Here is a 51,954-nt window from a genome sequence, read left to right as displayed (position 1 = left end):
TGTTCGAGCTGCGTCGGCCAGTCCCGTGAGAGCACGCCTGAGTGCACCACCGTGAGGACGTGGGGCGGGCTCGTACGAGGGATCAGCGCCGTAGGGAAGTACGCCGCGGTCGTCCGGGTAATCGCGGATCACCAGCCAGACTGCCGGGGCCACCGCCAGTGCTGTGGCTGCGATGACCAACGATGCCGGGCGCCATCCGATGTTCTCGGCGAGCGCGGCGACGGGCGGGAGGATGATGAGCTGCCCCGTCGCTGCGCCCGCAGTGAGCACGCCGGTCACCAGTCCGCGTCGGGCGACGAACCAACGGTTGGCGATGCTCGCCGCAAAGACCAACGCCATGGCACCGGTACCTGCGCCGATCAACAGCCCCCAGAACAGAAGCAGCTGCCAGGAGGCAGTCATGGCGGTCGAACCTGCAGCGCCGAGGGCTACCAATATCAGAGCGCTGCAGGCGATCTGACGCATCCCGAAGCGATCCATGAGCGCTGCAGCGAACGGTGCCACCAGCCCGTACAGAATCAAGTTGATGCTGATGGCCAAGGACATGATGCTGGTCGACCAGCCGAACTCGTCGTGCAGGGGAACCATCAACGCTCCGGGGGCGCCGCGGAACCCGGCCGCACCGAGCAACGCCAAGAATGCGACGAGTGCCACCCACCATGCCGGGTGGATACGGAAGCGTGGTCGTGTGGTGTCGGAGATCGCCGGTTGAGCCGCCATGAACGCTAACTTTCTTCAACGAAGTTATATGCTGGCGGTGACAGTACCCAATTCGGGAGGCGATGGGAAGCAATGGCTCTGCGATCGGATTGGTCGGGGGAGAAGTGCCCAATCAGGCGGTCACTGGATGTGCTGGGCGATCCGTGGGTGTTGCTGATCGTGCGCGACGTGCTGCACGGACGCGGACGCTTCGACGCACTTCGGGAAAACCTGGGCATCTCCGAGGCGGTGCTGAGTCGACGGTTGCGCGAGATGACCGACGCCGGGTTGTTGGACAGAGTGGACTACGACAACGGCAGGCGAGTTCGCCAGGGCTACGTCGCGACCGATGCTGCCGTCGACCTGCTCCCGATCTTGCAGCAGTTGGCGTTGTGGGGCGAGAAGCACACCGAGCTTCCGGCAGGCGGCGGCCACATGGCGTTGATACATCGGACGTGTGGAGCGGAAACGTTCCGCGGCGAGGTGTGTAGCGAATGCGGCGAAACACTGCGGTCCGACGAGATGACCTGGGTCAAGCCATGGCGTCATACCGCCGACAACCTCGTGCCGGCCGGTTGGCTGCAGGATCCCTGACCGGGGTGGGGCCGGGGCGTGATGTCCTGGGTGCCCCGTGCATTTCGGGCGGGTCAGCGGCAGCAGTTCGGATCGAGCACGACTCTCAAAGCATCGAGTGCGTCCGGCTTCGCCGAGTAGTAGACGTTCATGCCGCGACGGGTCGACGTGACCAGGCCGGCCTTCTTGAGCTGCCCCAGGTGATGGCTCACCGTCGACTCCGTCAGCTCGACCGCAGGGGCGAGATCGCACGTGCACACCTCGCCGGCGTCGGCGCTGAGGAGGGCCGACATCAACCGCACCCGGGCGGGATCGGCGAGGGCCTTCAGTCGCAGGGCGACCTCCAGGGCCGCGTCGTTGTCCATGGGGGCTGCCGCCAGAGGTGCGCAGCAGATCGGAGCTGTCGTGTCGATCAGCGGCAACGTCTTCGGCATGACATTCACCGTACAACCTTCTTGACATATGTCGCAAAGGTGGCGCAGTCTGGGTTCGCTAGTAATTCGACATATGTCTCACAGGTGGAGGTCTGGTCATGTCTCGCGCACAACTCGCACTGAACGTCGACAAGCTCGACGAATCGATCACGTTCTACTCCAAGCTGTTCGGAGTCGAGCCCGCGAAGGTCAAGCCCGGCTACGCGAACTTCGCCATCGCCGAACCGCCGCTGAAACTCGTGCTGATCGAAAATCCGGGCCAGGGCGGCACGGTCAATCACCTCGGCGTGGAGGTCGACTCGTCCGCGCAGGTGCACTCCGAGATCGCGCGCCTCACCGGTGAGGGTCTGTTCACCGACGAGGAGATCGGTACGACGTGTTGCTTCGCCACCCAGGACAAGGTGTGGGTCACCGGGCCGGCCGGCGAGAAGTGGGAGGTCTACACCGTGCTAGCCGACTCCGACACTTTCGGGACGAGCCCGAAGCTGGTGCAGGACAATGACAGTGCTGCGGTGTGTTGCGGCGGCGGCGGGGGTGCGTCGGCTGCCTGTTGCTGAGTCGCGCGTCGTCGCGCTCTCGCCTACCGCTCGATGCGGTCGACGAGAGCGCGGATGCGCGCGGCGATGTCGTCGCGAATCAGCCGCATCCGATCGAGCCCGTCGATGCCCCGCTCCGACGGTTCATCGGTGGCCCACCGTTCGACCGTCACCCCCGGTGGTGGCGTGACCTCGGCTGGACCGACCACGACGACCATGTCGACGGCCTGCATCAACTCGTCGGTGAGTTGACGTGGTCGGTGATCGGCGACGTCGGCTCCCACTTCGTCGAGCGCTGCCGCAGATAGTTCGTTGACCGTTCCGCCGATCTTCGCTGCGGTGCCGGCCGACGACGCGGCGATCGACGTGGTCATCGTCGGGACGAGACGCTCGGCCATCACGGACTTGCCGCGGTTGCTGACGCAGACGAACAAGACTCTCACCGGATCAGACATTGCGTGCGCCTTCTCCGAAACGTGCACGGAGAGCCAGGGATACGTACACCAGACCTACGAGCACCGGAACTTCGATGAGAGGGCCGATCACCCCGGCGAGGGCCTGCCCGGACGTCGCCCCGTAGGTTGCGATCGCCACCGCGATGGCGAGTTCGAAGTTGTTGCCTGCCGCCGTGAAAGCCAGTGTGGCAGTGCGGCGATAGCCCAGGCCGAGCGCGGCACCGAGGGCGAAACCGCCACCCCACATGACCGCGAAATAGATCAGCAGCGGTACGGCGATGCGCACCACGTCCCATGGCTTCGACGTGATCTGGTCGCCCTGCAGCGCGAAGAGAACGACGATGGTGAACAACAGTCCGTACAGAGCCCACGGCGCGATGACCGGTACGAACCGGTCCTCGTACCACGCTCGGCCCCTTGCCTTTTCGCCGAGACGTCGGGTGAGGAATCCGGCTACGAGCGGTATGCCGAGGAAGATCAGCACCGACTTCGCGATCTGCCACGCCGAGGTGTCGATCGTCTGCTGTTCGAGACCGAGCCATCCCGGGAGTACCGAGAGGTAGAACCATCCCAGTACGGCGAACATGAGCACCTGGAAGACCGAGTTCAGTGCGACGAGAACGGCGGCCGCCTCGCGATCCCCGCAGGCAAGGTCGTTCCAGATGACGACCATCGCGATGCAGCGCGCTAGTCCGACGATGATCAGACCCGTCCGGTACTCGGGAAGATCCGGCAGCAGCAGCCACGCGAGCGCGAACATCAACGCCGGCCCGAGCACCCAGTTCAGAACGAGCGACGAGATCAGGAGTGCGCGATCGCCGGTCACCGCAGCGACCCGGTCGTAGCGCACCTTCGCGAGCACCGGATACATCATGACCAGCAGGCCGAGGGCGATCGGGAGCGAAATGCCGTCGACGGATATCGCGGACAAAGCCGAGTTCATCTCGGGTATTGCGCGTCCGAGAATCAGGCCGGCGACCATCGCGATACCGATCCACACCGGCAGGAAGCGATCGAGCGTCGACAGCTTTCCGACGACGGCAGGTGGGGACGCTGCTTCACTCATGCCGGGACCTCGGTGCCCGCGACCTCGGTCAGCAGCGCCGTCAGGTGCGTGAGTGTCGACGGCACGATCCGGTAGTAGACCCACGTGCCGCGACGCTCGGAGATGACGAAACCGTTGTCGCGCAACACCTTCAGATGATGCGAGATCGTCGGTTGCGACACGTCGACGGAGGGGGAGATGTCGCAGACGCACGCCTCGCCACCCGCCTGGGCTGCGATGACACTCAGCAGTCGGAGCCGGACCGGATCACCGAGGACCTTGAACGCGCCCGCCAACATCGACGCCTCGTCCCGTCCGAGGGGATCACGGACAGGCTCGGTGGGGCAGCAGGGTTCTTGATTCGACACATATCTATATTGACGATCGTCGAAATAGCGCGCAAGTTCAGAGAAATCTCTGGTGCACTGTCGCCGACGCGGACAGTAGCGTTGCCGGTGAGCTGTGGACGATGTGCCGGGGTGTGATTTACCCTGTGAAAAGGAGGTTGATTGTTATGACAGCCGCACACCCACGGCCAGACCTCGCCGCGTACAACGAAGCAGCCCGGATGACGCAGGCTGAGCTGGTCTCGGCGCTGCGTTCGCTGCTCGGTAGCAAGCTCGTGGCGTACCTCGGGAAAGTCAAGGAAACCCGCGCGGTCCGGCAGTGGGCCGAGGGAAGCCGCACGATCCACAACGAGGCCGATGTCGAACGGATGCGTATCGCCTACCGAGTAGCCCGGCTCATCACTGAACGCGATAGCCCGGCAGTAGCGCAGACCTGGTTCCAAGGTCTGAACCCCATCCTCGACGACCGACCACCCGCGTTGCTGCTTCGCGAAGGCGACTTGCACGACGTCGGTCCGAAAGTGTTGGCGGCAGCTCGTCAGTTCGCTGCTGTCGGATGACCGAGCAAGACCGTCGCTTGGTATCAACGTCCCGCGGCAAGGTCTGTTGTGAGCGGGCTTCGGGCGCTGCCGCGTACCGCGTTGGGTATCCACCTACGTCCTGGGAGTGGACGCCGTGGGAGTACGCGACTGACGGCCGCTTCAACGGCCGATGGGATGACCCGTCAGGGGTATGGCGCACGCTGTACGTCGGCTCGAGCCGACTCGCCTGTTTTCTCGAGGTTCTCGCCTACGCCCGTCCGAGCGACGAACTCGCCGCAGCTCTCGAAGAGATCGTGGAAGAAGACGGTGAAGAGTTCCCTGGCGTCGAGCCCGGACGGGTACCTCGGTCGTGGATGAACTCTCGGGTCACCGGCAGCGGCGTTATCGATGGGTGGTTCGTCGTGCCGGGACACCTGGAGTCGTTGGCAACACTGCGAAAAGAGTTCCGCGCGAGGGCGATTCAGCTTGGTCTGCTAGATCTAGACACCGCGGCGATTCGTGACGGCCGACCCCGTGCGCTGACCCAGGACATTTCACACTGGATCAACACCCTCACGGGGCCTGACGGCCACCTCGTGGCCGGAATTCAATTCGAGTCGCGGCACGGTGGCGACCTGGCGCTATGGGCGCTGTACGAACGCCCCGGCGACGGCGCCGTCAGTGTGAACGTAACGCCACTGGATTACGGACCCGTGCGCGAAAATGACCCGGAGCTCATCGAAGCTATGCGGCTACATCACCTCGTATGGGACGACGACTGAACAGGTCGCTCGTCGCCGTGGACTATTCAGTCGACCGCAGGTGTTCCGTCTACCGCAGCACGGTCGGCCGGTTCGATGTGATGCCGTCGGATGACCAAGATGATCGCGAGCACGACCATGGTGACTATCGCCAACACAGCGATCGGATGACTCTCACCCGGTGTCGTCTGACCCGAGATGAGCGAAAAGTCCCACAGCCCATGCAGAATGACCGGCACGAGCAGGCCGCGGGTCCGTCGGCGAACGATGTAGAAGAAGTAACCCGCAATGATCGTGGCGACGACCTGGATGAACGCCTTCGGACCTTCCGCGATGATGTTGCTGGCGTGAGCGACACCGAAGATGACCGTGCTCCACAGCGCCACTTTGCCTTCGCTGAAGTTGTTGGTGCGGAAGCACGTGACGGCGATGCCACGAAACATGGTCTCCTCGCCGAGGCCGACCAGAAGACACGTGAGCAGCAATAGTGCCGTGAACGCGATGCCGTGCGCGGCGAGGCCGGAGTAGTCGGTGACGACCAGAATCGAGACAAGCATCAGTATCGGCACGACGATCAGCCAGCGTTGGACCGGTCGGTCGTCGACCCACACCGGCCGCCACCACCGAAGATATACGACGACGGCATAGACCAGAACCACCGACAGGGCGATGGAAAACGTCATGCCACGCCACAATTCGTCGATCGTGGTGGGCGCGGCGTATTGCGCATCGAGGCCCCGCGACATCAACCAACCGATGCCTTGAATGACGGCCAGATACACGACGACGAGTGCAATGAGGGCGGCGACGGTGAGGTGTCTGGTCGGACGTGCTTCGGCAGTTCGAGGGGCCGTCATGGGATGAAGGTACGGCATGGTGTGGCTCCGCACACTACGTGCACGAAAATGCATGACGGGCTATGCATTTTCGTGCACGAAGGCGCTTAAGCGACCGTAACGGCCTTCGCGAGCCCGTCGACGAGCGTCGGCAAGAAATACGGAATGGACAGGGCCGTCGGCGGGATGGCCGAGCCGACTTCCTCGCCGACGAAGCCGGCCACGGCACCCTTGGCGACGGCCGGGATCTGACGCGACGTCGTCGACGACAGTAACTCCTGCAGATCGGCGTCGGTGTCGACCTGAGTGAACGCGACGTCGGCGTCGATCTTCGACAGGTTCTCCGCGGAAACGGTTGTGGAGAAGGGGGATTCGCCCGTCGCCAGCTCGGTCACCGACGGCGCCGACGTGAAGCCGAGGTTGGTCAGCAGCTCCACACGCGGATCGGACGGCAGGAGCAGGTAGTACACGTCCTCGGCTTCGGATACGTAAACAATTGTGCGACCGCGGAATTCGGGGTGCTCGGCCCCGGCGTCGGACACCTGCTTGTCGAGATCGGCGACGACGTCACTCGCCTCGCCGACGCGTCCGAGAACGGTACCGGTGGTCGTGATGACGTCGCGCCACGGCGTCGACCAGAGTTCTTCGGGTGGTGCGATGACCGGGATGCCTGCTGCGGTGACCGCGTCGTACTCGTCTTGGGTGAGACCGGAGTGCGGCGCGAGGAGAACATCGGGGTCGGTCGCGAGAAGTTGCTCGACGGGTAGTTCGTAGGTCGCGTTGTCCAGGAGGACGGGCGCCTCGCCGCCGAGTTCGTCGATCTTGTCCTTGACCCACGGATAGGTGAGGTCGTCGCCGCCGCCGTAATCGGCCGTCGGCATCGCGATCGGGACCACGCCCAGCGCGAGAGCTGCGTCGGTGGTGCCGAAGCCCCACGTGGCGACCCGTTCGGGGACGGTGTCGATCGTCGACTCGCCGTACATGTGCTGCACGGTCACCGGGAAGGAGGCGTCGGATGCGGCGGTCGTCGGCGCGGCGGTGTCGTCGGATTCGGACGAGCTGCAGCTTGCCAGGGTGACGGCTACCGCCGCAGCCGCGGTCAGTGCCGCGGCGGCGCGGAGGGTCGTTCGGAGAGTCAAGTGTGTTCCTGTCGAGTCGTGATCGGACCCTCAGGTTAGCCTGTGCTTAGTTGGCGAGGAACGTGCGGTCCTGCGGCATGGGCAAACTGGGCGGTTGTCGGCCGGTTGTGCGACCGAAGATCGTGTGGCAGAACATGTTTGGCTGAATCGATGGGCCGGTAACCGAATGTGGTAACCGTCACTTGTCTCCCATGAAATGGCGTTTACATGTTTCGCCATACCGATTACCTGCAGTTCGACGTCAAGCCCGAGAAGCCGGACCCCGTGTACGCCCGCAAGCTCCAGGAGTTGATCGGCGGCGCATACGGCGAGATGACCGTGACCATGCAGTATCTGTTCCAGGGCTGGAACTGTCGCATGGAAGGTAAGTACAAGGACCTGATCATGGACATCGCCACCGAGGAGATCGGGCACGTGGAGATGCTGGCGACGATGGTCGCACGTCTGCTCGAAGGCGCGCCGGCCACCGAGTCCACGAAGGCCGCCGGCGGTGACCCGGTGGTCGCGGCGGTGATGGGCGGAATGGACCCGCAGCAGGCCATCGTCGCCGGTGGAGGTGCAATGCCTCAGGATTCGAACGGTGTCCCGTGGAACGGCCGCTACATCGTCGCTTCCGGAAACCTGTTGGCCGACTTCCGTGCGAACGCCGCCGCGGAAGCCCAAGGCCGGTTGCAGACCGCCCGTCTGTGGAACATGACCGACGACCCGGGTGTCAAGGCGATGCTGAAGTTCAACCTCGCCCGCGACACCCACCATCAGAACCTGTGGCTCGCCGCGATCGAAGAGTTGCAAGCCGATGGGCTCGAGGGCGTCGTCGCGCCGAATGCTTTGCTGGACGAAGAAGAACAGGGCAACCACGCGTTCGACGTGTGGCATCTGTCCGACGTGGAATTCTCTTCCGCCGGCGGTTGGGCGGATCGCCTCGCGCCCGACGTTGTACACCAGATGGGCTTCAATGCCAATCCAGAACCGTTGGGCAACAAGGCCTCCGCGCCGGCACCGGATCCGAAACTGTACGCGACGTACGACGGCGCGAAGGGTGCCCCGTCATCCGCGCTCGGAACGGAGAAGGGCGTCGTCGGAAAGATAAAGGATGCTCTGGATCCCGACGAGCCGTAGACACCGCGGACACCGAGAGCCGCAGACCCGAGAAGGTCTGCGGCTCTGGTCGTCTGAGGCCCCTTCACCCGTTCGAAAAACGTGCCGAAGGCTACGGGGCCACCGAGGGGAGTAGGCGACCGCTCGACGGTGCCGAATCATGGATCGAAAGGGTCGAACGCATCACCGCCGAAGCCGCGGTGCTCGACCCGATACGAGCTTAACCCGGCGCATGCGAGGTGCGCAGGGACTCGGTGAAGTCTGCGCGATTCGGATAGGACGGTGCGCCCGGTGTACTGCGCCGAGGCGCGGCGATGTGGGAGTTTCGAACCGAGGTTCCTCGATCGGGGAGGTTGACGTGCACACCGAAGAAGCGCTGTCCGTCCAGACCGCCATCGCGGCTTTGGCCCGAACCATGCACACCACCAGTGACAGGCATCCGGCGTGCGAACACGACGTGGTCGCCGAGGTCACTACCGGTGCAGCCGACTTTCTTTCGGCCGTCGATCACGCCGGCGTCAGTCTGATCCGTCGTCACGGCAAACGGCACACCTTCGAGGCGATGGCCCCAACGGGGAACATCCCACAGTTCATCGACGAATTGCAGGAGTTGACCGGCGACGGGCCGTGTCTGACCGCCATCCGTGACCGAACCACCGTGATCGTCGACGACTATGCGACCGACGCTCGCTGGCCGGAACTCACGCGCAAAATCGTCGAGAACTCGCCCGTCCGGTCCAGTCTGTCGATGTTGTTGTACACCGATCAGCAAGCGATCGGTGCGTTGAATCTCGACGCCGAGACCGCCGACGCGTTCGACGACGACGCCGTCGAACACGCCGAGGCTCTCGCGGCGCACGCAGCCGTTGGTATTTCGGCTGTCCGCCGCGACGAGCAGTTTCGTTCCGCCCTTGCCTCCCGCGACGTCATCGGCCAAGCGTAGGGAATGATCATGGAGCGGTTCGACATCGACTCAGGCCAAGCGTTCCGTCTGTTGAGTCGCCTGTCGCAGGACCAGAACATCCCCGTCGTCACCGTCGCAGCCCAGCTCGTCGATGCCGCACGGACGGACTGTCAACGACGCAGTGTCTGATGCGGGCTGACGCCGTAGTGCTTGCGGTAGTAGATGGCGAAGCGGCCGAGGTGCGAGAACCCCCAGTCGGCCGCGACCCGACCCACGGTGGTTTTCATTCGATCACCGGCGACAAGAGCGAGGTGCGCTTGATGGAGGCGGACGCGTCGTAGATATTCCGTCGGTGTGGTGTCGAGGTGTTTGCGAAACATGTACTGCAACGCCCGGGGACTGACGTGAATGGATTCGGCGATGGCGACCAGCGATATTTCGCGTTCGGCGTTGTCGTCGATGAACGCGATCGCCTTGCGTAGCAGGGCAGGCGTGCTGTCGTGACGGTCCTCGATGGTGGGTTCGAGTACTGCGGTATTCGGAAAAACTTCGAGCATCGCCGACGCGAGATAGTTCGCGACGTTCCCGGCGACCAACGGGCTGGCGGCGGCATGCGGGTTGGGCAGGACGTCGTTCTTGATGTGATCGATCACCGAGACCAGATACGCGTTGGCTCCCGGTGATATCGGAGCTTCGCTGGTCAGGCGAATCGATGCGGTTTCACCCGGCTCGTCGGGGCCTGCGGCCACGCGATCGAGAAGATCGCGGTCGATGTGGAAAGTGTCGAAGTGGGGGCGCTGCATATCGACCGGGATCGGGAGTTCGGCCTGCGCGCCCATCGCCGTCGTCTGACTTGCTCCAGTGACCACGGTGTGCCCGCCCGGAAGACCTCGCTCGAGTAGTCCGGACCGGACGCGGCAGAGCACGATGTCGGCCAGCGGATCTGCCAACGTCTTCAGGTCATAGCTGTAGGAGAGTTCGTCGGTGATCATCGACCCGACGTGAGACCGCTCGACCGTGGTGCGGGTGGGCGCGCCGGGTTTCGGGTTGAGACGTTGCTTGGTGTAATTCGCACTGAGTACCTGCTCGGCCTCGGCCAAGTCGTACGTGTCGATCAATACCGTGCTCATGGGTGCCGGCCCCCTTTGCCGTTGCTGTATCCATTCTCCAACCGCGTAGGTGCCGACGGCAACCGGCCCGGGTTCAGCCGTCGGACACCTCGGTTCTGTCGGGCTGCCATGCGAGGACGGCAGCGGATCCGGTGACCCCCACCAGAGTGCCGACGAGGTAACCACCGAAATTGGCCGCCGGTAGGGCAACGAGCGCCAGAATCATCGCGACCACTCCTCCCGGAACGCGCGCGTGCGGGCTCGTCAGGACGAAGAAGGCACACAACGACATCAACGTTCCGAGCAGCAGCGTCGACACACCCGCGATGGTGCTGACGGAGAGAAGGACGTCCCCGACGTGGAAGGAGGACAGGGGCGGAAGCACGATGAACGCCGCCGACGCGATAAGTTGCACACCGCCCCAGAAAGGGCGTGTCCGGCGGTAGCGTCGAAAGCGTTCTCGCCGAGTCGAATTGGATGATGACGTCAGCAATAGTGCTCACCCGACTCGGCGGACACAGTGAGCCCCGTGATGGACGCGGCAGACGCGGCCAAGGCGATGATGTCGATGCGCGTCGACGGTGCCCACGAGTTCCCCACGGACACAGCCGAGGTGCGCGCGCCGTTCTCCTCGCCCAGAGCTGCGGCGTCGAGTCCGAGTCGCACGTCGGACACCTCGATCGAACCGGTCACCGAGGCGACGTCGACGACGAGGTTCTCGGCCGTTGCGCCGTCGCCAGGTATGCGGGCGAAAAGCGTGACGTCACCGATGAGCGGGAGGCCGCGCGCAACCGTCGACAAACAGACGTCGGACAGCTGTGCGCTGTCGATGCTCACCGCGATACTGGGCTGCGCGCCCGCCGTCGTATCGACACTCCGCGGATACGCAGTGATTCCTTCCGCGGTGATGGCCGTCGTCGTGCCGGTGAAGTTCTGCCCGGACAATGCGATGTTCATCGGCAGTTGTCCCGACGCTATTCCACCGCCGAGAAATGCAGCACCGACCACGCCGAGACCGCCGATCACGGCGAATCGCCGCCACCGAATGCTCACTTGTTGCGGAGTTTCTTCACTCCCAAGCCGATAGCGGCGGCAGCGGCAACGTAGGGTGCGCTGACGACGATCGGGTCCATCCACGTGTGTGAGCTGTCGACCCTGTTCTTGCCTCGGCTGTTGTGGAATTCGCTGAGGATCCCGGTCTCGGTCACCGGATTGTCCGGCCTACCCGACACGAGCGACCGAATGTGCGACTCGGCCGCGTCCACCCTGTCACCCGCCAGCAACATCAACCAATGTGCCGCGCGGCCTTCGCTGTAGCGGAATGCCTGCCGTCGAATCACGCCTGACAGTCCCTGCAGCGGAGCACTCGTGCCGAACACCGGCGGCAGTTCTCCGTGCTCGATGGAGCGCTCACGAGGTTTCAGCTCCGGTTGCTTCTCGGGGAAATCCCAATGCGCTCCGGTGTTTTCGGGAGCGAAACGCTCGCGCGGATATGCCGGGCGGTCGGCAGGATCCAGGTCGCTGCCCCAACCCGGAATTCTGTTTCGTAGCTCGTCGCTGGTCGGAATGCGGGTTTCCGTGTCTGCGACGTACGGTCTGTGCGTCATCTTTCCTCCTACCCGTTGCCCGGGACGATGATCGGTTTGATGCAGTTGTCCAGTTTCGACGAGAAGATGTGATAACCCTCGGCGATGTGTTCCAGCGGTATGCGATGCGTGACAATGTCATTCGGCTTCAAATGACCGTTCTGAATGTGTTCGAACAATCGCGGCCACTGCCTCTTGACTGGGCACTGATTCATCCGCAGCGTCAAACCTTTGTTCATGGCGTCGCCGAACTTGACGGCCGAGAACATCGGACCGTACGCGCCCATCACCGAAATGGTGCCGCCTTTCCGAACGGAGTCGATCGCCCAGTTCAGGGCGATGGGTGAGCCGCCCTGGAGCTTGAACTTCGCCGAGGTGACGTGCTGAATGAAGTTACCGTCGGCCTCCGCGCCGACGGCGTCGATCGCGACATCCGCACCGAGATAATCGGTTTCCTTCTTGAGCGTGACGACGATGTCGGCGTGCTCGCCGAAATTGATCGTCTCCGCATGTGCGAACTGCCGGGCTTTCTCCAGTCGGTACTCGAGATGGTCCACCACGATGACGCGGCCGGCTCCCATGAACCACGCCGACGCAGCGGCATACAAACCGACAGGACCGGCGCCGAACACGACCACGGTGTCGCGCTCGCGGATGCTCCCCAGCTGCGCCCCGAAATATCCGGTCGACAGGGCGTCGGTCAGCAGTAGAGCGTCCTCGTCGTCCATCCAGTCCGGGATGACGCTCGGGCCGACGTCGGCGAAGGGCACACGGACGAATTCGGCCTGCCCGCCGTCGTAACCGCCGGTTGTGTGGGAGTAGCCGTAGATTCCGCCGACGGCCGTCGCATTGGGATTGACGTTGTGACAGTTCGAGTACAGCCCGCGCGCACAGAAGTAGCACGAGCCGCAGTAGATGTTGAAGGGGACCATGACGCGATCTCCCACGGACAGGTTCTGCACCGACGGTCCCACCTCGTGCACGACTCCGATGAATTCGTGGCCGAAGGTGGTGCCAACTCTCGTGTCGGGCATCATGCCGTGGTAGAGGTGCAGGTCGGAGCCGCAGATTGCGGCCAGCCCGACTTTGACGATCGCATCGTTCGGATGCTCGATCCGGGGAATCGGCTTCTCTTCGGTGCGCACTTTGTAAGGCCCGCGATAGGTCATCGACAGCATGTCGACCTCTTGTCTTGGGTAAGGGAGTGAATCGAACGTTGCTGAAAAGTGCTACCCCTTGTGATCTGGCTCAAACGCTGTCGTGCTGGGCGTTTTAAACATTCCGCCCAGTACGATCGGTGTCCTGTGCGCCGGCCCGACGGTGCAACACTGCGGAGGGCGGCCATGGAAGAGGAACGTTCTTTCGGTCCCCTGTATCGCAATGGCGTCGGCAGTGCGGCGCTGGTTGCGGGGATCGTCGCGATCGTGTGTGCGTTCGTCCCCTTCATAGGCGATTTCATCTCGGTCCCCATCGGCGTCGTCGCGGTGGTGTGCGGATGGATCGGGGTGAGTCGGGTCGACGCGGGGGACGCCACGAACTTCCGCGAGGCCGTGATCGGTGCTGCGTTGGGCGGGACGTCGTTGTTCGTCGTGTTCATGGGATTTGCTGCCACCCTCATGTAGATGCGTAAACTGGTTGATCGGTGCGCCGGGAAGTCTGGTCGGCAATAGTTCCGCGCTGCGCACTTTCGGTCTTCACGTTCGTGTGTGGCGTCAACCATCGATGCACGGAAGGCACGACGAAATTGATGACCGAACCCCGACTTCCACTGTTCTCCCGCGGCTCCTGGCCCGAAACCGACCGCATCGCACGGATTCTGCGCAAAGAAACCGTCGGCGGCGCACTGTTGTTGGTCGCGACGGTCGTCGCACTGGTCTGGGCCAACTCGGGTTGGTCCGATTCCTATGACTCGTTGATGAACACTCGCGTCGGGCCGTCGGCGCTGCATTTGGACCTGACGCTGTCGACGTGGGCGGCCGACGGGCTCTTGGCCATCTTCTTCTTCGTGGTCGGCCTCGAATTGAAGCGAGAATTCGTCGCCGGGGACTTGCGCGACCGCTCCCGGGCCGCGCTGCCGATCGCTGCAGCCGTCGGCGGTATGGCCGTGCCCGCGTTGATATTCGTGCTCGTCAATCTGCGGACCGGTGACGGGGCGCTCTTGGGTTGGGCGATACCGACGGCCACCGACATCGCGTTTGCGGTGGCAGTGCTGGCAGTCATCAGTACGCACCTACCTGCAGCGTTGCGTACGTTCCTGTTGACGCTTGCGGTGGTGGACGATTTGCTGGCGGTCACGGTGATCGCGGTCTTCTACACCGACGACTTGAACTTCGTCGCTCTCGGGCTGACGCTGATTCCGTTGGCACTCTTCGCAATTGCCGTGCAGAAGCGTATTCGATCGTGGTGGATTCTCATCCCGCTCGCCGTGGTGACGTGGGTGTTGATGCACGAATCAGGCGTCCATGCAACCGTCGCCGGAGTGTTGTTGGGGTTCACGGTGCCGGTGATTCGCAGTAGAGCAGCCGGTGGGCCCGAGGCAGGACCCGGCCTGGCGGAGCACTTCGAGCACAAGATTCGCCCGATCTCGGCTGGTGTCGCCGTACCGTTGTTCGCGTTCTGCGCAGCCGGAGTCACCGTCGGCGGTCTGACCGGGCTGGCGAGCGCACTGACCGATCCGATCGCGATCGGCATCATCGCCGGGTTGGTCGTGGGCAAGACGATCGGCATCTTCGGCACCACCTACCTGGTGTCGCGCTTCACCAGAGCGACCCTCGACGCGGGGCTCAAATGGCTCGACGTGCTCGGAGTCGCAATGCTGGCGGGCATCGGGTTCACCGTCTCGCTGCTGATCGGTGACCTCGCCTTCGGCGCAGGTAGCGAACGTGACGACCACGTCAAGGTCGGGGTTCTCGCGGGTTCCCTGATCGCGGCGACACTCGCGTCCGTCATCCTGCGCACCCGAAACAAGGCGTACCGCGACATCGAGACCCTGGAGACCCGGGACGACGACCACGACGGAATTCCGGACGTCTATCAGAACAGGGATTGAGGGGCCGGTGTCCCACTTGTGCCGGTACCGTCCGGGATCCCTGACGCGGCGGCCGCAGGTGGGACATCACGCCCGCTATCCACAGGATTCGTTTCTCCACAGCGTAACTTGAAATCCCAGGTCGACAACCGTGTTCGTGTGCGCGGCTACCCGATGCTCGTTCACTGTGCATCCATACGGAATAGTCACCAGGCGCCAACTTCTCGATCTAGGAATGTCGAGCAGCTCGATTGCGCGTCGCTACGTACGTGTTCTGCCGGAGATCTACTGCAGCGAGGAACCGTCGGCGATGGCCCGCTGCTACGCGATCACACTGTGGCAGCCAACCGCACTGCTCAGCCATCGGACTGCAGCGTGGCTCTACGGCTGGATCGAAGAACCGGCAGTCTTCGAGATATGTCTGGGTCCCGGAGTGAAACCCCGGCTCCCCAGCTGGATCACGATGTACCGGCGCACCCTTCCGGCCGGTGAACGCGTCGCACACGGGGGACTACCTGTGCCCATCAAACCGAGAACGTTGATCGACTGTGTCGCGGTCATGACGCTGCAGGATGCTGCCCGGCTGGTCGACCAGCGCTTGACGACCGACGTCGACAGAGACCAAGTGACGTCACTCATCGGACGCACCCCGAACCTGCGAGGAAACAAGCGCGCGTCAGGGCTGATCGCCACTGCGTCAATCGGTTTCGCTTCCGAACCCGAGCGTGTTCTCGGCCGAACGCTGATCGTTCTGGGTCTGCGGATGCGTGTCAACTACCGGGTGGGCGATTACATTTGCGATTTGGTGGACGAATGGGCGATGGTGATCGTCGAGGTGGACGGACGCGAGTTCCACAGCGCGCCAGAGGTCTTCAGAAAGGATCGGCGGCGACAGAACCATCTGGTGCTCGAGGGTTGGTTGGTGCTGCGGTACTCGGCGTTCGACGTGTTGTCCGACCCGGAGAAAGTTGCCCGTGAAATCGTGGAGGTCGTCCGTCGGAGAAGAAACTCTCGGAAGCGGCGGACGTAATGTCCCACTTGTCCCGCTGCCGTCCGCGATCCCTGATCAGAGGACCACAACTGGGACATGTCGTTCAGCCGCCGACCCGTCAGACCTCCACGGCCGTTCCGCAGATCCCGCACTGCTCGAACTGCGACCGACTCCACCGCGCGAGCGGGACGAAGAAGACCGTGAACTGTTTGAACTGCTTGATTCGGGACCACTGAGTCGTGTTGTGACACCGCGGGCACGTGCGCACCTGGCCGGGCCCGAGATGCTTCTGCTTGGCGCCGTAGCCGAAAAGGAAGAACATCACGCGCTCCGCGAGTCGTCGTCGATCGAACTGCGGTTGTGCACGATGTCGTGAGCGAGAGACGAGATCGACTTCGATTCGGCGAACGCCCGTGCCCGCAGCCGCGCCGACGCTTCCTCCGGTGCCACGCGGAGCGTCGCCGACAGAATTCCTACGGCGATGTTGACGTCGGCTCGTTCCGGGGCGAACGGGCCCTGATGTTGCTCGATGGTCCCCTTCTCGAGAGTGCTTGCGTACGAGACCAGTTCGACGACCGCAGCTATTCCCAACGCCGCTGCCGCACGCTCGGCGGCCGCATACTGTTCCGCCGTCAACGGGCGTGATTCCCGACGGTACATCTCGAGCACACCGAGCTTCGCGCCACCGTCGAGAAGGGGAAAGGCGAACACACTGTGCACGCCGAGCTCGCCGAGTTCCGACGCGAACGTAGGCCATGACGCTGCATCGTCCTGGATGTTCGCGTGCAGCTCGGGTTCACCGCGAACGAACGCGCGCAAACACGGGCCTTCACCGGTGGTGAACTGCAGCTCGTCGATCCGCGCGGCGTCGTTGCTCGTGGCGTGGAGAAGGTCACGGTTGGCGGCGTCGTCGGTCAGAACTGCGACGGCCACACCGTCGACACCTACTTCTGTCAGGCAACGTTCGCTGATCTCCACGATCCGCGACTCGGCCACACTTGCGTCGGGCACCTTGTCTCCTTCTGCTACCCCGCCCGTTTCTGTCCTTACCCGGCTGGGGCGTGGTTAACCCACCTCTATCTGCGCGGAAGGGTCGCCGTCAGATCGTCCGCACTCATGGGCCGGCCGAAGAGGTACCCCTGCGCGAGGTCGCAGCCGGTCGCGGCCAGTGCGTCGAGCTGCTCCCGGGTCTCGACGCCTTCGCCGACGACGGTCACGCCGAACGCCTTGGCGAGCGCGACGATGGCCGTCACGACCGCGGTGGCGCGCGGTGTGGGGAGCTTCGCGATGAAGGACTTGTCGATCTTGAAGCACTCGAACATCGGATAGCGGTCCAGGTAGGAGATGGAGCTGTGGCCCTTGCCGAGGTCGTCGAGCAGCAGCGCAACCCCCATCGAATGCAGCGCGGCGATCGTGTCGGCAACCCGTGCGGTATCGGCCACCCAGACGGTCTCGGTGATTTCGAGACCGAGTGCGTCCGGTGGCAGGCCTGTTTCCTCGAGTACCGCCGCCACCTCGCCGGGGAAAGCGGTGTTACGGAGTTGCAGCGCACTGACATTCACGCGCATCTCGACGTCGGAGAAACGCCGCCACTTCGCAGCCTGAGCGCAGGCGGCCCGCAGCGCCCAGGATCCGAGTGCCGTTGCCAGACCGGTTCTTTCGGCGACGGGAACGAACTCGCTCGGCTCTACGAGTCCGTGTACCGGATGCTCCCATCGGGCCAACGCCTCGACGGCGACCAACGTGCCGGTCGCGATGTCGACCAACGGTTGATATACGAGATGCAACTGGTTGTGCGCGAGTGCATTTCGGAGATCGACCGACAACGACCGGACGCGATCGGCGTCGTACAGATCGCCGGTGTCGAACACGGCGTACCCGCCACCGCTGTCCTTCGCGCGATACATCGCCAGATCCGCCTGATGCACGAGCTGTCTCCGCGTCGACGACGGCTTCGAGACGGCGATGCCGATGCTCCCGCTCAACGGGACGGGCGCTTCGTCCATCGCTTTCGGTGTGGCGATCGACGTCGAGATATGGTGCGCAAGCTTTTCCGCGTGCGTGATGTCGTCGACGCGTTCACAGATGATCAAGAATTCGTCGCCGCCGAGTCGGGCAACGGTGTCCTCGGCTCGAACCGTGGCGGACAGGCGGTGCGCGAACCGAACCAGCGCACGATCACCCGCGTCGTGACCGAGGCTGTCGTTGATGACCTTGAAATCGTCGATGTCGAGCAGCAGCAATGCGACGGAAGTCGATTCCTCACTCGCCCGTGCCAATGCGTCGTCGATGATCTCGTAGGCCAAAGCTCGGTTCGGAAGTCCGGTGAGAGAGTCGTGCATGGAGCGTATGCGGAGTTCGTTGTCGAGATCGATCCGTTTGAGCGCGGTCGACAGCACGCTGGTGATGGCGGTGAGGAATTCGACCTCCTGGTCGCTGTAGTCGCGGGTCCCGGTGCTGTAGATCGACAGGGCGCCCCACGGGTTGGAACTCGCGATCGGAACGGGGATCGCGACGCCGCTGTGGAGGCCCAGTGTTGCCATGGCGGCGGTGTCGAAGCGTGACTCGGAACCGGTGTCGGTGCAGACGGTCGCCGCGTTGTGCTCGATCGCGTTCCCGGCCAACGATCTGTCTCCCGACGGGACGACGGGGTTGTCGCCCATCGCGCGCGTCACGGCGTCGATACGCAGAAAGTCGTCCGACGGGTGTTCGTGCCGTGCGATGGCTGCGGATTCGACGCCCATGAGCGTCGACGCGGCTGCCGCGGCCGCGTCGAGCAACTCGGGGAGCTCGGCCGACACCGCCAGCCGACCGAGATCGGCGAGTGCGTGCTTTTCCGCCGCGCTACGACGCGCCGCGGTGACGGATGCCTCGAGTTCGCGATCGCGTCGAGCGCCCTCGGTCCGGTCGCGGATCATCGATGCGATGAGGTCGGGCTTGCCGCCGTCGCGGCGAACGACGAATGTCGTGACGACGACGGGAATGCCCGTCCCGGTCACGTGATGACGCAGCTCGCTCCTGCCCTGCCAGAAGCCGATCGTGCTCAGACCGTTCTCGACCTGCGACGACACCTCGAGGCCGCGCGGGGTGAAGAACTCCGACGTGGTGAGGTGCGGGTTCTCCGGTAGCTCGGTCAGGCCGACCAGCGCGAGGCCAGCCGGGTTGACGTACACGACACGGCCGGAGAACTCGGACAACGCGAGCATGTCCGGTGAGAACTCGAGGAGAGCCCGCAGTATTGCCGGGTCGTCCGTTGGGTCGCGCATGGGTCATCCGTTCACATCGGTCGGCTGCGTAGGTCCATCCAACACCAAACCGACTACCACGACGCCCACGGCGCGAACCCACATGTTTTCGCGCCAGAAAACCATCTCCGATACCGATAATGGAGAGTTTTTCTGTCACACTGACTGAATGGTCTGGTGGGTCGTCGGGATTCTCGTGGTGTGGTGCCTGCTGTCGCTGGTCGTCGGCTTGCGGGTAGCCAGAGGTCTGCGGGACCTGCGTGAGGACGACGAGGACTGACGTCGCCGCGGCAGCAGCGTCTCGAGGAATGGCCGGAATGTCCGTTTTCGCTTGGGCGGCAGCACGTTTCGTTTGAGCAGGCACTATTGCGGCGATACGTCGACGATGAACGCGTTCGGAGCTGCTCTGTACGGAGTGGGTACCGCCCTGCCCCTGGTCGTCGGCGCGGCAGTGGGTTTGCGGTGGTCGCTACCCAAACCCGTGCTGGCGGCGATGATGGCGTTCGGTGCAGGCACGATGATCGCCGCGGTGTCGTCGGAACTGTTCGCGCCTGCCTTCGAGCAGGCCGGCATCCTGATTGCCGGGGGAGCGTTGTTCCTCGGCGCGGGCGTGTACGTCGTCGCCAATCATCTGATCGAGAACAAACTCGGCCCTGCGGCGATCGGGTGGGCGCTGATGCTGGGCACGGTGCTCGACGGTGTACCCGAGAACACCGCGCTCGGGGTGTCGCTCACCAGCGGCGGGGGAATCGTGCTGCTGGTCGCGGTCGCGGTGGGCAACGTGCCCGAAGCGGTCGGCGGAGCAGCGTTGATGAGGGATCAGCATGGCTTCAGCCACTCTCGCGCGCTCGGACTGTGGAGCATCACGGCTGCTGTCCTGGTCGGTGTGACCGTCGTCGGCTATCTGCTGTCGGATGTCATCCCGGAAACCGGAATCTCGACGGTGCAGGCATTCGCGGGTGGGGCGACGCTGGCGGTCCTCGCGGACTCGCTGATGCCCGAGGCCTACCGCGACGGCGGGTGGTGGGTCGGAATGGCAACGGCTGCGGGCTTTTTGGTGGCCTTCGCGCTCGGTTGAGGCGCATCTATGTCACGCGGCAGCCGATAGACGGTTGTGGCGGACCATCGATGCCTCATGTCTCGCGACCCGCCTCGACGAGTTGCTTCGCGATCTCGGTGACCGGGATGTTGCGATCCTGGGAGATTTGGCTGAGGAGCCGAAAGGCCTGTAGTGCATCGATGCCGAAGCGTTCCATGATCATCCCCTTGGCTTGCCCGATGATGTCGCGCGACGCGAGGGCCGACTTGAACTGTTCGTCCCGTCTGATACGGAAGATTCCGACCGCTACATGCGTTGCCAGAGCTTCGGCCTGCTCGATCGTGTCCTGGTCGAATGCGTTGCGCGTGTCGGAGTACAGGTTGAGCGCACCGATCGACTGCGTGTCGGTGTACAGGAGCATCGATACGCTGGAACGGACGGGCGTCTGGTCGACGATGGCGTCGGCCACCAACGTCCAGCGGGTCTCCTGGCCGAAGTCCTGAACCAGAACGGTGCCATGACTGCGAATGGCATCGAGGCATGGCCCGGCGTCGTACCTGTCCTGCAGCTGGTCGATGAATCGCGGGATGTCACTGGTCGGGGCCACGGCCTCGAAGTCGTACTTCTTGTTGTGGCGATGAATGAGGCTGACCCCGGCATGATCGACTGCCGTCAGAAATTTTGCCGCCCATGTGGTGACGTCGGTCAAGATTCCCTCTTCGGTGGAAGGGGCGGGGTCGTCCGACGTGTGCATCGACCGCGCCAGTTCAGCGATCTGGCGGTGGAGATGCTGTGCATTGTCGTTCATCGAAACCCCCAGGGTCGTGGTCGACTCGCACACCCCACGTTGTCACGCGTCGGCGCTCAGCGGAAGCATTCACCGAATACGTACCGGACGGTTTCGATGCTGTCCGGGGTTTGCCGCTACACGGCTCCGGCGAGTGCGGCTGCGTCCCACCGCATCACGACGGACGTGCCGTCGCTCGACGGGGCTACGGACGACACGCTCGTCACCGCCGAAATGAGCGGTAAACCGTTGCCGCGCATAGGATTCGGCGTGGGTGGTCGCCACCGACCATGGTCGACCACTGCCACCTCCAGGGTCTGTTCGTGCACCGAGAACACGGCCCGAACGGTGAACGTTCCCGGAACATCGAAATCTCGGTAGGCGTGCTCGACAGTATTGGCCAGCGCTTCGTAGACGGCGAGCTCGACGTCGGGGCGTCGGCTGGAGTCGATCGCGGCTGCATCGAGCCACGAAGCGACGGCATGTCTGACGGCGCCGGCGCGGCTGGGGGTGGCAGGCACGTCCGCAATCACCAGTTCGAGCGGGGCAGCGGTCGACGTCGCGACGGTCGAACTGATGGGTGAGTGGACAACCATGGAAGCGTCATACCCGGCCACGTCTACTTCACCCACCCGTTGCCGTCCGCTATTCGCCGCTGCTCGGAACTGCAGCCAGGGCGGCGTCGAGATCGGTGTACACGGTGATCATCTGGTCGATCCCCATGAGCGTCATCGGCCGCTTGGTCGACGGGCCGTCGGCCACCACGGCGAAGTTCGCCGTGTCTGCGACGCGTCGACTGACCTCGATCAACACCGTCATTCCGACAGAGGCCAAGAAGCTCACGTCGGTGAGATCGACGATGAGCGTCGTCGGCACGTTCTCGGCGAGCACAGCGTCGATGGACTCGGTCAGCTGAGGTGCCGTCTGCAGGTCCACGACGCCTCGAACGGACACTACGGTCGTCGAACCCTTCCGGGTCACGAGAACCACGAGTGAACTGGGCTGAGCATTGTCGATCGTCATGAGTAAAGCCTTTCCTGTCGCCCCGACGGCGCCGTAGATCAGGATCAACCATAGCCACACGCGTCGAGAGGTCTCACTCGCGGTTTGCTCGCAAGGACTGCGGGAAACTCCGAAGCGGTGAGCGAATCGACAGATGGACCGGACAAAGACCACCTTCGCCCCGAGGGCGCGGACGACGACACGATCGCCGCCGTCGGGAAGGTGTCCGAGGCACTCGAGTACGTCGAGCGGGCGCGAGGGCACCTTTACGAGTTGCACCAGCTGATCGGGCACGCAGACCTGCTTCTCGACGAGGCAGTGCAGGAGTTGCGCGGTAGCGGGCATGCCGAACATGCAGACCGTCTGGCCACGGAGCTGATCGGGCGCAACGTTCTCGCGGGTCGATGGACGTTTCAGATCGTCGAAGATTTCGACGACAACTATTGGACCGCGTTCCGCGAGGAAGAGCGCACGATCCGAAACGCCCTGCAGGACGGAAAACGTCACGTGTTCGAGTCGGAGATGAAGGAGAAGCGACGCACCCACGGCCATCCGCGTCATGACTCGCGGCCCTGAATGCCGAGTTTCGGCCCGACGTGGGCGAGGTACCCACCCGCAACCCCAGAACGAGGAGGTCGACGATGGCTACTGACACAGGTCGCACAGACGACGAAGGTCTCGGGAAGGACGGCTCCATCCCGGACACCGACGAAGGAGTGGCCGTCGGGCACACGTCGGAATCGTCCTTCGAACCCGAAGAGGACGAGCAGGCGCCGGAGTAGGGCGCGCCTGACATCGATCCCCAGCAGTGGGGTGCGAACCGTGTGTCGATGGTCCGTACCCCACTGATGGGATTCGATCAACCGAGCAGCTGCTGCATCCGGTCGATTTCGGCCTTCTGTGTATCGACGATCGACCGGGCCATTGCGATCGCGTCCGGGTTCGACCCGTCGTCGATCTCCACTTCAGCCATCGAGACGGCACCGTTGTGGTGCTCGATCATCATCGTCAGCCATCGCCGATCGAACTCCTGTCCGCTCAGCGACGTCAACGCGCCCATGTCGTCGGGTTCCATCATGCCGGTCTGCCCGTGCTCCATGCCGTCCATCCCGCTCATGTCCATCGAAGGGGCGAGCTGGCCCCACTGATCGAGAAGTGCTGTGAGCTGGTCCATTTCCGGCTTCTGAGCGTCTTCGATCTCCGACGCCAGCGTGATCACTTCCGCATTCGTGGACCTGTCCGGTACAAGTTCTGCCATGTCGATCGCCTGTGCGTGATGCGGATACATCATCGTGGCGAAGTGGACGTCGGCGTCGTTGTAAACGGCAGTCGCGTCGTGGCTCGGCGCGGCCTGAACCGACGTGGACGGATGCGCCGAGTGGTCCTCCGTCGTGCTGTTGCTGCATCCAGTGACGAGTAGTGCCGCCGCCGCAACGGCTGCACCGAGTGCAATCTTGGTATTCATCTGTCGATCTCCCTGCTAGTGAATGGTTTTCAGTGCGGTCTGAATCCCTGTCACACTCGCAGGAGAACGGACTGGTCCAACGTCCACAGCGTCCACGGCGGGGCACGACCCCATTCGGATCGTGCGGTGCCTGTTCGGCTCCGGGCAGCAACGGTTCTCGGTACGTTATCGACCGCCGTTGTGGAGAAGGTCAACGCCGTCCATGTCGTGATCGACCCGGCGCACTGATGCATCATCTGATGAGGCGTCGAACAATCGTGTTCCCCGAAGGCGACCGGATGCACACTGTCGGCGGCCGTCGGCATGCTGGGGTGTTCGCCCACAGCAAGAGGCGCCGAATGCATCAGGACCACCCCGAACAGCACGAACGCCACGATCAGCCCACGTGCGGCCGGAGCGGTCCGCCGAATAAGGGGACCGAACGAACGCATGCGTCCGACCGTAGCAGCTGATACCCCCGGGGGGTAGGGGCGGACGGAGTTCTTCCGCACCGTCGAAGGGGACACCGACGTGGGACTGATTCGGCGCACCCGCAGTTGCTACCGTTTCTCATGGGCTTGTTCACCGAGAACGTGGTCGCGCGCCGTGTCGCGCAGCTGGCAGGACTGGCAGGCGTTGCAGCGGGGACGGTCGGGGTCGCCGCGATGTTCTCCGACAGGCCGATCAATCCGCTGATCGCCCTCGCGTCGTTCGTGCCGCTTCTGTTGACGGTCACGCTCGTGGCCGCGCTGATCTGCCTGGTGTTCCGCCGCTGGATCCTGTTGGCGATCTCGGCGGTACTGATCGGGATAGGTGCAACCGTGATCAGTCCGCTGTACCTCGCGAACGGACAGGAGGCCGACGGCCCGTCGGTGCGCGTGATGCAGGCGAATCTGCTGTTCGGAGCGGCTGATCCCGTCAGCCTCACCGAAACCGTACGCGCCGAGGCTGTCGACGTCCTCACGGTGCAGGAATTGACCGAGACCCTGGCCGGGCGTCTGCGCGACCAGGGCCTCGAGGGACTGCTGCCGTACCACTACTTGATGCCCGACGAGAATGGCGGCGGTGGCGCTGGCATCTACAGCCGCTTCCCGTTGACGAACATGCGCGAGCTCGACGGCTATTGCGGACCCACCAATCTCACTGCGCAGGTTCAGTTTTCGACGCCCTTCGAAATTCTTGCTGTGCATCCGGGGCCTGCGTACGTCACGCCGCCGGATGTCTGGACGTCGGAACTGCGAGATCTGCGCGACGCCATGGCCTCCGCTGCCGTTGGTGACCGGCCTGTCGTCGTCAGCGGTGACTTCAACACCACCTACACCCACAAGCAGTTCCGCGAACTGCTCGACGCCGGATATTCCGACGCCGCAGACCAATTGGGGATGGGTATCGTGCCGACCTATCCGACGGACAAGTCGTTTCCGGCGATCATCGGCATCGACCACGTCCTGACACACGGCGCACAGCCGACGTCGTTGGAACGCATCGCGATTCAGGGATCGGACCACCATGGATTGGTCGTCGACGTCGCGGTGGGCGGCTGACTGGCATGCCTGTTCATCGGGCGCATGCTCCGGCGGGTGGTCAGGGACGCAGGAGAAGACGCTTCGGCGCCCGTGACTCCCAGGCTTCGGTGAGGAGTTCTTTCAGCTCCTCGTCGTCGACTCGGGCGAGCCGGATCAGGACACTGCTGTGCCCGGCGTAATGATCGGTGGTGAAGAACGTGTCGGGGTTGGCTTGGAGAAGCGCTTCACGGTCGTCGAGGCTGGGTCTCCAACAGACCATAACGCCAGGTTCTTCGTGGATGCGGGCGAAGATCTTTCCCGCGACGTAGAAGGCCGGGGTGCCGTACGAGAGTCGCTCGGTGACCTCGGGCAACCCGAGGGTGAGTCGACGAACGTCGTCCTCGGTGCTCATACGGTCAGCGTCTCACGCCTGCCGCCTACACGCCGGGGATCGGGAACTTCCAGATGCTCAGCACGGCGAGGGTCATGATGACCCCGGACACGGCGATGGTGCCGAGGGTGTTCGAGACTGCTTTGGTCACGTGTTCTCCTTTGTCGACCGCGGGACGTTCGGCACCCACGATCACGGAAAACGGCACCCGGTGCATCGGCCGAAATACCCGTTTCTCGTACCCCCGCCGAAACCGCGTAATCAGGACAGGTACCCCACCCCGCCGATCGGACGGTTACATACGCGTCGACCTCGGTCAGTCTGGGAAACGACCCCCGATTCGCTCCTCACCCCTCGAGGCCCCGATGCATCTCAGGCTTGTCCCACCGCCCGAAGATCCGAAACCGACCCCGCCGCGGCCTGCGCCCGATCTGGGGTGGGTGCGCCGATCACTCGGATGGTGCGATCTTCTCCGTCGCGAACGATCGCTCACCGGCACCGAACAAGCTCTTGTTGTCTATGCGATCGAATGGGCCCCGTACGGCGGCGCCGACGCCGAGAGCGTGTTCGTGAAATTCGGTGTGCACCGCAGCAAGTTCTTGCACATGGTGCAGGCAGCCATGACGCCGCGGTCGACAGAGCCGCGACGGTTCACCGCCGTCAAGGCAGGTCTGTGTCAAGAACTCCTGCATGCATGGCAACCGTCGCCCGACCAGGCGTCGTACGGCATGTAGGGGTCACTGGTCCCGGCCTTGATCCACCATCCACGCCGCGACCTGCGTCCGCGAGGTGAAGCCCAGCTTCGCGAGAATGTGCTCGACGTGCCCCTGCGCGGTGCGCGGCGAGATGACCAGCCGCTCGGCGATCGCCTGATTGGTCATGCCTTCGGTGATCAGGTCGGCGACTTCGCGTTCACGCTTGGTCAGCGTCGACGACCCACTGATGTCCGGCGTCGAGGAACCGGGTGCGCGCTCGTGCAAGGCATAGGCAATGGCCTCGTCGAGGTCGAACTGTTCGCCACGCCGATACGCCGCGTCGAACGCTCTCGCCCCCAATGCTCGACGCGTCTCCTTCTCGCAATTCTGCTGGAAGACGAACAAATTGGGATGTATGACGGGTGCGCTCCCGAACGAGGACGCCACACCGTCGGCGGCACCCAACAGCACTGCCGCTCTGGTGTGGTCGCGTCGACCCGCGTCGATCCAGGCCAGGGCTGCGAGCGACGACGTCGTCATGCGTGGGTTGCGCAACCTCCTCGTGAGCCCGAGTGCCTCGTCGAGGAGTTCGGTCGCACGGTCCGCGTCGCCCTTGCGCCAGACGTCGATTCCCATCGCCCACAACGACCGTGACCGATACATCGACTCCTTGTGCTCGGCAGTGACGGCGAGGACTCGCTCGTGCCATTCGATTGCCTTGTCTGTCTGGCCGTTCAGGCCGTATGCCAGACCCAGCAGATGCATCGTCGCCGTCTCCAGCGTGCGCTGTCCGCTCGCGCGGAACTGGGTGATCGACGCTTCGAAGAACGACGACGCCTTCGGAATGTCACCACTGTGCAGCGCGACGGCCCCATCGGCGTTGGCGGCCAACGCGCGCATCAGGGGATCGTCGGCCTCCTCGGCGAGAGCCCTTGCCTCTCTTGCAAGTTCGATTCCTGCGCTGACGTCGTCCTGGACGTTGGCCATCGCGCCCGCGCAGTAGAGCGCCTTGACCCATTCGACAGTCGGTTGACCGGTCTCGCGAACGAGCAGTCTGCTCAACCAGTTTCGGCCCTCGCTGTACGAGCCCTGAGAAAGCCAGAACCAGTACAGCGTCGTCGCGATGCGCAGTCCTGCGGCCGGATCGTCGGCGATGCTGAACTCGAGTGCCTCACGGAAATTCGCCTGTTCCCTCTTCAGACGGGCGATCCATTCCAGTTGACGCGGACTGATCCAGTCGGCCTCCGCGTCGAACGCGAGCCATTCGTACCAATCGCGGTGAATGCGTCGCATAAGCAGCGTTTCACCGGTGCGTTCCAGCTTCTCCAAACCGTATTGTCGGAGCGTCTCCAACATGCGGAACCGCACCTCCGAGCCGCTCTTCTCACGGATGAGGATCGATTTGTCGGCCAAGGACGTCAGCGTGTCGATCAGCTCGTCCTGGGGGAGGCTGGGGCTGCACACCTGCTCGGCGGCGTCGAGATCGAAGGTGCCGGCGAAGACTGCGAGACGACCCCACGCCAACTTCTCGGACGCGGTGCACAGGTCGTAGCTCCAGTCGATGCTCAACCTCAAGGTCTGTTGCCGGGTCGGTGCACTTCGGGCACCGCGGGTCAGCAGGGTGTAGCGGTCGGTCAGTCGTTCGAGAATCTGCTCGGGTGACATCACACGCAACCGGGCCGCGGCCAGTTCGATCGCGAGAGGCAGACCGTCGAGGCGGTGGCAGATGCCCAACACCGCTTGAATGTTGTCCTCGGTGAGTGCGAACCCCGGTGCGGCCGTGGCGGCACGTTCGACGAAGAGGCTGACCGCGTCGTACTTGGGGACCGCACGCAGCGACGGTCGATGCTCCGGGTTCGGAACGGTCAGCGGAGGAACGCGCAGCACTTCCTCGCCGGAGATGCCGAGCGCTTCACGGCTGGTCGCGAGAATGCGGAGCGTGGGGCAGACCGTCAGCAGCGTTTCGCTCAATTCGGCGACGTCGGCGACCACGTGTTCGCAGTTGTCGAGCACGAGCAGCATCTCCCGCCTGGCGAGAAACTCCACCAGCACCTCGCGCAGCGGCCGCACCGATTGGTCACGCACCCCGACTGCCGCACTGACGGCGTCGACCAGCGCCGTCATGTCGCGAAGGTCGGCCAGTTCGACCAGACGCGCACCGTTCGAGAACTCACGTTGGATACTCGACGCGACCCGCACCGCCAGACGCGTCTTGCCGACCCCGCCGATTCCGGTCAAGGTGACCAACCGGGATGCCGAGAGCATGTTCTTCGCAGCGGTCAGTTCTTGCCGACGGCCGACGAAACTCGTCAGCTCCAAGGGGAGGTTTCCCGTCGTGCCGCCGAGACCGGACGTGACGGCCCGGCGCGCGCCGTGCGAGATATCGACCGGACCGGAACTTTCGGGCTCCCCACGTAACGCCATCTCGTCGACGGGGAGACCGAGGTTCTGTTGCAGCTGACGCAGTTCCTGCCCGAAGTCGGCCGCGGTGGGCGGGCGGTCCTCGGGGGATCGCGCCATCGCACGGGCGATCGTGTCGGACACGTCGCCGGGCATACCGTGCTCTCTGAGGTCGGGGATCGACTGCTGGGTGATACGCAGAAATTGTGCGACGACCTGTTCACCGGTCCGTCGCTCGAACGCGGCGTGGCCGGTCAACGCGCTGAACAGGGTCGAGCCGAGACTGTAGACATCGGCAGCGGCGGTCGGTGGATTTCCCGCGAGCACCTCGGGTGCGGTGTAGGCGGGTGAACCGGTGACTGCGCCCGACGTCGTCTCGAAGCCGCCGGTTATGTGCGCGATACCGAAGTCGGCCAGCTCCGGCTCGCCGTAATCGCTGAGCAGGATGTTCGCCGGTTTGATGTCTCGATGCAGGATGCCGACGCGGTGTGCTGTCTCCACCGCGCCCGCGATCTTGACACCGAGCCGCAACACGTCGTCGATCGACAACGCGCCGCCCTCCCGGATCCGCGCTTCGACGGAGTCGTGCTGGTGATAAGGCATGACGATGAAGAGACGGCCGCTCTCCGTCGCGCCGACCTGCAGGACATTGACGATGTTCGGGTGCCCCGTCAACCGTCCCATCGCGCGTTGCTCGCGGAAGAAGCGTGCCCGGTTCTCCTCGTCCAGTTCGACGGTGAGCACCTTGACCGCGACGAGCCGACTCAACTCGCTCTCGACGCAGCGGTAGACGACGCCGAAACCGCCGTGGCCGATCGCCTTCGCCTCGGCGAACCCCAACTCGGCCAGCTCCGCCGCCGGTGACGGCGGATACCGCTGTGTGTCGACCGGATCTTCAGGACACATCTGACGGGCTGCTCACTCCGCCGACTTGTGACTCCCATGCTGGCCCCGGCGGCACGACCAACATGGCTTCGCCGTGGGCTTTCCTCTCGGCTGGTAACTCCAGGATAGAACTCTGCGTGAATGTGTGCCGGGGTGTCGGGTGGTTCAAGGGCTGCCGGGGTTCGCGGGCTCGCGGGGTTCGCATGCTTTTGGACCGAATGTGGCTTTCCGGTCACTCAGAGTGACTGGAAAGCCACATTCGGTGGTTCGGGGGTGTGGCGTCGGCGGTGATTTGAACGCGCGACGACGGTCTACACCGGCATGATCATCGTTGCCGGATACCTGACCGTGAGTGACCGAGACGCCTACCTCGACGGATGTGTGGAGGTGGTGCGACTGGCTCGAAGCGCCGACGGCTGCCTCGACTTCGCGCTCGGGGCGGATCTGATCGACCCGTCGCGCATCAATGTGTACGAATGTTGGTCCACGCGCGAAGAACTGACGGCGTTTCGAGGATCGGGACCCGACTCGGGCCAGCAGGCCGCGATCCTCGACGCCGACGTCCGAGAATTCGATGTGACGGCAGGCTGAAGGTCCGCTCAGCCGAGCCGAACGTCGACGGGCACCGCGTTCTGCAGGGTGTGGCCGACGGGTGAGCTGGCCTGCACCTTGGCGTGCAGTTCCTCGATCTGCTCGGCGGGCGCGTCGGAGTCGATGGTCACCGTCGCCGTGATGGAGTCGAACCCGGCGTGCCCGTCCTTCAAGCCGAGGAACACGTGCAGGTCCAGGTCGCCCTTCACGTCGACCCGAAGGGCCTTCAACTCGATGCCGGCGACGGTCGCGTTGGCGGCGTATCCGACTGCCAAGCAGTTGCCGAGTGCCCCCAACAGCTGCTCGACGGGGTTCGGAGCGGTGTCCCCGCCACCGAGGGCCGGTGGCTCGTCGGACTTCGACGGCTCGAACGTGCGAACTCTGGCTTCCGACGCGAACGCGCCCTTCCACGTCACGTGGGCGGCCCAGGTGGTCTGTGCTTTCGCCGGGTCGGTCTCGATGGCCTGAATCAGGCCACCGACGGTCTCGATGTCGACGTTGTTGAGCACGGTGCTGGTAGTCATGCTGCACTCCTTCAGCTTGTGTGAAATCGCTGACGAGTCTTCTGCGCGAGAACGCGCAGCGATAGGTATCCACTCAGCGTGATCGGAAGGGTTGCAGGGCTCCCGTTCTTGTCGTTGGTGCGGTGTACTGCATCCCGCCGGCCGTCGTCGACCCCGACCGGACACCCTGGCCCAGCTTCCATCGCCGACGAAAACAGGCGGCGTAGAACCATTTTCGGCTCGGTCTGCGGTCGACATGGCAGTCTGGGCGGGTGCGAGATGCCTACTCGGGTGAGACGGTGGCGGCTGCGTACTCCGAACGTGCAGCGGAGTACGTCGACGTCTGCGGAACTCTGGAATCCGTCCATCCCGACGACCGTGCCCTCATCTCCACCTGGGCCAAGACGCTGACCGGACCCGTCGTCGACGCCGGGTGCGGTCCGGGGCATTGGACATGCCTCCTCGCCTCGCTGGGTGTCGACGTCGAAGGCGTCGACCTGTCCGAGACGTTCGTCGACCATGCGCGGCGGCAATCCCCGGAGATCGGTTTCCGAGTCGGGGATATTGCATCTCTCGGTGTCGACGACCGTTGGCTCGGCGGGATTCTGAGCTGGTACTCCACGATTCATCACACGCCTAACCGGCTCGTGGAACCGCTGGCCGAGTTCGCACGCGCACTCCGTCCCGGTGGCAGCCTGCTGCTCGGGTTCTTCGAATGGTCCGAGCTCGAGCCGTTCGACCACGCCGTCGTCACCGCGTACCGATGGCCGGTCGAACGGTTGTGCGCCGTAGTGGAAGCTGCCGACTTCGACGTGATCGAGACCTTGACCAGGCACGAATCGGAAGCCAGGTCGCACGGAGCGATGGTCGCCCGGCGTCGTTGACTGTCAGTCCGTACTGTGAGATTTGATAAGACAATCGGACTTTTGCGGCAGGAGCGATCGTGCCAGACATTTCACGACGAGCAGCCATCCTCGGTGGAGTCGCGGCCTCCCTCGGGGCCGCAGCCACTCTCGCCGGATGTGCCGACGCCAAGGCGTCGAACACCGGGTCCTTTCTTGTTCGGCGGGCGAGTTCGGTACTCACGATGGACCCCGCGAGGGGCGAGTTGACTAACGCCGACATCCGCGTCGACGACGGACGCATCACCGAGATCGGCACCGGGCTGTCGGCAGAGGGGGCCGACGTCGTCGATGCATCCGGATGCATTGCTCTGCCGGGGCTCGTCGACACTCATTGGCACATGTGGAACTCGCTGGCCCGTGGGTTCGGGCAGACGTCGAAAGGCGGATTCGCGCCCAGTATGGCGTCGATCTCCGGGCTGTTCTCGCCCGAGGACAGCGGACTTGGCGTGCGACTGGCGTTGGCGGAGGCGGTGAACGGCGGTATCACGACCGTGCACAACTGGGCGCACAACGTGATCGGCCCCGCGCACGCCGAAGCGGAGTTCGAGGCAATGCATTCGTCGGGCGTTCGTGGTCGATTCGCGTATGGCTATCCCCAGGCGCTGGGTGCTGCTGAGCCGATGAATCTGACGCACCTGAGAGAGTTTGCCGGGTCGCTGCCCGACGGCCTGGTGTCGCTGGGAGTGTGCGCACGAGGGCCCGACCGGTCCGAAGACGCTGTCTGGCAACGAGAATGGGACACCGCACGATCGATGGGGTTGCCGATCACAACCCATATGGCGTCGAACGCCGAGGCCGCGGCACTCGGGGGCGTCGAAAAGCTGGATGCGCGTGGAGGACTCGGCCCGGATGTGCAGCTGGTTCATCTGACCGCGGCCAGTCCTGCTGATCTGGACGCGATTGCACGGGCGCAGTCACCGGTATCGATCAGCCCGTGGACGGAACTGCAAGTGGGATACGGGCTTCCGCCCATCGCTGCGATGCAGAACGCCGGAGTGCCGATCGGTCTGTCGGTCGACAACACGGTGTTGTCCGGCAGTGCGGACATGTTCGGCGTCATGAAGCTGACCGCCGACCTGCCTGGGGGAATGGACGCGAAGCAGGGCGTCGTCGCCGATGCGACGGTACTGGACTGGGCAACTGCGGGAGGGGCGCGGTCGCTGGGTCTGGGCGACGTCGCGGGAGTGCTGGCCGAGGGGAGGCCAGCGGATCTCGTTCTGGTGCAATCCGATTCGGTCAACACGGCGCCGGTCTACGACGCCACCACGCTAGCGGTGAGGGCTGCGAATCCGTCGAACGTGTCGTTCGTGATGATCGACGGTGTCGTGCACAAGCGGGACCATCGACTCGTACGCGTCGATGTCGACGTCCTTCTCGCGGAGGCGCAGGACGCCATGGCGTCCATCCGCGGACGAGCGGGGATCTAGCCGACGGGTTCGGTGTTGTCGCGCGTATCTGCGTCGACGAACATCTGCAGGAACGATGCTGGTCGAGTCTCTACCTCGTCGGCGTGCTCTGGGCTTGTCATCGGATTCCTCTCTTTCGCAGGCGGGAAGTTCTACCGATGAGCCTGACAGGCCCATGTCTCTGCAGTGGAACCCGAATGGACACGGAGAGGTAACGAGGTGGCGTCGGCCAGATAACGCGACGCTATTTGTAGAAGCCCTCCCGCAGGGTGATGCCGTGTTCGATCCAGACCTTCATCGCAGCGAGCATGCCGGTCCAGCCCTGGCAGTTGCCGAACGCGTTCTTGGCGCCGTCGGCGGTGGGCGTCCATGACGACTCGGTGATCGTGACGAGTGTGCGGGTGTCGTCGTCGAGCGACTCGAACTCGAAAGTCGTTGTGGTGTAGCCGTCTTCGGCAGTAGTGGCTTCGCCGCCCCATCGGATGGCGATGCGGTTCGGCGGGTCGGCCTCGACGACGTGGACAGGGAACGCGCCCGGGAAATCGTGGAAATCCCACGACACTTCGGCCCCTGGTTCGAGGCGGCCACGTGCCCCGCCGGTGGTGAAGTACTGGGACAGCTGCGCGGGATCGGCCACCGCTTCGTAGACCTCGGCGATCGGACGCGAAATCCGACCCGACACGGTGAAGGACAGTTCCGTCAGATTTTCAGTCATGTTGTATTTTTATAACATGTCCCGAATCGAGCACAAGACCGACGACGACGATGCGGTCTTCAAGGCCCTCGCCGCGCCGATCCGTCGGCGCATGCTCGACATCCTCAAGGAGTCCCCACGTACGACCGGTGAGCTGTGCGCACTGCTGCCCGAGGTCGATCGCACGACCACTCTGCAACACCTGCGTGTGCTCGAGAAGGCCGAACTGGTGACGGGACGGAAGGTCGGGCGTGAGCGGCATCTGTCGCTGGCTCCGCTGCCGATCAAGCGGATCTCGGATCGCTGGATCGGGGAGTACGCCCGGGCTGCGGTGGAGCTGCTGGGTCGGCTCGACGAGCCGGAGTCGTGAGCGCGAATGTATAGCGGGGTGCACATTCGCGCGCACGGGCGCGCAGCGCCTAGTTCGACAAGGCTGAGGCCGCGTGCCGCTCGACGAACAGCGGAACGAAGTCGCGGATCTTCGTGTCGTCGAAACGGCGGTGCGCGTCCGCAACAGCGGATTCGACCGTGGACGAGTCCGTCTCGGGGAATTTCTCCGACAGACGAGACACGATCTCGTCCAGTGCTCGCTGTTCCTCGGGCGCGATGTCGGTGGTGGTAGCCATGTCACCAGAATGCGTGGTTTGTTCGTGAAATTTCAAGCGAGCCCGGGTACTTTCTTTACAAGCACTCTCAAGCATTTTCGAAGAAAGCCGACGTCAGACGCGTTGACGCTCCAATCATGCAGCGATGAACGTCACGCTCGACGCCAGGTCGGGCCTGCTCCGCGTCACAGTGCTCGATCGTCGAGAACCCGTCGCGCGGCGTCCCGGCGGCTGATGTTCTCGGTGCGCGCCTTCGTGTCGAGGAGATCGGCTGCCTGCGTGTCCGAACAGCGCCTCAGCCCCATGATCACGCCGATAGCGTTGTCGAGCAGTGCCCGGGTCTCGACGCCCCGCATGAGTTCGTGGGCCAACGCCGCAGACGTGAGGTGCAGTCCGAATTCGTCGAGTCCGCGGTCGAGATATCCGAGGAGAACCGACAACAAATCCGACGTGGTGGGTACCGTCGCCGCGGTGCTGTGGTCGGTGTAGAGATTCAGCGAGCCGATCGAGATGGCCCGATGGTGCAACGGCGCGGCGGTCACTCGGCGAATGCTGCTCTGATGGGCCGTGATGGACAGGTCGGGCCACAGTTGCCCCATCTCGGCGAGATCGAAATGCACGATGCGATCCGTTCGCGCGGCCAGCAGACATGGGCCGCCGTCGAACTCGTACTGTGCGCGGTCGAACGTCGACACTCGCTCGTCGGTCGGAGCAACCGTGAACGGCGCGAAGTCGTCGAACGCGGCGGTGATGCCCGCGTGATCGGCACCGGCGATATGCTGCACGGCGATGGCCGCTACGCGTGCCATCAGTTCGATCAGATCGTCGCTACCGCGGATGGGAAGCGACAGGCGGATCTCGACGGCGGAGGCCAACTCGGGATCCGACTCCCACAGGGGTCCGCCGCGCTGAGGACTGCTGTCGTCGGCCATCGCTATCGTGTCGCCTCACTCGTCACCTGGTACGGCCACGCTTGTCTCGGCGACATCGTAAACCTTCCGAACGGTATGCCGTGCGTGGCGCGGAGAGTCATCTAAGGTCGTACGCTAGACGCAATTATCAAGCAACCGCTCGAAATCACAGGGTGAAGAACTTACGCCCGCCGAGGTGCGTTCGCCGTCGAGGTGGGCGTTACCTTCGTCCGTTTCAGTGCGGTTGGCGCACTGAGAGGGAAGTTGACCCGACATCATGAACTCGGTGATGCAGCATCGGCAGGCAACTCACACGTATCTCGGATCCGGAACAACGGACCAGTGGTAGACGAAAGTCGATCACACCGAGTGCAGGAGTCCGCCATGACATCATCGGCGTCGGGCCACGAGGACGACGGCCCAGAGCTGACCGGCAGGAGCGTTCCCTCCGCGGACAGCAGCCCGTCGCGTTTGTTGCTCTCCCAGGCGTGCGACGCCGTCACGAGCAGCACGAACGCCGACGGTGGTGCGGTCACGCTCATGGCGCCGTCGGGAGCCCGAGAGTTGGTGTACGCCAGCGATGCCGTCGCCCACTACCTCGACGACATCCAGTTCACCGCGGGCCTGGGTCCTTGCCTCGACGCGTTCAGCTCGGGGCAGCCGGTCCTGTGCCCGGATCTGCGTCGGAAAGAGTACGAGCATCGCTGGCTCGCGTTCGCGAACGATGCGACCGCGGCCGGGGCTGCGGCTGTCTTCACCTTCCCCTTGCGGGTCTCGTCGACGGTGTTCGGTGTGCTCGAGCTGTATCGGACACGCGCAGGCGATCCGACACCCGACGAGTACGCCGCGATGGAACGCGGTGCGGACATCGTCGGGCAGGTGGTGCTGACGTACTTCGGCGCGGGTGACGGAAGTGACTGCAACGGCGCCGAAGAGCTGAACCAGGACGGACATCGACGCGGCATCTGGGATTCCGAGTTCTCCCGGCCTCAGATCAACTACGCGGCGGGCATGGTGTCGGTCCAGTTGGACGTCACGTTCGCCGATGCGCTGTCCGCGATGCGGGCCAGGGCCTATCTGGAGCAGCGCTCGCTCACCGAGATCGCCGACGACGTAGTTGCACACCGAACGACATTCACGCAGGGCGAGACATGAGGTGGACGCCGCCGACATCGTCCCCACTAACGCCCGAGAGGTAGAGATGACCGACAACACCGCCCCCGTGACCACCCGTCTGGCATCGGTCAGCGGCATGCTCACCGCACCCGTCCACCGCGACTCGCACGAAATTCTCGATGCCATCGCGCAGCAGGCGATGGCCGTCGTATCCGGGTCGTGCGCGGCCGTGGTCGCCTCGTACCCGACGTCGTTCGTGGTCGCCGCGTCCACCGACGGATCGGCCGCGCCTCCGGATGCGGTCTTCATGGGCGTGGCATCGACGAGCGTCGCGACCAATGCCGTCGTCGTCGTGGACGACACCGCGGAGCCGTCGACGCGCTGGGCCGCGTTCGCGACGGACGCCGTCGGTGTCGGCCTCGCCGCAGTGCGGGCGTATCCGATCCGCATCGACGGCGGGCCGGTGGGGGCCGTCGTCGTCGGAACCGAGGAGCCGTGGATGCGAACCCCGCGCGACGCGATGAGCGTTCAGGTGCTCGCCGACCTGGCGGGCGCCGCTTTGCTGCTGTCCGACGACGGCGAGCGCAGCCACCGATCCGACGCCGTTCGCGCCGATGCAGCAGACACCGCCGACACCGAGTTCGCCGTCGGGATCATCGCCGAGCGGCACGGACTGGATATCGGCGCTGCTCACGACGTCCTGCACGGTCTCGCACGGCGGACCGGCAGCCCGATCGTCGACGTCGCCCGTCGCATAGCAGCAGGCGGCGACGTCGTGATCGGAAGCACGGACCGGGAGGAATGATCGCTGCCCATTGTGGGTAGAAAAACTCCGTGGTGGTGAACAAGACGACACAGTCGGCGCTCTCGGTCATGGCGCTGTTCGTCGTTGTGGGCGCGTTGTGGGGCGGCATCGGATACGTCTACTCGGATCACAGCCTTGCCAAGGCTGCACTCTGGGGCGGCATCGTGATCGCGGTCGGGTGGTGTGCCGTCGTGATCTCCTGGGTGGTGAAGTACCGGCGCTTGCGGTCGAGGCGCCGGAACAGCAACGGCATCGACGACGTGCAGGACTAGACTTGTTCGACGCCGTGGACTCGTAGGCTCTTTTTCGCAAGGGCCCGCGATATTTTCGCGATATCGGGTATGGCTCGCCTATGACTGGATTGTCGGCCGACTTCGATCCCGTACCCGGCGTCGGCCCCAGCGAATTCGTGTTTCTGGACGTTCCCGCGCACGGTGAGGCAATCAGCGGTATACGACATGCGCTCGTCGGTTGGCTCGGCATCACCGACTTCGACGACGACCGCAGCGCCGACATCGCTCTCGCCGTCTACGAGGCGATGGCCAACGTCGTCGATCATGCGTACCGCGACATGGACACAACAGGGACTCTCGACCTGAGAGCGGGCTATTCGACCGTCGAGCGGGTGCTGCAGGTGGTCGTCGTCGATCACGGAGTGTGGCTGAGGCCGACTCCGAATCCGTTGCGCGGCAACGGTATACCGCTGATGACGGCCCTGTGCGACGGGGTGTCCATCGATCACTCCGATGCAGGGACATCGGTGCTCATGAATTGGTTCGTCGGCTGATCAGTCCGTGTATCTGCGCGGTACCGTCCAGTACCGGCCGAACTCATGGTCGTACGACGCGGGTTCGAACGGGCTGTTACCGCCGGCCGGATAGCTCGTCAGCTCGCCCACGACGATCCTGGACCCGACGACGTACAGATCGACGCGCACGAAATCCGTGCCACGCGAGAGCGTTTCGGCGATCTCGATCATCGTGTCCAGCTTCGGCGGTGTGTTCTGCGGTGGATCTGCGTGCGGCGGGCCCCCGCTCAGCGGTAGGTGGGTCCACGGACGACGGTAGAAGTCCTGGGTCCGCTCACCGAAGCGTCCGGTATCCACTTGTATGAACTCGCACCGGCCGTGGAACACGAAGAACTTGTAATCGTCCGCGATACCGTCGTGCGGCCCGGTCAGCAGCTCTTCCACCAGAATTCGACGGGGAACGGCACCGTACGCCCACTCCCGGTTGGGTCCTTGACCGTAGAGCTGACGCGTCCAGAAATCGGCGATCGCCGCCAGGTGCCGTCGATCGGCCCGCTTGGGTCGGACGTGTGTGTAGCTCCAGCACGCGTCGATCGACGGTAGTTCGGTGTCCGGTTCGGCGTTGTCCGACACGACGACGACCGCCCCGCTGCCGTGAGTCGGTTTCATCACGAACTCGGCGGGGAGCTCGAGATCGACGAGATCGGACGGGGAGTCCAGAACCGCGTACACAGTCGGTAGAAAACCGGGTCCGATAAGGGATTCCACATGGTCGCGGACCGCTGCCTTGTCGGCGAACGTGACCAGTAACCTGCGGTGGTCACGGAGCATCTTGTACTTGACCTTGTCGGTGAAGGTGACGGGGCGACGCGTCCGCCACAGGCGCCACCACCGCACCACACGAGTGCGCTCACGCACACGAGCTCGTTCGGCCATGGCTCAGGCCGGCCGGCGACGACGTCCCGCGGGGCGAAGATGCTTCACGGGATCGTGCAACCTCGTCACCGGCGCCGACATCATTCCTCGATACAGGTGCAGGTAGGCGTCGAGCATGGTCTCGGCGGAGCATCGAAGGATCGAGTGACGGCGGACCGTCTTTCGGTCGAGCGCGACGGTACGCGGAATCGCCGCGGCCAGGGCGTCGACGTCGTCGGCGGGTACCAGCGTCGCACAGTCGGCGGTGACGATTTCGGGGATGCCTCCACGCGCGAACGCGGCGACGGGCGTGCCGCACGCCAACGCCTCGGCCACCACCAGCCCGTACGGCTCGTCCCACGACGGGGTCACCAGCGCGGCAGCTGCCCCGCCGACCAACGCGGCGAGTTCGCGCTGATCCAGATGTCCTACGTACGTCACCCGGTCGTTCAGGCGAGGCCCGATCTCGCGAGCGAAGTACTCCGGGTCGGAGATCGGGCCCGCGAGCTTGATCGGGTACCCGGCTCGTACTGCGGCCTCGATCGCGAGGTGGGGCCCCTTCTCGGGTGTGAAGCGGCCGGACCAGGCGAGGTACGGCCCGCCGGACCCCTCGGGCCAACCGAGCACGTCGACGCCGTTCGGCACGATGTCGATCTCGTCGACGATTCCGTTCCACATCGAGGCGGTGTGCCGACTGACCGCGGCGAACCTGGTTCCGACGCCGTCGCACGCGGCCACGGCCGACTGGATCCAGGGCGTCGGCGGAGTGTGAAGCGTCGTCAGCACCGGCGTCGCAAGTGTTCGCGCCATCGCGATGGGCAGGTAATGCAGGCTGTGGTTGTGCACGACGTCGTACTGGCTGCTGGCCGCCAGATCCAGCATGAGCCGCAGGTACGCGTGATGATCCGACATGAACGTGTCCGACGGCATCGAGACGTCGGCGCGGGCCTGCGGAGACAATTCGAGGACCTGCACGTCGAGGCATGCAATGCCGGGCGCGGAGTCCGAACCGGGCCCGGCGAAGAGGGTCACCTCGTGCCCGGCGTCGGCCAACGAATGGGCCAGGTGCCACGTGTGCGCTTCGAGTCCGCCCGCGAACGGTTGCTTGATGGGGAAGCGGTTCGAGGCGACGATCGCGATGTGCAACTTGTCCGCACTCACGAGCGCCCGCCGTCCGTTTCCTTGTTTCGCGCAGCCTTGTTTCGCGCAGCGTAAATCACGCACACCCCTCGTTGTCGGGTCGGTCGATGTATCCGAACGACGTGATACCCCCGGGTCGACGTGGCAAACCAGCCGCGCTCGGGGTTGCGTAGCAACCGAACTCGCTCGTGAGGATTGATACCTGCCGCCGTGGGGAATCCGTGCGTCCGGAAGTCGAGGGAGCGCATGGATTTTTCAGCCTTGGTAGGTATGCCTTTTCGTGCGGCGTCGGCGATGCGTCGGGCCCGGGTGTTCCATCCCGACGGCGTCGTGTTCCGTGGTGAGGTGCGCCGCGTGGCGCCGGACGGGCACGGGCTGCCGCTGCAGTCGGGCGACGTGCTCGCGCGCCTGTCGAAGGGGATCGGACTGCCGTTCGGCTTACCCGACATCGGGGGACTGGCGTTTCGCAGATTCGGACGGTCACCGGACGAGCAGGACTGGGACGTACTGCTCGCGGGATCGGGCAGCGGGATCGTCGGCCGCATGATTCCGTGGCCGGCGCGGTCGTGGGGAACCACCGAGTTCTCGACGCTGATGCCTCTGCAGTACGACGGGCGTTCGTGGTGGCTTCGCGCCGTGGCGACCGAATCGCCCACCGGCGCCATGAATGTGGAGAACGCGCGCGACGCGCTGTTCAGCAATCGAATGGAATTTCGCATCGACCAGGCATGCGGGCCAGACGATTTCGTGCCCTTGGCGTACCTTCGTCCGACCGGCCCGAGTGGCATCTCGGACGCCCAGGTCGGTTTCGATTCGGTTCGGAACAGTCACCCGCAGGTCCGGCCTGCGCCCGAATGGCTTCGAGCGGTTCGACAGTCGGCGTACCGGAACAGCCGGGAGGGCCGACCTACGGACGCTCTGCCTCGACCAACTCCTCCGCGACCCTTCTGAGCGGAATGTTCTGCTGCTGCGACAGTTTGGTCAGCAATTCGAAAGCCTGATTCGCGTCGATCTTGTACCGCTCCATGATCATGCCCTTCGCCTGGCCGATGATGTCCCTGCTGGCCAGGCCCGCACGAAACTGCTCGTTGTCCCGCGCGCTGAGCAAGGCGATCGCAGCGTGGGCGGCCAGTGCCTCCCCCGTGAAAACGGCGTCGGGCCCGAACGCCTTTGCCTCGTTGCTGTAGAGCACGAGCGCCCCGACGTCGTCGCCGTTGCTGAACAGTTGGAACGCGACCAACGACCGCACACCCTGGTCGACGGCGCCTGCGGCGAATTGAGGCCAGCGATCTTCGATACCGAGATCGTCGGCTACCACGACATCGAAGTGGCGCACCTCCGATGCGATGGGACCTTCACCGTATTCGTACTGTCGACGGCACAGTTCCTCGGCCATCTCGTCGGTTGCAGCTACCACTGTGCGCTCGCCTCTGGTCAGCGTCGTGATGCAGCCGCTGTCCGCGCCGTCGACGAGCTCGATAGCCGTGTGGAGAATGCCGTCGAGCGTATTCGACGTGGACCTGCGTTCGTCGCGCATGTCGCGCGCGAACTGAGCAAGAAGAGCGGGTAGTTCCGCATGCCGTGAAGAACGGTCTTCTCCGCGGTCGTACGACATCCAGATGTCCTTCCGGGCAAGCGCGTCGGCTGCTGGATGCAGGATCGACACGCTGTCGAACAAACAACTGAATTTTATATACCAGCCAGTTCGATCGGAAGGTTTCGGGTCAGTCAGCGACGATTCGCGTCACGCCTGCGGCAGAAGATGACGGCCAGTTCCTCGTGTCGACGACCGACGTCGAGCTGACGTGTGGCTTCCAACCACGCTGCACGTTCGTGCATGACCGGTCCGAATTCGATGGTCTGTCGTCTCACCACCGATGCGTCGAGACCGGATAGACGCAGCTGCCGCACGGACTCGTCGACGTCGGCGAACTCGGACTGGACGAACACGGCCACTCCGCCCGGCGCGAGCAGATCGAACAGGCTGGAGCAGAGCAGGTCCAGGACGGTTCTGCCGCGATCGCCGGCGTCCCAGGCCCGGTGCAGACCCATGCCTTCCGGCTCGTTCGGGGAGGGAACGTAGGGGGGATTGGACACGACGACGTCGAACGGACCGTGGCGCTGCGCGTCGGTGAGGGTTCCGAGGCAGACGTTCACGTTCGTGCCGTTGGCGACGGCGTTGGCCGAAGCGCACGACACCGCCTTCTCGGAGATGTCGTAGGCGAACACCTCGCGTGCTCCGCTGCGCGCGGCCTCGATCGCGGCAATACCGCTACCGGTACACAGATCGAGAACGCGGGCACCGGGAAGAATCCCGAGCGATGTGATTTCCGAACACAGGAGATAAGAATCCTCCTGAGGAGCGTAGACGCCGTCGTCGACGCTGATGGTGGGGTATGTACGTTCTCGGGCTGCGGTCACAGGTACCTCCGTAGTCGGTACCCGAGGGTGCCCCTGTCCGATTGTTTCTAACCCTGCTCCGCCGAAGGTTTCGGTGCACTACGCAGAATGCATTCTCCGCGTGGTATCAGCTCGGTGGGTCGGAGTAGGCGGGGGTGTCACGCTGTTCGACGTGGAGGGGTGTTCTCCGAAAACAACTCTGTCCCACCAGTATTGACGCTTCCGTGATTCGGTCCAGATCACGTTGGGTAAGGATTCCGACGCCATGGGGCACCTCCGGTCGACCGGGCGATCAAGCGCCGGATCGGGATTGGATCGTGTCGCAGTGCGCGAGCGCGACACACTTCGACGTCTGCCCGCGGGCTCGAGGTGACGTGGTCGGCCGCCGTTGCTCGGGAGACGCGGCGGTTCCTCCTACACTACCCGTGATTTCGAACGGGCGCCCGAAAAGCAGTGACGCGTCGCTCGTAAGGTGTCGGATGCGTGGTATCGTCCACGAAACCTGGTCGAGCACGTGCCGGTCGGAGTCGACATCGACTCACTCCGTTCGCCGAATTCCCTGCTCGAGGTGCCTTTTCGGCGAACGCGACTCACCGCATCCGCAGAAAGCCGCCGCGTCATGCCTGACAGAAATCTGATCGAGGCCGTCGAAGAGGTCTTCCACACGGAACGTCCGGTCAACGCCATTCCCGCCGAAGCGATTCCAGCGCTGTGCGCACAACTCGCCGCGCATCGTGACGTTCTCCGCCGAGCGGGGCATCACGACGGAGCGGAACGGGCAGAAGAGGTTCTCGAAGAACTCGCTCGACTGTATTCCGCGAAAAGCTGACTACGACTTGTTTTTCGACGCGTCCACGTACGACTCGTCGGTATTCTGCGTCCCCGCGCGTGGGCGCATGCGTAGCGGGACGACCACCCACATCGATACGAAGGCGACGCCTGCGACGGACCCACCGACGGCTGCCGCCGCGCCTCCCATCACGACTTCGGCGACGAGCACGACGACGCCGGTCATTGCGAGTCCGAGGAAAATGAGACCGGCGACCGCGGAGCGGTGTGCTGCGGCGACCAATTGCGCGACGGCACGTCGTCGAAACAACAATCGGTGCATCGCCACCGGCGCGACCAACAGAATGGTGGCCGCAACGGCCGACACCACCGTCAGCATGAACACTGTTTTGCCGTAATCGGGAAGTCGATGGAATCTTTCCTGGAACGGAAGAATCAACAGAAAACCGGTCAACAACTGCACGCCGGTCTGTACGACGCGCAGTTCTTGCAACAGCGATATCCAGTTGCGATCGAGGGTCTGAACTGGGGTTTCGCCACGATTCTCGCGGTTGTAGGCGCCGTGGAATTCCGAAGGTCCGGTAGATTCTTCCCGCGTGCTGGACATTCCGAACATTGTTCCTCCAATGCGCCGGCAGCAGAATTCCGCCGAGCAGTTGCTGCGCCCAGGGGCGAACAGGTTACCCGCTCAGGACCGACTTACACCCCGTGGCTGGGGCGTCGCCCACGAAAAGAGTCAGAAATAGGTTCCGTGCAATGCGTCGACGGCGTCGTTCTTCGTCGGCACGGTGGTCGTGGCCAGCGGACGGTTATCGGCGGACTCGGTCGGCGACGGCAGAGCCGCCGTGATGGCCTGCGCCAACGTGTCGTGACAGTCGACGGTGCCCGCGAGGCTGACGATGGTGCCCCGCACCGAGGATCGACAGGCGACGGTGATGCAGGATCGGCTGTGGCTCAACCGAACCGACGCCTTGGCAAGTGCGGATGTAGCCCGCGGCGTGATGTGTTCGACGTCCATCAGATCGATCACGATCGGGCGACCGGAGGTAAGTGCGTCGTCGACGCAGTGTTCGAACTCGCGCGTCGACGCCGGATCGAATCCGCCGCACACGCGGACGACGACGGGCCCGCCCGCCGGCTCGTCCACGGACATCGCAAACACGTTCGCGTCCAGGACGATCGGTGTGCAGAACGACATTCGTATGGACGCAGGTGCAGTATGCACCGAGTCGAGTAGCGTCATCGATACCCTCCGTGCCTCGTCGGACGGCGGCATGCAGAACGGAAATTCGCAGCACACCGCAGTCCGGTTCGTTCGACTACGGGCTACTCCTCAACCACGTTGACCAGATACTACGGCCGATGCCCGACGGATGTCGGAGAACTCGTCGGTAATTTCGGGTGGCTAAGGAACGGAGGGCGCCGCTGTGCAGCCGTCTACGCCGTGACGAAGCGCCTCATGATCGTGTGCGCTGCCTGCACGACCGTCGTCCGGTCGTACGTCTGCACGAAGTCGAACGTGCGCTCGAGGTCGGGTCCGTTGTCGTGACGGTCCCTGGCGGACAACAGAGCGGAATAGTGCGGCCCGAGGACGACGACGGCCCACTCGTTGACGAGGTCGTCGTCCTCGTCGAGGGGTGCGTGCTGGATGCGTCCGTCGAGCATGTGCGACAGTCCCACGCCGTAGACGCCGGCGAAACCGATGGATTCGGACATGTGACGCCACCGCATCGCAGTCGTCGGTGTGAAGTGCTTGGCCCGCTGAAAGGTTCCGAGGACCAGCATCGACGACCCCATCGCGACGGCCTGGGACTCGAGGGTCTTGCTCATCTGCACGAGGAGGCGCTTGGTTCCGCGACGCGACTCCGCGTGCGTGCTGACGATGCCGTACGGCGTGCCCACGTCGGATGCCGGGGTGCTCCACACCGGAGAGTTCGGAATGGGAACGACGTTCTCACGCAGCAGCTCGTCCGGGCTCCCGAGCGGCGGATAGAGAGCGCCGAGGCCGTAGGTTGCTCCGATGGTCCGCGCCGACAGACGGGCGGCCTCGCTGTCGATGCCCTCGGCGATCACGACCGCGTTCGTACGCTCGACGTAGGCGGCCAACGCGTGCGCCAGGGATCCGATCTCGAAGTCGATCGTCCGTGTGATGAACTCTCGTGCCGTGATGACGATGTCCGGCTCGATGAGCGACAGCAACGTCGCGGCATGCAGTTCGGCGCCCACGCCGTCGAGAGCGATCAGACGGCCGTGCGAACGGGCGGTCTGCACTCGCCCGAGGGCTTCGTGGGGGTTCTTCATGATGTCCGCGACGTTCACGGTCACGATCAGTCGTTCGGGGCTGTCCGAGGCGGGAGCCTCCAGCGCGGCTCGCGACTGAGAATCGACCGTCACGAGTAGGGGGAGAGTTCCGGCGATCGACGCCGCGACATCGCTGCGGGAGAACTCGAGCTTGCAGTCGTCGTACTCTGCTCTCTGGTCCATCATCTGCGCAGCCCGGCGCAGGGCATGAGCGGATTCGAGAGCCGACCCACTCGGGCCGCTGAGCTGCAGTTCGACTGCAGCCAACGCGGCATCGTCGAGCCGCCGCACCGGCGCGAACTGCATGGAAACCTCCAGCTCGAGCAACGTGGGCGATTCGGAACTGGTGTGCACGGCAGCGTGTTCGTAAGCAGAAGTCATGCAGAACGAGCCTCCAGCGTCGGAGTGTCGTCGCGCACTGGCGACCGACGACGCAATTGGAGGCTCATCCGGCATGAATCTGCAAGCAGGTCGTCGACGCGTGTGCGGCGATTGTCAGCGCCGGCTGCTCGACGCGGACTCGATCCTACTGGTCTTTTCTATTGGTCGACCACCAAGTCTCCGCCGCCGAGGACGTCGAGGATCATGCGCACCGGGCGGGTCGGCGCGAAGACGCTCACCGTTCCGTCGTTGATGCGGGCGTTGTCGATGATGGCGTTGGCTACACCGGAGTACATGAACGACACCTCGGACAGGTCGACGCGAACGTGCGCGTTCTCGGTTGCCATCCGGTCGAGAGTCTCGACGAAATCGACCCGAGCGGACATGTCGAGCTCACCGGAGGCGCGGAGGACCGCGTAGTCGGCGGAGTAGGACTCCGAGTCGAGCGAGTAGCGAGTTGTGTGAGCCGGTGGTTCCTGATCTGCGATGTGCGCAATGAAGTCGGCCACGGGTTCTGTAACGGTCATGTTGCATTCCCCTTCGTCTTCACAAATGGAATATCGGGGCGCACCGGCTTCTTCAGTGCTTCTACGTCTGTGAATACCTTCTCAGCCTCAGGTTGCGGGAAGGGTTGTCAGAAGGTCACGCTTTAATCACGAACATCACGGGAAGGTAACGAACGTCGGGCGAGCCGCCTGAATCCGCGGGCGCCGAGCACGAGAATTCCGACGGCAGCCGTCACGGCGACCGCTTCGTGGATGGACAGCGCCACCGTCGCCGTGACGAACAACGCGATCGCTCCGAGCGCGTCGAGAAGCAGCCGCACGGACGCGAGGTCCAACAGAATCGGCTGCTCTACGACCGCAGGAGCGGTCGACTCCTGCTGAGTCGCGAGAGGTGGCGTGGCGCTGGTCGTCAAAACAAAAGCCCCCGGGTCGACGCGGACATGATCCGCTGCGTCATACCCCGGGGGCTTCTGGGTCAATCCTGGTCGAGACTCGGCTACTTCAGATCGAACCGATCGTTGTTGGCTACCTCGACCCATGCCGCGACGAAGTCGTCGACGAACTTACGACCGTTGTCGGCCTGCGCGTACACCTCCGAGATCGCACGCAGCTGCGAATGCGAACCGAAGATCAGGTCGAGCCCGGTGGCCGTCCAGCGCTGCTCACCCGTCGCCCGAGTCTTGCCGACGTACTCGTCGTCGCCGGTCTTGGTCCACTCGGTGTCCGAGTCGAGCAGGTTGACGAAGAAGTCGTTCGTCAGCACACCCGGACGGTCGGTGAACACGCCGTGCTTCGTGCCGCCATGGTTCGCGCCGAGGGCACGCAGACCGCCGACGAGCACTGCCGCCTGAGGCGCGGTCAGATCGAGCATGTACGCGCGATCGAGGAACAGCACCTGCGCAGGAGTCTCCTCGCCCTCCTTGAAGAAGTTGCGGAAGCCGTCGGCGCGAGGCTCCAACACCGCGAAGGAATCGACGTCGGTGTTCTCCTGCGACGCGTCGGTGCGCCCCGGGGTGAACGGAACGGTCACCTCGTGGCCGGCGTCGCGTGCGGCCTTCTCGATGGCCGCAGCACCCGCCAGGACGATGATGTCCGCAAGCGACACCTGCGTACCGCCGTCGCCGCTGCCGTTGAAATTCTTCTGCACCTGCTCGAGTGCGCTCAGAACTTCGGCCAGGACCGCGGGTTCGTTGGCCTCCCAGTTCTTCTGCGGCTCGAGACGGATGCGTGCACCGTTGGCGCCGCCGCGGAAGTCCGTCTTGCGGAAGCTCGCGGCCGAAGACCACGCGACGCCGACGAGCTGCTGTACCGACAGGCCGGTTTCGAGAATCTTCGCCTTGAGCGACGCGATATCGGCGTCGTCGATCAGCGTCGACGGGCGAGCCGGAACCGGGTCCTGCCACAGCTGCGGCTCGGGAACCCACGGGCCCAGGTAACGCTCGATCGGTCCCATGTCGCGGTGCAGCAGCTTGTACCAAGCCTTCGCGAACGCCTCGGACAGCTCTTCGGGGTGATCGAGCCAACGCCGGGTGATCTCGGCGTAGATCGGATCTTCACGCAATGCGACGTCGGTGACGAGCATCGTCGGTGCGCGTCCCGGCCCGCCGAACGGATCGGGGATCTCGCCTGCGCCCGCGCCGTCCTTGGCGACGAACTGCCACGCGCCCGCGGGGCTCTTCTGCAGCTCCCACTCGTAGCCGTAGAGATTCTCCAGATACCCGTTGCTCCACACCGTCGGCGTCTTGGTCCAGACGACCTCGAGGCCACTGGTGACCTGGTCCTCGCCCTTGCCGGTGCCGTAGCCGTTCTTCCAGCCGAGGCCCTGCTGCTCGACGGGGGCACCCTCGGGCTCGGGTCCGATCTTGTCCGCAGGACGCGCGCCGTGCGTCTTGCCGAAGCTGTGACCACCGACGATGAGTGCGGCGGTTTCCTCATCGTTCATCGCCATGCGGCCGAACGTCTCACGAATGTCGTGCGCCGCGGCGACCGGGTCGGGCTCGCCTTCCGGGCCTTCGGGATTGACGTAGATCAGGCCCATCGTCGTCGCACCGAGGGGCTTGGCGAGCTCGCGCTCACCCGAGTACCGCTTGTCGGTGCCCAGCCACGTGTCCTCGGGTCCGTAGAAGACTTCCTCCGGCTCCCAGATGTCCTCGCGGCCGAAGGCGAAACCGAACGTCTCGAATCCCATGGCATCCAGAGCGACGTTGCCGGCGAAGACCAGCAGGTCGGCCCACGAGATCTTGTTGCCGTGCTTCTGCTTGACCGGCCACAGGAGGCGGCGCGCCTTGTCGAGGTTCGCATTGTCCGGCCAGCTGTTCAGCGGTGCGAAGCGCTGTGCGCCCTGCCCGCCGCCGCCACGGCCGTCGTAGATGCGGTAGGTGCCTGCGGCGTGCCAGCTCATGCGAATGAACAGGCCGCCGTAGTTGCCGTAGTCCGCGGGCCACCAGTCCTTGGAGTCGGTGAGTACCGCGGTGACGTCGGCCTTCAGCTCGTCGACATCGAGCTTCGCGAATTCGGCCTTGTAGTCGAAGGATTCGCCGAGAGGGGTGGACTTGGAGGTGTGTGCATGAAGGATCGACAGGTCGATCTGCTCCGGCCACCAGTCCTTGTTGGTCAGCGGCCTGTCGCGCTTCGGCTTGGGCGACTCGATGACCGGGTTTTCGCTTTCACTGGTGCTCTGCGTTCCCGTGTCCGGGTTCGGCGGGCGGCTATCGGAGGTCACTGCATTCCTTTCGACGGTGGGCTGGTCGATCTGGAACGATCACGGGTGTGATCGAGTTTCGGTGGGTGCGGCGCACTTCGGGCACGTTCCCCAGAAGATGACCTCGGCTTCGTCGAGCGCGAAACCATGGTCGTCCGACGCCGTCAGGCACGGGGTCTTGCCCGTCGCGCACTCCGCGTCGGCGATGAGACCGCAAGTGCGACACACGATGTGGTGATGATTGTCGCCGATGCGCGACTCGTACCGTGCACGATGTCCTGCAGGCTGGATCCGGCGCAGTAGACCTGCCGTCGACAACGCGTCGAGCACGTCGTAGACGGCTTGACGTGACGTGTTCGGCACGATGCTCGCGATGGTCTCGGTGTCGGCGTGCGGGTTGGCGCGGACGGCATCCATGACGGCGATGCGCGGCTGCGTGACGCGAAGTCCCGCGGCGCGGAGCCGGGCCGCAGTGTCGGATGCCGAAGCCATGCCCCCAACACTAGGAGGGATCGGCGGATCGCGCGAGGGTTTTCTGGATTTGATCCAAACAGGCGACGTGCGCGCGAATGTATAGCGGGCTATACATTCGCGCGCACGGGTGGAGTTTTGCTCGAGCTGATTCGAATTCGGCGCTGGGAGGGCGCGCCGTCGCAGCCTCGACCGTTTCCGCTGGTACGCAAGCACACGGCTCGGCTGGGCCTGGAGTTCGACCAGTCGACCATTTCCCTGAAATCGGGCGTGAATGCGAAACGGCCGGTATCGTCGCCGACGACACACGGGGGTGTCGACGGTTTCACTGTGTCCTCTTGAAAGCCCGCTGCCCGAAGGAGTTTCGTGAACCTCTGGAATTACCTTCAGGGGCGAGGCGAGTTTCTCGCGTTTCTGACGTACCAACATGCATCGCTCGCTTTCCAGACGGTGCTGGTCGGTACGCTCGTCGCCATCGCGACAGCCGTTGCGGTGCATCGGCTTCCGTTGTTCTCCTCGCTGACCCTGACCAGCAGCCGCGTCGCGTTGACGATCCCGTCCCTTGCCCTCCTGGCGCTGCTGATCGTGCCGTTCGGGCTCGGCGTGGTGCCGTCGTTCATCATGCTGGCGTTCTTCGCGGCCATGCCGGTGATCGGCAACGCGATCGTCGGACTCCGCGGTGTGCCCGACACGGTGATCGAGTCCGCCCAGGGAATCGGGCTCTCGCGTGTCCGCATCCTCTTCTCGGTGTCGCTGCCGATGGCGTGGCCGGTCATCCTCACCGGAATCAGGGTGTCGACGCAGATGGTGGTCGGTGTCGCCGCGATCGTCGCGTACGTCCTCGGCCCCGGTCTCGGCTCGCTGATCTTCAACGGTCTGTCCCGGCTCGGCGGAACCAATTCCGTCGAGATGGCTTTCACCGGAACGGTTCTCATCGTCGTCATCGCCCTGGTGTTCGACGCGCTGCTCGTCCTCCTCGGGCGCCTCACCATCTCGAAGGGATTGTCATGACCGACACCGAACGGACCGTCACCGGTGCCTCGATTCGGCTCGACGGCGTCGTCAAGCAGTACCGCGGCCAGGCCAAGCCCGCCGTGCAGAAGATCGACCTCGACATCGAGGCAGGCCACATCGTCGCGTTCGTCGGACCGTCCGGTTGCGGCAAGACGACGACGTTGAAGATGATCAACCGTCTGATCGAGCCGACCGAGGGACGGCTGTTCATCGGCGACCGCGACGTCACGGGAGAGGACCCCGACAAGCTTCGTCAGTCGATCGGCTACGTCATCCAGGCCGGCGGGTTGTTCCCGCACTGGTCGGTGTCCAAGAACATCGGCGCGATACCGCGAGTTCTCGGGTGGGACAAGAAGCGGATCGCCGAACGCACGGAGTATCTGCTCGACCTCGTCGGGCTCGACGCGGACACCTTCCGCGACCGGCTGCCGAAGGACATGTCCGGCGGCCAGCAGCAACGCGTCGGCGTCGCACGTGCTCTCGCCGCGGACCCGCCGGTTCTGCTCATGGACGAGCCGTTCAGCGCCGTCGACCCGATCACGCGAGTTCGATTGCAGGACAGCCTCATCGCGATCCAACACGAGGTCGCCAAGACCATCGTCATCGTCACCCACGACTTCGAGGAAGCGACCAAGCTGGGTGACAAGGTGCTCATCCTGTCCGAAGGCGGCAAGATCGAGCAGTACGCGTCGCCCGAGGAAATTCTCGCGCGTCCCGCCACTCCGTTCGTCGAGGAGTTCATCGGCTCGGGCGCCACGCTCGCGCACCTCACGCTCTCGAGGGTCAAGGACGTCGACCACGAACCGGTCGTGACGGCACGCGTCGGCGACGACTCGCACGAGGTCATCGCCCGTGCGAAAGCCGCAGGTGTCACGTGGATCGTCGTCGTCGACGCCGACGGCCGCCCCCGGTCGTGGCCGTCGCTCGACGAGGTGGCGACGAAGGACCGAATCTCGGACTACGTCGACCACCGTCTCCCGACGGTGGCGCCGTCGTCGACCCTGAACGACGCCCTCGACACGATGTTGGCGGCCAGCCAGGGCGGCGTCCTCGTCACCGACGGCCGCGGCGCGGTGACCGGGTCGCTCACGATCGCCACGGTCATGGCCGTCATCCGCAGTCAGCTGTCCGATGCTCGCGAGGGCGACGGCCACGTCTCGTACACCGCGCATGGCGAGAGCCCTTCCGCATGAACCGGCTGCGGCGAACACCGATGGATGTGTGGTTCGAACCGTTGCTCATCGTGATTCTCGGCGTCGGCTACTTCTCCTGGTACGCAACGACGACGCTGACGCCGACGGAAGAGGCGTCGCTCGGGTGGGCGAACTTGCAGAACACCATCTTCGACCACATCAAGCTGACGCTGACGGCCACGGTCATCGTCATCGCGATCGCCATCCCGCTCGGCATCCTGCTGACGCGGGACAGGGCGAAGCCGTTCAAGCCGTTCGTCGTCAACTTCGCGAACGTCGGCCAGGCCGCGCCCGCAGTCGGTTTGATCGTGCTGCTGACGATGTGGCTCGGCACCGGATTCCGCACTGCCGTAGTCGGTCTCGTCGTCTACGCGATCCTGCCGATTCTCCAGAACACCATCACC

General features: G+C 64.3%; 65 protein-coding genes and 1 pseudogene (2 of these 66 only partly in view). 29 read left to right on the top strand and 37 right to left on the bottom strand.

Translation table 11 applies throughout. The annotated features are described in order from the left end of the window. On the bottom strand, positions 1-720 hold the 5' portion of the coding sequence (locus DK926_RS04815) for an MFS transporter (RefSeq protein ID WP_114329146.1). 585 nt of this gene lie to the left of the window's left edge; the window shows 720 of its 1,305 coding nt (coding positions 1-720); its start codon is at positions 718-720; its stop codon lies off the left edge, out of view. A gap of 72 nt (positions 721-792) precedes the next feature. Here DK926_RS04815 and DK926_RS04810 point away from each other — a divergent pair, with 72 nt between their 5' ends. Further along, the gene (locus DK926_RS04810) at positions 793-1,293 is read left to right on the top strand and encodes a helix-turn-helix domain-containing protein (RefSeq protein ID WP_114329144.1); all 501 of its coding nucleotides are present in this window, start codon (positions 793-795) and stop codon (positions 1,291-1,293) included. A gap of 53 nt (positions 1,294-1,346) precedes the next feature. Here the strand turns inward: DK926_RS04810 and DK926_RS04805 are convergent, their stop codons facing one another. Beyond that, positions 1,347-1,706 carry an Rv2640c family ArsR-like transcriptional regulator gene (locus tag DK926_RS04805; protein WP_114329142.1) on the bottom strand — a complete coding sequence of 120 codons (360 nt, stop codon included), beginning with the start codon at positions 1,704-1,706 and terminating at the stop codon, positions 1,347-1,349. A gap of 98 nt (positions 1,707-1,804) precedes the next feature. On the opposite strand from DK926_RS04805, the gene DK926_RS04800 reads away from it, so the two are divergent. Further along, complete coding sequence (locus tag DK926_RS04800) at positions 1,805-2,263, top strand: ArsI/CadI family heavy metal resistance metalloenzyme (RefSeq protein ID WP_114329140.1); 459 nt, start codon at positions 1,805-1,807, stop codon at positions 2,261-2,263. Between the two features lie 23 nt (positions 2,264-2,286). On the opposite strand, the gene DK926_RS04795 is transcribed toward DK926_RS04800, so the two are convergent. The 3 genes from DK926_RS04795 to DK926_RS04785 are packed head-to-tail and all read right to left on the bottom strand — an operon-like array spanning position 2,287 to position 4,110. After that, a complete protein-coding gene (locus DK926_RS04795; RefSeq protein WP_114329138.1) occupies positions 2,287-2,697 on the bottom strand; it encodes a low molecular weight phosphatase family protein in 411 nt (136 codons plus the stop codon). Beyond that, positions 2,690-3,763: an ACR3 family arsenite efflux transporter gene (gene arsB / locus DK926_RS04790; RefSeq protein ID WP_114329136.1), complete on the bottom strand. Its 1,074-nt coding sequence runs from the start codon at positions 3,761-3,763 to the stop codon at positions 2,690-2,692. Before arsB ends, DK926_RS04795 begins: the two co-directional genes overlap by 8 nt. After that, positions 3,760-4,110, bottom strand: a complete 351-nt coding sequence (locus DK926_RS04785; RefSeq protein WP_114329134.1) for a metalloregulator ArsR/SmtB family transcription factor — start codon at positions 4,108-4,110, stop codon at positions 3,760-3,762. Before DK926_RS04785 ends, arsB begins: the two co-directional genes overlap by 4 nt. Before the next feature lie 146 nt (positions 4,111-4,256). On the opposite strand from DK926_RS04785, the gene DK926_RS04780 reads away from it, so the two are divergent. From DK926_RS04780 to DK926_RS27245, 3 genes and pseudogenes are all read left to right on the top strand, one after another. Further along, on the top strand, positions 4,257-4,649 hold the full coding sequence (locus DK926_RS04780) for a hypothetical protein (RefSeq protein WP_114329132.1): 393 nt from the start codon (positions 4,257-4,259) through the stop codon (positions 4,647-4,649). Beyond that, a pseudogene (locus tag DK926_RS27250) lies at positions 4,646-4,885 on the top strand (RES domain-containing protein); the annotation flags it as partial. The gene DK926_RS04780 and the pseudogene DK926_RS27250, both read left to right, overlap by 4 nt. A 99-nt stretch (positions 4,886-4,984) precedes the next feature. Beyond that, positions 4,985-5,392, top strand: coding sequence for a hypothetical protein (locus DK926_RS27245; protein ID WP_347812635.1), 408 nt, complete (start codon positions 4,985-4,987; stop codon positions 5,390-5,392). A 26-nt stretch (positions 5,393-5,418) separates the two neighbouring features. Here the strand turns inward: DK926_RS27245 and DK926_RS04770 are convergent, their stop codons facing one another. Together DK926_RS04770 and DK926_RS04765 are read right to left on the bottom strand one after the other, a co-directional pair. Continuing rightward, positions 5,419-6,228, bottom strand: coding sequence for a type II CAAX endopeptidase family protein (locus tag DK926_RS04770; protein WP_165839506.1), 810 nt, complete (start codon positions 6,226-6,228; stop codon positions 5,419-5,421). Between the two features lie 86 nt (positions 6,229-6,314). Next, positions 6,315-7,346, bottom strand: coding sequence for an ABC transporter substrate-binding protein (locus DK926_RS04765; protein ID WP_114329126.1), 1,032 nt, complete (start codon positions 7,344-7,346; stop codon positions 6,315-6,317). Positions 7,347-7,553: 207 nt separating this feature from the next. Between DK926_RS04765 and DK926_RS04760 the strand changes: the two genes are divergently transcribed. The 3 genes from DK926_RS04760 to DK926_RS04750 all read left to right on the top strand — a co-directional run bounded on the left by DK926_RS04760 (position 7,554) and on the right by DK926_RS04750 (position 9,537). After that, the gene (locus tag DK926_RS04760) at positions 7,554-8,465 is read left to right on the top strand and encodes a manganese catalase family protein (RefSeq protein ID WP_114329123.1); all 912 of its coding nucleotides are present in this window, start codon (positions 7,554-7,556) and stop codon (positions 8,463-8,465) included. 337 nt (positions 8,466-8,802) lie between these two features. Further along, positions 8,803-9,387 carry a GAF domain-containing protein gene (locus DK926_RS04755; protein ID WP_165839505.1) on the top strand — a complete coding sequence of 195 codons (585 nt, stop codon included), beginning with the start codon at positions 8,803-8,805 and terminating at the stop codon, positions 9,385-9,387. A gap of 9 nt (positions 9,388-9,396) precedes the next feature. Continuing rightward, positions 9,397-9,537, top strand: coding sequence for an ANTAR domain-containing protein (locus tag DK926_RS04750; protein WP_165839504.1), 141 nt, complete (start codon positions 9,397-9,399; stop codon positions 9,535-9,537). On the opposite strand, the gene DK926_RS04745 is transcribed toward DK926_RS04750, so the two are convergent. From DK926_RS04745 to DK926_RS04725, 5 genes are all read right to left on the bottom strand, one after another. Further along, entirely contained in the window at positions 9,519-10,478 is a 960-nt protein-coding gene (locus DK926_RS04745; protein ID WP_114329114.1) for a helix-turn-helix domain-containing protein, read from the bottom strand. The two genes, DK926_RS04750 and DK926_RS04745, sit on opposite strands and share 19 nt — an antisense overlap. 73 nt (positions 10,479-10,551) lie before the next feature. Continuing rightward, positions 10,552-10,950, bottom strand: a complete 399-nt coding sequence (locus DK926_RS04740) for a DUF6114 domain-containing protein (RefSeq protein WP_279387059.1) — start codon at positions 10,948-10,950, stop codon at positions 10,552-10,554. Beyond that, a complete protein-coding gene (locus DK926_RS04735; RefSeq protein ID WP_114329111.1) occupies positions 10,944-11,510 on the bottom strand; it encodes a DUF6230 family protein in 567 nt (188 codons plus the stop codon). The genes DK926_RS04740 and DK926_RS04735 overlap by 7 nt, the downstream gene beginning before the upstream one ends. Continuing rightward, the gene (locus DK926_RS04730; RefSeq protein WP_114329109.1) at positions 11,507-12,064 is read right to left on the bottom strand and encodes a hypothetical protein; all 558 of its coding nucleotides are present in this window, start codon (positions 12,062-12,064) and stop codon (positions 11,507-11,509) included. The genes DK926_RS04735 and DK926_RS04730 overlap by 4 nt, the downstream gene beginning before the upstream one ends. An 8-nt stretch (positions 12,065-12,072) precedes the next feature. After that, the gene (locus DK926_RS04725) at positions 12,073-13,221 is read right to left on the bottom strand and encodes a zinc-dependent alcohol dehydrogenase (RefSeq protein ID WP_114329107.1); all 1,149 of its coding nucleotides are present in this window, start codon (positions 13,219-13,221) and stop codon (positions 12,073-12,075) included. A gap of 165 nt (positions 13,222-13,386) precedes the next feature. Between DK926_RS04725 and DK926_RS04720 the strand changes: the two genes are divergently transcribed. The 3 genes from DK926_RS04720 (at position 13,387) to DK926_RS04710 (ending at position 16,101) form a co-directional block, all read left to right on the top strand. Then, entirely contained in the window at positions 13,387-13,665 is a 279-nt protein-coding gene (locus tag DK926_RS04720) for a hypothetical protein (protein WP_114329105.1), read from the top strand. A 125-nt stretch (positions 13,666-13,790) separates the two neighbouring features. Next, positions 13,791-15,092 (top strand): Na+/H+ antiporter NhaA, encoded by a 1,302-nt coding sequence (gene nhaA, locus DK926_RS04715; RefSeq protein ID WP_114329103.1) that lies wholly within the window; start codon positions 13,791-13,793, stop codon positions 15,090-15,092. A gap of 214 nt (positions 15,093-15,306) precedes the next feature. Beyond that, positions 15,307-16,101: a DUF559 domain-containing protein gene (locus tag DK926_RS04710; RefSeq protein WP_114329101.1), complete on the top strand. Its 795-nt coding sequence runs from the start codon at positions 15,307-15,309 to the stop codon at positions 16,099-16,101. A 79-nt stretch (positions 16,102-16,180) separates the two neighbouring features. Here the strand turns inward: DK926_RS04710 and DK926_RS04705 are convergent, their stop codons facing one another. From DK926_RS04705 to DK926_RS04695, 3 genes are all read right to left on the bottom strand, one after another. Then, entirely contained in the window at positions 16,181-16,384 is a 204-nt protein-coding gene (locus DK926_RS04705) for a zinc-ribbon domain-containing protein (protein ID WP_114329396.1), read from the bottom strand. Next, entirely contained in the window at positions 16,384-17,073 is a 690-nt protein-coding gene (locus tag DK926_RS04700; RefSeq protein ID WP_114329099.1) for a GAF and ANTAR domain-containing protein, read from the bottom strand. The genes DK926_RS04705 and DK926_RS04700 overlap by 1 nt, the downstream gene beginning before the upstream one ends. Positions 17,074-17,138: 65 nt before the next feature. Continuing rightward, complete coding sequence (locus tag DK926_RS04695; RefSeq protein WP_114329097.1) at positions 17,139-19,328, bottom strand: EAL domain-containing protein; 2,190 nt, start codon at positions 19,326-19,328, stop codon at positions 17,139-17,141. A gap of 364 nt (positions 19,329-19,692) precedes the next feature. On the opposite strand from DK926_RS04695, the gene DK926_RS04690 reads away from it, so the two are divergent. Further along, the gene (locus DK926_RS04690) at positions 19,693-20,385 is read left to right on the top strand and encodes a ZIP family metal transporter (RefSeq protein WP_114329095.1); all 693 of its coding nucleotides are present in this window, start codon (positions 19,693-19,695) and stop codon (positions 20,383-20,385) included. A gap of 55 nt (positions 20,386-20,440) precedes the next feature. Here the strand turns inward: DK926_RS04690 and DK926_RS04685 are convergent, their stop codons facing one another. From DK926_RS04685 to DK926_RS04675, 3 genes are all read right to left on the bottom strand, one after another. Further along, entirely contained in the window at positions 20,441-21,154 is a 714-nt protein-coding gene (locus tag DK926_RS04685; protein ID WP_114329092.1) for a GAF and ANTAR domain-containing protein, read from the bottom strand. Between the two features lie 116 nt (positions 21,155-21,270). Beyond that, positions 21,271-21,729 (bottom strand): ATP-binding protein, encoded by a 459-nt coding sequence (locus DK926_RS04680; RefSeq protein ID WP_114329088.1) that lies wholly within the window; start codon positions 21,727-21,729, stop codon positions 21,271-21,273. Between the two features lie 49 nt (positions 21,730-21,778). Beyond that, positions 21,779-22,156, bottom strand: coding sequence for an STAS domain-containing protein (locus DK926_RS04675; RefSeq protein WP_114329394.1), 378 nt, complete (start codon positions 22,154-22,156; stop codon positions 21,779-21,781). Between the two features lie 117 nt (positions 22,157-22,273). Between DK926_RS04675 and DK926_RS04670 the strand changes: the two genes are divergently transcribed. Together DK926_RS04670 and DK926_RS26575 are read left to right on the top strand one after the other, a co-directional pair. Then, complete coding sequence (locus DK926_RS04670; RefSeq protein ID WP_114329086.1) at positions 22,274-22,711, top strand: hypothetical protein; 438 nt, start codon at positions 22,274-22,276, stop codon at positions 22,709-22,711. 65 nt (positions 22,712-22,776) lie between these two features. Continuing rightward, positions 22,777-22,917: a hypothetical protein gene (locus tag DK926_RS26575; protein WP_165839503.1), complete on the top strand. Its 141-nt coding sequence runs from the start codon at positions 22,777-22,779 to the stop codon at positions 22,915-22,917. Between the two features lie 77 nt (positions 22,918-22,994). Here the strand turns inward: DK926_RS26575 and DK926_RS04665 are convergent, their stop codons facing one another. Both DK926_RS04665 and DK926_RS04660 read right to left on the bottom strand, forming a co-directional pair. Continuing rightward, positions 22,995-23,600, bottom strand: a complete 606-nt coding sequence (locus tag DK926_RS04665; RefSeq protein ID WP_114329084.1) for a DUF305 domain-containing protein — start codon at positions 23,598-23,600, stop codon at positions 22,995-22,997. A gap of 50 nt (positions 23,601-23,650) precedes the next feature. After that, positions 23,651-24,031 carry a DUF6153 family protein gene (locus DK926_RS04660; RefSeq protein WP_114329082.1) on the bottom strand — a complete coding sequence of 127 codons (381 nt, stop codon included), beginning with the start codon at positions 24,029-24,031 and terminating at the stop codon, positions 23,651-23,653. Between the two features lie 120 nt (positions 24,032-24,151). On the opposite strand from DK926_RS04660, the gene DK926_RS04655 reads away from it, so the two are divergent. Further along, on the top strand, positions 24,152-25,123 hold the full coding sequence (locus tag DK926_RS04655; protein ID WP_114329080.1) for an endonuclease/exonuclease/phosphatase family protein: 972 nt from the start codon (positions 24,152-24,154) through the stop codon (positions 25,121-25,123). A gap of 40 nt (positions 25,124-25,163) precedes the next feature. Here DK926_RS04655 and DK926_RS04650 read toward each other — a convergent pair whose 3' ends face one another. Then, complete coding sequence (locus DK926_RS04650; protein WP_114329078.1) at positions 25,164-25,496, bottom strand: MmcQ/YjbR family DNA-binding protein; 333 nt, start codon at positions 25,494-25,496, stop codon at positions 25,164-25,166. Between the two features lie 344 nt (positions 25,497-25,840). Here DK926_RS04650 and DK926_RS04645 point away from each other — a divergent pair, with 344 nt between their 5' ends. Then, on the top strand, positions 25,841-26,209 hold the full coding sequence (locus tag DK926_RS04645) for a hypothetical protein (RefSeq protein WP_125833373.1): 369 nt from the start codon (positions 25,841-25,843) through the stop codon (positions 26,207-26,209). 3 nt (positions 26,210-26,212) lie between these two features. Here DK926_RS04645 and DK926_RS04640 read toward each other — a convergent pair whose 3' ends face one another. Next, positions 26,213-29,476, bottom strand: a complete 3,264-nt coding sequence (locus tag DK926_RS04640) for a protein kinase (RefSeq protein ID WP_114329074.1) — start codon at positions 29,474-29,476, stop codon at positions 26,213-26,215. A 300-nt stretch (positions 29,477-29,776) separates the two neighbouring features. Between DK926_RS04640 and DK926_RS04635 the strand changes: the two genes are divergently transcribed. Next, entirely contained in the window at positions 29,777-30,046 is a 270-nt protein-coding gene (locus tag DK926_RS04635; RefSeq protein WP_114329072.1) for an antibiotic biosynthesis monooxygenase family protein, read from the top strand. Between the two features lie 8 nt (positions 30,047-30,054). Here DK926_RS04635 and DK926_RS04630 read toward each other — a convergent pair whose 3' ends face one another. Continuing rightward, positions 30,055-30,570, bottom strand: coding sequence for an OsmC family protein (locus DK926_RS04630; protein ID WP_114329070.1), 516 nt, complete (start codon positions 30,568-30,570; stop codon positions 30,055-30,057). Positions 30,571-30,821: 251 nt separating this feature from the next. Between DK926_RS04630 and DK926_RS04625 the strand changes: the two genes are divergently transcribed. Beyond that, positions 30,822-31,433 (top strand): methyltransferase domain-containing protein, encoded by a 612-nt coding sequence (locus tag DK926_RS04625; protein ID WP_114329068.1) that lies wholly within the window; start codon positions 30,822-30,824, stop codon positions 31,431-31,433. A 59-nt stretch (positions 31,434-31,492) separates the two neighbouring features. Beyond that, on the top strand, positions 31,493-32,881 hold the full coding sequence (locus tag DK926_RS04620; RefSeq protein ID WP_114329066.1) for an amidohydrolase family protein: 1,389 nt from the start codon (positions 31,493-31,495) through the stop codon (positions 32,879-32,881). Between the two features lie 223 nt (positions 32,882-33,104). Here the strand turns inward: DK926_RS04620 and DK926_RS04615 are convergent, their stop codons facing one another. Beyond that, positions 33,105-33,575, bottom strand: a complete 471-nt coding sequence (locus tag DK926_RS04615; RefSeq protein ID WP_114329064.1) for an SRPBCC domain-containing protein — start codon at positions 33,573-33,575, stop codon at positions 33,105-33,107. 16 nt (positions 33,576-33,591) lie between these two features. Between DK926_RS04615 and DK926_RS04610 the strand changes: the two genes are divergently transcribed. Then, positions 33,592-33,924: a metalloregulator ArsR/SmtB family transcription factor gene (locus DK926_RS04610; RefSeq protein ID WP_240930870.1), complete on the top strand. Its 333-nt coding sequence runs from the start codon at positions 33,592-33,594 to the stop codon at positions 33,922-33,924. Between the two features lie 49 nt (positions 33,925-33,973). Here the strand turns inward: DK926_RS04610 and DK926_RS04605 are convergent, their stop codons facing one another. Beyond that, positions 33,974-34,180: a hypothetical protein gene (locus DK926_RS04605; RefSeq protein ID WP_114329060.1), complete on the bottom strand. Its 207-nt coding sequence runs from the start codon at positions 34,178-34,180 to the stop codon at positions 33,974-33,976. A 164-nt stretch (positions 34,181-34,344) separates the two neighbouring features. Beyond that, positions 34,345-35,091, bottom strand: coding sequence for an ANTAR domain-containing protein (locus DK926_RS04600; RefSeq protein ID WP_114329058.1), 747 nt, complete (start codon positions 35,089-35,091; stop codon positions 34,345-34,347). Between the two features lie 363 nt (positions 35,092-35,454). Between DK926_RS04600 and DK926_RS04595 the strand changes: the two genes are divergently transcribed. From DK926_RS04595 to DK926_RS04580, 4 genes are all read left to right on the top strand, one after another. After that, complete coding sequence (locus DK926_RS04595) at positions 35,455-36,225, top strand: GAF domain-containing protein (RefSeq protein ID WP_125833372.1); 771 nt, start codon at positions 35,455-35,457, stop codon at positions 36,223-36,225. Positions 36,226-36,271: 46 nt separating this feature from the next. Next, the gene (locus DK926_RS04590) at positions 36,272-36,991 is read left to right on the top strand and encodes an ANTAR domain-containing protein (RefSeq protein ID WP_125833371.1); all 720 of its coding nucleotides are present in this window, start codon (positions 36,272-36,274) and stop codon (positions 36,989-36,991) included. Between the two features lie 35 nt (positions 36,992-37,026). Continuing rightward, complete coding sequence (locus tag DK926_RS04585; protein ID WP_125833370.1) at positions 37,027-37,263, top strand: hypothetical protein; 237 nt, start codon at positions 37,027-37,029, stop codon at positions 37,261-37,263. Positions 37,264-37,343: 80 nt separating this feature from the next. Next, complete coding sequence (locus tag DK926_RS04580) at positions 37,344-37,778, top strand: ATP-binding protein (RefSeq protein ID WP_114329050.1); 435 nt, start codon at positions 37,344-37,346, stop codon at positions 37,776-37,778. Here the strand turns inward: DK926_RS04580 and DK926_RS04575 are convergent, their stop codons facing one another. Then, positions 37,779-38,657: an ATP-grasp fold amidoligase family protein gene (locus DK926_RS04575; RefSeq protein WP_243636646.1), complete on the bottom strand. Its 879-nt coding sequence runs from the start codon at positions 38,655-38,657 to the stop codon at positions 37,779-37,781. Between the two features lie 21 nt (positions 38,658-38,678). Then, positions 38,679-39,815 carry a glycosyltransferase gene (locus DK926_RS04570; RefSeq protein ID WP_243636645.1) on the bottom strand — a complete coding sequence of 379 codons (1,137 nt, stop codon included), beginning with the start codon at positions 39,813-39,815 and terminating at the stop codon, positions 38,679-38,681. A gap of 249 nt (positions 39,816-40,064) precedes the next feature. On the opposite strand from DK926_RS04570, the gene DK926_RS04565 reads away from it, so the two are divergent. Next, on the top strand, positions 40,065-40,745 hold the full coding sequence (locus tag DK926_RS04565; RefSeq protein WP_114329046.1) for a phosphodiesterase: 681 nt from the start codon (positions 40,065-40,067) through the stop codon (positions 40,743-40,745). Here DK926_RS04565 and DK926_RS04560 read toward each other — a convergent pair. Together DK926_RS04560 and DK926_RS04555 are read right to left on the bottom strand one after the other, a co-directional pair. Then, positions 40,702-41,472, bottom strand: a complete 771-nt coding sequence (locus DK926_RS04560; RefSeq protein ID WP_243636644.1) for a GAF and ANTAR domain-containing protein — start codon at positions 41,470-41,472, stop codon at positions 40,702-40,704. The genes DK926_RS04565 and DK926_RS04560 overlap by 44 nt on opposite strands. 50 nt (positions 41,473-41,522) lie before the next feature. Further along, a complete protein-coding gene (locus DK926_RS04555) occupies positions 41,523-42,215 on the bottom strand; it encodes a HemK2/MTQ2 family protein methyltransferase (RefSeq protein ID WP_114329043.1) in 693 nt (230 codons plus the stop codon). Between the two features lie 598 nt (positions 42,216-42,813). Here DK926_RS04555 and DK926_RS26420 point away from each other — a divergent pair. Next, positions 42,814-43,023: a hypothetical protein gene (locus tag DK926_RS26420; RefSeq protein ID WP_125833369.1), complete on the top strand. Its 210-nt coding sequence runs from the start codon at positions 42,814-42,816 to the stop codon at positions 43,021-43,023. Here DK926_RS26420 and DK926_RS04545 read toward each other — a convergent pair whose 3' ends face one another. The 7 genes from DK926_RS04545 to DK926_RS04515 all read right to left on the bottom strand — a co-directional run bounded on the left by DK926_RS04545 (position 43,024) and on the right by DK926_RS04515 (position 49,364). Continuing rightward, positions 43,024-43,590, bottom strand: a complete 567-nt coding sequence (locus DK926_RS04545) for a DUF6328 family protein (RefSeq protein WP_114329388.1) — start codon at positions 43,588-43,590, stop codon at positions 43,024-43,026. Positions 43,591-43,719: 129 nt separating this feature from the next. Further along, positions 43,720-44,226 (bottom strand): hypothetical protein, encoded by a 507-nt coding sequence (locus DK926_RS04540; protein ID WP_125833368.1) that lies wholly within the window; start codon positions 44,224-44,226, stop codon positions 43,720-43,722. 194 nt (positions 44,227-44,420) lie between these two features. After that, positions 44,421-45,665, bottom strand: coding sequence for an EAL domain-containing protein (locus DK926_RS04535; protein WP_243636643.1), 1,245 nt, complete (start codon positions 45,663-45,665; stop codon positions 44,421-44,423). A gap of 158 nt (positions 45,666-45,823) precedes the next feature. After that, positions 45,824-46,192 carry an STAS domain-containing protein gene (locus tag DK926_RS04530; protein ID WP_125833367.1) on the bottom strand — a complete coding sequence of 123 codons (369 nt, stop codon included), beginning with the start codon at positions 46,190-46,192 and terminating at the stop codon, positions 45,824-45,826. A gap of 122 nt (positions 46,193-46,314) precedes the next feature. Next, complete coding sequence (locus tag DK926_RS04525; RefSeq protein ID WP_114329036.1) at positions 46,315-46,584, bottom strand: hypothetical protein; 270 nt, start codon at positions 46,582-46,584, stop codon at positions 46,315-46,317. Positions 46,585-46,667: 83 nt separating this feature from the next. Next, positions 46,668-48,893 carry a catalase/peroxidase HPI gene (gene katG, locus DK926_RS04520; RefSeq protein WP_114329034.1) on the bottom strand — a complete coding sequence of 742 codons (2,226 nt, stop codon included), beginning with the start codon at positions 48,891-48,893 and terminating at the stop codon, positions 46,668-46,670. Positions 48,894-48,932: 39 nt separating this feature from the next. Continuing rightward, positions 48,933-49,364: a Fur family transcriptional regulator gene (locus DK926_RS04515; protein ID WP_114329032.1), complete on the bottom strand. Its 432-nt coding sequence runs from the start codon at positions 49,362-49,364 to the stop codon at positions 48,933-48,935. A 345-nt stretch (positions 49,365-49,709) separates the two neighbouring features. On the opposite strand from DK926_RS04515, the gene DK926_RS04505 reads away from it, so the two are divergent. The 3 genes in view from DK926_RS04505 to DK926_RS04495 are tightly spaced (each overlapping or abutting the next) and all read left to right on the top strand, a layout consistent with a single transcriptional unit that may run on beyond the window. Then, positions 49,710-50,354, top strand: coding sequence for an ABC transporter permease (locus tag DK926_RS04505; RefSeq protein WP_068425612.1), 645 nt, complete (start codon positions 49,710-49,712; stop codon positions 50,352-50,354). Next, a complete protein-coding gene (locus DK926_RS04500; protein WP_114329028.1) occupies positions 50,351-51,550 on the top strand; it encodes an ABC transporter ATP-binding protein in 1,200 nt (399 codons plus the stop codon). The genes DK926_RS04505 and DK926_RS04500 overlap by 4 nt, the downstream gene beginning before the upstream one ends. Beyond that, a protein-coding gene (locus tag DK926_RS04495; RefSeq protein WP_207890739.1) for an ABC transporter permease crosses the window boundary here: on the top strand, positions 51,547-51,954 show its 5' portion. 330 nt of this gene lie beyond the right edge of the window; only the first 408 of its 738 coding nucleotides appear in the window; the start codon lies at positions 51,547-51,549; the stop codon falls past the right edge of the window. The genes DK926_RS04500 and DK926_RS04495 overlap by 4 nt, the downstream gene beginning before the upstream one ends.

This window comes from Rhodococcus sp. Eu-32 (assembly GCF_003336925.1).
GTDB classification, from domain to species: domain Bacteria; phylum Actinomycetota; class Actinomycetes; order Mycobacteriales; family Mycobacteriaceae; genus Rhodococcoides; species Rhodococcoides kyotonensis_B.
This window is presented reverse-complemented; position numbering and strand designations above follow the sequence as displayed.

Excerpts from the sequence above, each read along its gene's own strand:
- DK926_RS04600 (WP_114329058.1), bottom strand. The coding sequence starts at position 35,091 with ATGGCCGACGACAGCAGTCCTCAGCGCGGCGGACCCCTGTGGGAGTCG.
- DK926_RS04630 (WP_114329070.1), bottom strand. The coding sequence starts at position 30,570 with ATGACTACCAGCACCGTGCTCAACAACGTCGACATCGAGACCGTCGGT.
- DK926_RS04645 (WP_125833373.1), top strand. The coding sequence starts at position 25,841 with ATGCATCTCAGGCTTGTCCCACCGCCCGAAGATCCGAAACCGACCCCG.
- DK926_RS04750 (WP_165839504.1), top strand. The coding sequence starts at position 9,397 with ATGGAGCGGTTCGACATCGACTCAGGCCAAGCGTTCCGTCTGTTGAGT.
- arsB (WP_114329136.1), bottom strand. The coding sequence starts at position 3,763 with ATGAGTGAAGCAGCGTCCCCACCTGCCGTCGTCGGAAAGCTGTCGACG.
- DK926_RS04605 (WP_114329060.1), bottom strand. The coding sequence starts at position 34,180 with ATGGCTACCACCACCGACATCGCGCCCGAGGAACAGCGAGCACTGGAC.
- DK926_RS04535 (WP_243636643.1), bottom strand. The coding sequence starts at position 45,665 with ATGACTTCTGCTTACGAACACGCTGCCGTGCACACCAGTTCCGAATCG.
- DK926_RS04545 (WP_114329388.1), bottom strand. The coding sequence starts at position 43,590 with ATGTCCAGCACGCGGGAAGAATCTACCGGACCTTCGGAATTCCACGGC.
- DK926_RS04730 (WP_114329109.1), bottom strand. The coding sequence starts at position 12,064 with ATGACGCACAGACCGTACGTCGCAGACACGGAAACCCGCATTCCGACC.
- DK926_RS04515 (WP_114329032.1), bottom strand. The coding sequence starts at position 49,364 with ATGGCTTCGGCATCCGACACTGCGGCCCGGCTCCGCGCCGCGGGACTT.
- DK926_RS04500 (WP_114329028.1), top strand. The coding sequence starts at position 50,351 with ATGACCGACACCGAACGGACCGTCACCGGTGCCTCGATTCGGCTCGAC.
- nhaA (WP_114329103.1), top strand. The coding sequence starts at position 13,791 with ATGACCGAACCCCGACTTCCACTGTTCTCCCGCGGCTCCTGGCCCGAA.
- DK926_RS04760 (WP_114329123.1), top strand. The coding sequence starts at position 7,554 with ATGTTTCGCCATACCGATTACCTGCAGTTCGACGTCAAGCCCGAGAAG.
- DK926_RS04710 (WP_114329101.1), top strand. The coding sequence starts at position 15,307 with ATGTCGAGCAGCTCGATTGCGCGTCGCTACGTACGTGTTCTGCCGGAG.
- DK926_RS04595 (WP_125833372.1), top strand. The coding sequence starts at position 35,455 with ATGACATCATCGGCGTCGGGCCACGAGGACGACGGCCCAGAGCTGACC.
- DK926_RS04680 (WP_114329088.1), bottom strand. The coding sequence starts at position 21,729 with ATGGTTGTCCACTCACCCATCAGTTCGACCGTCGCGACGTCGACCGCT.
- DK926_RS04780 (WP_114329132.1), top strand. The coding sequence starts at position 4,257 with ATGACAGCCGCACACCCACGGCCAGACCTCGCCGCGTACAACGAAGCA.
- DK926_RS04590 (WP_125833371.1), top strand. The coding sequence starts at position 36,272 with ATGACCGACAACACCGCCCCCGTGACCACCCGTCTGGCATCGGTCAGC.
- DK926_RS04685 (WP_114329092.1), bottom strand. The coding sequence starts at position 21,154 with ATGAACGACAATGCACAGCATCTCCACCGCCAGATCGCTGAACTGGCG.
- DK926_RS04615 (WP_114329064.1), bottom strand. The coding sequence starts at position 33,575 with ATGACTGAAAATCTGACGGAACTGTCCTTCACCGTGTCGGGTCGGATT.
- DK926_RS04745 (WP_114329114.1), bottom strand. The coding sequence starts at position 10,478 with ATGAGCACGGTATTGATCGACACGTACGACTTGGCCGAGGCCGAGCAG.
- DK926_RS26420 (WP_125833369.1), top strand. The coding sequence starts at position 42,814 with ATGCCTGACAGAAATCTGATCGAGGCCGTCGAAGAGGTCTTCCACACG.
- DK926_RS04810 (WP_114329144.1), top strand. The coding sequence starts at position 793 with ATGGCTCTGCGATCGGATTGGTCGGGGGAGAAGTGCCCAATCAGGCGG.
- DK926_RS04770 (WP_165839506.1), bottom strand. The coding sequence starts at position 6,228 with ATGACGGCCCCTCGAACTGCCGAAGCACGTCCGACCAGACACCTCACC.
- DK926_RS04610 (WP_240930870.1), top strand. The coding sequence starts at position 33,592 with ATGTCCCGAATCGAGCACAAGACCGACGACGACGATGCGGTCTTCAAG.
- DK926_RS04660 (WP_114329082.1), bottom strand. The coding sequence starts at position 24,031 with ATGCGTTCGTTCGGTCCCCTTATTCGGCGGACCGCTCCGGCCGCACGT.
- DK926_RS04540 (WP_125833368.1), bottom strand. The coding sequence starts at position 44,226 with ATGACGCTACTCGACTCGGTGCATACTGCACCTGCGTCCATACGAATG.
- DK926_RS04805 (WP_114329142.1), bottom strand. The coding sequence starts at position 1,706 with ATGCCGAAGACGTTGCCGCTGATCGACACGACAGCTCCGATCTGCTGC.
- DK926_RS04725 (WP_114329107.1), bottom strand. The coding sequence starts at position 13,221 with ATGCTGTCGATGACCTATCGCGGGCCTTACAAAGTGCGCACCGAAGAG.
- DK926_RS04650 (WP_114329078.1), bottom strand. The coding sequence starts at position 25,496 with ATGAGCACCGAGGACGACGTTCGTCGACTCACCCTCGGGTTGCCCGAG.
- DK926_RS04640 (WP_114329074.1), bottom strand. The coding sequence starts at position 29,476 with ATGTGTCCTGAAGATCCGGTCGACACACAGCGGTATCCGCCGTCACCG.
- DK926_RS04565 (WP_114329046.1), top strand. The coding sequence starts at position 40,065 with ATGCCTTTTCGTGCGGCGTCGGCGATGCGTCGGGCCCGGGTGTTCCAT.
- DK926_RS26575 (WP_165839503.1), top strand. The coding sequence starts at position 22,777 with ATGGCTACTGACACAGGTCGCACAGACGACGAAGGTCTCGGGAAGGAC.
- DK926_RS04795 (WP_114329138.1), bottom strand. The coding sequence starts at position 2,697 with ATGTCTGATCCGGTGAGAGTCTTGTTCGTCTGCGTCAGCAACCGCGGC.
- DK926_RS04800 (WP_114329140.1), top strand. The coding sequence starts at position 1,805 with ATGTCTCGCGCACAACTCGCACTGAACGTCGACAAGCTCGACGAATCG.
- DK926_RS04720 (WP_114329105.1), top strand. The coding sequence starts at position 13,387 with ATGGAAGAGGAACGTTCTTTCGGTCCCCTGTATCGCAATGGCGTCGGC.
- DK926_RS04705 (WP_114329396.1), bottom strand. The coding sequence starts at position 16,384 with ATGTTCTTCCTTTTCGGCTACGGCGCCAAGCAGAAGCATCTCGGGCCC.
- DK926_RS04635 (WP_114329072.1), top strand. The coding sequence starts at position 29,777 with ATGATCATCGTTGCCGGATACCTGACCGTGAGTGACCGAGACGCCTAC.
- DK926_RS04655 (WP_114329080.1), top strand. The coding sequence starts at position 24,152 with ATGGGCTTGTTCACCGAGAACGTGGTCGCGCGCCGTGTCGCGCAGCTG.
- DK926_RS04580 (WP_114329050.1), top strand. The coding sequence starts at position 37,344 with ATGACTGGATTGTCGGCCGACTTCGATCCCGTACCCGGCGTCGGCCCC.
- DK926_RS04530 (WP_125833367.1), bottom strand. The coding sequence starts at position 46,192 with ATGACCGTTACAGAACCCGTGGCCGACTTCATTGCGCACATCGCAGAT.
- DK926_RS04695 (WP_114329097.1), bottom strand. The coding sequence starts at position 19,328 with ATGCGCGACCCAACGGACGACCCGGCAATACTGCGGGCTCTCCTCGAG.
- DK926_RS04690 (WP_114329095.1), top strand. The coding sequence starts at position 19,693 with ATGAACGCGTTCGGAGCTGCTCTGTACGGAGTGGGTACCGCCCTGCCC.
- DK926_RS27245 (WP_347812635.1), top strand. The coding sequence starts at position 4,985 with ATGAACTCTCGGGTCACCGGCAGCGGCGTTATCGATGGGTGGTTCGTC.
- DK926_RS04675 (WP_114329394.1), bottom strand. The coding sequence starts at position 22,156 with ATGACGATCGACAATGCTCAGCCCAGTTCACTCGTGGTTCTCGTGACC.
- DK926_RS04665 (WP_114329084.1), bottom strand. The coding sequence starts at position 23,600 with ATGAATACCAAGATTGCACTCGGTGCAGCCGTTGCGGCGGCGGCACTA.